This is a genomic window from Brevibacillus sp. HB2.2, assembly GCF_013284275.1.
Taxonomy (GTDB): domain Bacteria; phylum Bacillota; class Bacilli; order Brevibacillales; family Brevibacillaceae; genus Brevibacillus; species Brevibacillus brevis_D.
The window spans coordinates 57,293-105,789 of sequence record NZ_JABSUV010000025.1 but is presented as its reverse complement, the minus strand read 5'-3'; the positions used below and the strand labels follow the sequence as shown (position 1 = coordinate 105,789).

Genomic DNA, 48,497 nt, shown 5'->3' with positions numbered 1-48,497 from the left:
TTGCGGAAGCGCCTGCCTTCCCTCAGTTTTCTTTTTCAAGTTCATGTATCAACACTTGAATTTTATCCGGCACGATCTTTAATTCGTTTGTTGTTAACTCTGTTGTCTGTACAATGAATTCTTTTTCATATCTTTCGACATAGCTGGCCATGTATTTAGTACAATGAATGGCATTTCATACACATCCTTGATTATTTGATAAAAAGGAGCAACATACTTAAATATATCCGAACGAATGTTTTTATAAGCTTGAACCACCCCCTTAAATCAGAAGATTACACTATCTTTTGTAAGTGAACTCGTCCAAAGCCGTTTAATTGGCTTCTTACATCCAACCAGATTAAGTATGGGTCTGGCGATCACCTCATCAAGCAAAAAAAGAGCAACCCTTATCAAACGAAAAATCGCATGATAGAGTGCTCCTCTGAATGTTTAGTTTCGTTATTTTATACTGCAACCATGTATTGATACTCCCCGATTTTTTAGGTTTTTTCACAATGATTTATTATTTCGCCAAGAGTAATATACCCACTAAACCTGAATACATTTAGAATTGTGTTCCGGCACAATCAAAAAACTTTTGTTCTGAGGGAGAATGAGGAATGGGTAAATTTCGTGTTACATTTAAAAGCATAGTCGTTCACAGATCTGATGATGGAGCATTTGACAGTACGTTAGAAACAAAATGGAATTTTATCATTAATGGATCCATCTTTTCCTGGACAAAAAATCTAAAAGCACAAAATACACCGTACGCCATTGATATCAGTCATGATCTTGATGTTCCTGATAACTCAATCATTCATATCGAGGTTTATGGAAACGAAATTGATACGGTTAGTGATGACGAATTACCTGGTTTTATTCATACATGGAACATAGATAACAAATGGGGCTTAGGATTTCATCCTGTGAAAGAGTCCAACGACGATATAGCTTACACACTCAATTATGAGATTTCCCAAATATAGGAGATTACCAACTCCTATTCATTTTTGCCCCCACGTTCTCAAACTGGCGTGGGGTTATCTCTGTCGATACGCCTCTCTCACACGCTCAATCTGGGCAAGGTGAACGCGCACATGCTGGATGCGATATTCCAGCAATTCTTTGAAAGTGAACCGCGCTCCATCGGGATACACCCCTACTCGCTCGCTCTGTTGTATTGTCAGATTGGTCAAAATTGGCAGCATACTGTTGCGTAGCAATTGGAAGAGCAGCAGATGCTGTTCGAGATCCAACTGATCATACCCCACTCCATTCACCCATGAGTCTTGGTCAAACGAATAGAGATTCGCCTCTTCCTCCGCCAGGACTTTTCTCATCCGGTGCGTCGACAAAATCTCGGAATCTGTTACATGAATAAGTATCTGGTGGATGCTCCATTTGTCCGGTGCAGGCTTGAAACGAAGCTCCTCTTCCGTCAACCCCTCGATGGCTTCCCGCAGCATTTTGTATCCACGACTGTACTCTTCCAACCATGTTTCCATTTAGTGCCTCCTTCATTTAAAGCCTTTTTCCATATTTTACATCATCTCTCCATTGAATAAATACGCTCTCGAAAGCAACGGTTCATAATACCTAATTCAAGTTAAGCCTACTCGTCCTTGCAAATTGAGCAATTCTTCCTTTAAATATTGCAAAAACAATTTTTTAGTCGAAGATATATTTTCTATGCTGCTTTTTTGTAACAAGCCAATAGGAATATACGGATCTGACATTTCGACCTGTATGGTGACCACATCAGACGATAGTGGTAAGGAATTCGGGACTACTCCGACAGACGGGATTTCTTGTACAAATGATGGTATTGAAGAAATTTGACTGACTGAATAATAAAATGGCTTAGCAGAATAGCGGGAAAATTCTTTTTCCAAACGCATATGGTACAAGCAGTTTTTTCCCCCGACGATCAACGGGTACTCATACAGTTCTTCCAGTGAGAGAGAGGGTTTCAAGGCAAAGACATGATCTTTAGACACGATAAAGGAAATCTTTTCGTTGTATAGAGGCTCCAGGTGTAAGGAAGGTAGATTGTACGGTTCTCCACAAACGGCGAAGTCAAGTGAGTTATCAAGTAATGCCTGAGAGAGTGTGTCCGTATTTCCAACGACAAAATTACAGGTAATATTTGGTCTACATTCACGGAATTTGTGAAGGACTATCGGCAGCACAGTTGCTGTCAAGGTTTCGATTACTCCGATATTCAGTATCCCAATCTCTTCTTTTTGCAAAGATTTGGCTTGCTCCAATACATAATTCCAATGATGAATCAGTTTATCAACTTCCTCAGCAAATATTTTTCCTGATGCCGTTAACTCTGCATCCCAGCCTCTTTTAAAAAGTTTGATGCCAAATTCCTTCTCCAGTCTCTGCACTTGATTGGTGACGGTAGACTGCGCGTAATTCAACTTTGCGGCTGCCTTAGTGAACGTGCCCTCTTGAATGATGGTACGAAATGTGGTTAGTTCTTTCAAATCCATGCCATCAACTCCATCTAAAAAAATGAAAAATATTATGATTTAATTCAATTATACAGATGAAGATGGAAGGCGTAAAATCGAGTTATGAAAATGAAAGGGGTCATACAAGATGCCATTCGTACGAGTGGGTTACCTAGAAAATCAATATACGGAGAAGGATTTGCCCATTATAAGTCAATGTATCATGAGCGCCTTGCGAGATCATTTCAGTGTTCCAGAAAATGATTTTTTCCAAGTCTTTCACGCCCATGGACAGAGCGAATTTTATTACAGTCCTGATTACTTGAATATTGCTAGAACAGACCGGTTGCTTTATATCCAAATAACATGTGGATCAGGAAGGAGCAGAGATCAAAAAAGAGCGTTTTATAAAAATTTATCCGTGCTCTTGTCCATTCAGTGCAACATCCAAGAAGAAGATGTATTTGTTGTTCTGCTTGAAACGGAAGTGGAGGATTGGACGTTTGGAAACGGAATTGCCCAAATGATTTGATATGCGGCTTTGTGTGGGTAAAAAAGAGAAAGTAGGAATGACGATGAGACATAAACGGATTACATCGACTGCTCGAGAAACCATTGGAGATATTGCTCCAGCCTTTGTCGGTTATACGGAAGAAATTCTGTTCGGTGATGTATGGGGAAGAGAAGAACTGTCGCTCCGGGAGCGGAGTCTCATTACGGTATCCGCTTTAATAGCTAGCGAGCATACAAGTCAACTCCCTTATCATCTCAACCTTGCCAAGGAAAATGGTCTTACTGAAGGAGAACTGATAGAAGTGATGACACATCTTGCTTTTTATGTAGGATGGCCACGTGCTGGATCGGCAATTCTTCTTGCCAAAGAGGTTTTTCATAAAAACGAAAATTGACGATCAAAAACATAACGGGAAACTGACCACCATGTTAGAGCGCTACATCGGCAGTGTTAATTAATAGGTAAGATATAATAGGTGACATTTAAGAGAATCTGCATTTATCAAAGCTCGAGCCCGTTCGTATTAAGTGATTTTAGGTACTTGTTGACGAGTTTGGTCAACAATCCGTCAACAACTGGTCAACATTTTCTCTATGCTCCGGCATTTATATGTCGGGGCTTTTAACATTGGCAAGAAATCATCTAATTTTACATTTGGATCAATCTTGCGCAAAGCTCTTATTATCCCGTTTGCCATCTTAAGTTAGGGGAATATTCATCACTGGACGTAGCTCTTGTAGCTGTGTCCTTGTTTATTCCAGCCTCTTTGCAAAGCCACTGCTGAGTCACCCCATGTTGATCTATCCACTTAAATCAGGTTGCCGCAGTAGCTGCCTTAAGTCAAACAAATTCTTTGATTAAAAAGAACAAAAGCAACTTTATAAAAAATGGTAAAAAAGTATCAATTAACCAAAAATGGTTGCCACTTCAATTGATACTGGTTCATACTGGGATTACGAACTTTTCTGGTGGGGACACCGCTTCTATCTGTCTCATGAGTTATGTCAAGACATTCGCTCTGAAGCAATGGAATCGGCGGAGGTGGCACCATAACAGCGGGGATACTTGTAGGTTTAGGGGTCCTAGCTGGATAGCTTCGATTATAGTTAGTACTGGTGTACTGAGTCTTTACGTCGTCACCAAGATTGACAGAGGTAATGGGGTTTACATTGATGCCTTCAGTAGCCCTACATTAGGGCTCCCTAAAGTTTACTCAGCATCATAATACTTTTCAGATGGGTAGAACACTTTCGTTCTACCCCTTCATATATAGGAAGGGGGTGACGGTACTTGATAGCAACCCGCTACATCATTCATAACGTATTTGGCTTTTTTGCCATCTTGCTACTCTCTCATTTAGCACTCTCCCCCTTTCTTGGAGCGATCCTCGTGAGCATTATTTGGATAGTCTCTGCAGCTTTTTTCACAATGGACTATAAAGAAACTAAACAGATCAAAGGAATAGTTCTTACCGCATTAACACTTTACGTCATTATGGATCTGTTGGTTCTTATAACGCTTCTGGAAAATTGAAGTCCATGAAAAAGAATCCCTCCCCGGATTATGGTCAAGACCCCAATATGTAGACATTGAGAAAAGTCCCGGCCTTAAGATGGATAGCTGACGCCTGAATTCTACGGGCGTCAGCTTTTTTAATTTTCTTTGCGGCCGATTATCGTTGTAAAATTGGATATACTCTCAATTCGTCTTTGTGCTTCATCCACGACGTTCGACTTCTTTTACCATCCAATGCTAACCCTTAATTTCTTCCTCTACCTTTCCCTTCTGTACAACTTCAAGAGCCGGCTCGAGATTGATAAAGGCGGTGTCATACTTGAGTTATCAACATTTAATTTATCGTGATGATCAGAGTCCATTCATCCCATATTATTTTCTTTGCCTTTTGTCGAAGATCACATTTCACAATTTCTCTTCTATAGAGAAACGAAGAAAGAACTTGGCCGATAGGGTCAAAGAGAGTCGATAAATTCACTTTAGACAAGAACGATAGTCCTGTACTTAATACATAAGTGGAGCTAGTGAGGTGAAAGTATCCTTTTGCTTGCAAGCTGAAACATGAATTAACAACTTGAGCATTTTGTATCCCAAACCGTCAGAGCCATCTGTCCGACAGGCTGTTTGTAATGTTAGAATGCTACGGCGTTTCCTGATCCGGTGCAATGTTCTGGCAAGTTCACCCTGACTAATGCTTCCACGAATGGTGGCGGTACCGAGTTTCCATAACGAGCAACTTGTGCAGTCTTCTTGTATTCCTTTCCATCAGCGTCCTTGTCGATAACTTCTGGGAACCCTTGAGCAGCGAACAATTGGTCTATCCAATGTCTGCCCTCTTACTTCTTGGCTTGCAGTCTCGCTATGATACTGAGCAAGGAATGCAGCCACTTAACTTAAATTTCGTCAACAATCTTTCAACAACTTGTCAAATGAAAATCAAGACAAAAAAGAAAAACCCCTGATTTCTCAAGGGTTTTAATGTCGTTCATATGGTGGAGCATAGTGGGATCGAACCGCTGACCTCTACATCGGCAGAGTAGCGCTCTCCATACTGTTTGGTTTCACTGCCTAAGAACCTGAATCCTCAGTATTCTAGACTGCAGTGTATCCTCCATCTACCATCAAACTGGTGCCTGTAATGAAAGAAGCATCTTTGCTGGCTAAGGACAGGACGGCTCTCTCTACCTCTTCTGGTTTGCCCAATCTGCCAACGGGTGCTTTGCCAACGAAGCTGTGGACAAAGCCGCAGTTGACGATCGCACCTCCGTCACTTTGATTCAGCATTTGCTTGACAGCATGTTTATTGCAAAGAAAAACACCCGTTACATTAACATCAATCGTGCGTTTCCATACTTCAAAGTCAAGCTGATCAGTGGAACCATCGCTTTTTGGTGACATCCATTTGAATAAAATGCGTGTCCAAGCCTCTTTGATTAAACTCTTTAGAGATAGTCTGGAATGCTTCAGACAAATCTGCTAGGACCACTTTCGCACCTTCTTCAGCGAATAATCTGACCGTTGTTGCCCCAATGCCACTGGCCCCACCAGTGACGATAACGGCCTTTTGCTCAAACCATATACGAATAGATCTCCTTAGCAGCCGGCGAAATTTAGCCGGATCGGAAGCACTACCCTCATCCGATAGCAAATCACCAGCCAACCTTTCAAAATGTTATTACCCGCTAGATCAGCACGTTTGATTACCGCTATAGAGACCCAATTTATCCTGGTAATATTGATAAATGAGACTTTTGATATATCCAGCTACACTTGCAATCGTATCAATTCGGGTCGCAGAAAACCCATGCTCAGCAAACAATTCTTCCGCGGCGATAAGGATCATTTCCTTAGTTCTGGCAGCGTCATACGTCTTTTTCTTTCTTTCTTTCTGCCATGTTGAACCTCGTTCATTAAAATATAACTAACTGGTTAGATTTATAAAAGGGGTTGGAATTTTCTAATCGGAGCGAATGGTCCAGTTTTCAACCAGTGAGATGCCACAAAGGCTCACTGGTTCTTTCTTCAATTGCTGAAGTTCCGGAATTGCGTAGGTGTCATGCCTACCGTTTTGACAAACGTCCTTTGAAATTGGCTGACGCTTGAAAAACCGAGGCTGAAGCTAATCTTCGTCACCGAATGGATCGATCTTTTCAGAAGCCTTTTAGCCTCCTCCATTCGTAGCAGGAGTACGTACTGATATGGTGTGACACCCATCATCGCTTTAAAGGACCGTATAAAATGATATCGGCTTTGCAGGGCCATGAAAGCAAGCGTATCAACCCGGATATCATTCCGATAGTTATCATGAATATATTCCAGAACCTTTCCCAATTGCGGATCGGAATAGTGCGCGGGTATCCTCACGGTGGGATTGGGATCGTTTTTGTGGTTGCCAGCTAAATCGCCGAGTAAGTAAAAAAGCACCTGCGACTCCAATTCTTCCTGTGCAAGCCGATCTGCTGTGTCGCAAGAGAGAAGCGCGTTCGTCCAATTGCGGAACTTCTCTCGCATAAATTTGGGGTCGAATTTCTGCAGCACCGCAAATTCAAATTCTTCTTGTCCGGTTAGCTCCTTCAAGCTGTTATGGTTGACTTTAAAAATGAGTACGCCCGACTGCGACCCGATCTCGAAAAAATGCTGCTCCTTTGGATGCTGCACTAGTCCGCCACCGTCCACTAGCCTGTAATGGCGATTTACTAGCGTGAACTGGCAATGACCAAATATCGGAATGGTAATTTGGAGCTCGTTCTCGTGAATATGCGGATGATTGGAGAATTCCCCTTCGATCTGCCATAGTTCCAGATGCGGCGTTGAGACTTTAATAATCATATAATTCCCACCTATTTTCATTATAGCAATTATTGCACAATTTCAAAGCAATAATCACGGCGACAAGCTCTTCAGCCCATCGTTAAGATAGGAAAAAAAGAAAGAGGTGAAATGAATGTCTCAACCTGCGACAGTTGGAACGGCCAGACAAACCGCCAACTTCATGCTACTGGGAGTCAGCATGGCACATTTGCTTAATGACGCAATGCAGAATATTGTGCCTGCCGCATTTCCTATTTTTCAAAAATCGATGCAGCTTAGCTTTACCCAAATTGGGTGGGTCGCGTTTACTCTTAACCTGACGGCATCGGTACTTCAGCCACTGATCGGCTCTTATACAGACCGCAAACCAATGCCGGCATTGCTGCCCTTGGGCATGGTCTTCACGTTGCTTGGCATGATTGGTCTTGCTTTCTCGTCTGGTTTATGGATGCTGATTGTTTCCGCTGCATTCATAGGCGTCGGCTCTTCTGTGCTTCACCCGGAATCATCCCGCGTGGCACACCTTGCCGCAGGCAACAGCAAAGGACTCGCGCAATCGATCTTTCAGGTTGGCGGTAACACCGGACAAGCTCTTGCCCCGCTAATGGCGGCATATATCATTTCGCCGCAGGGACAGCTGGGGTTTCTGTGGTTTACGTTGCTGGCCCTCATTGGCATCGTGGTTCAGCGGTATGTAAGCAGATGGTACACCGGCCAAATCCATTTACAGAACAGGCCGGAGAGGCGCTCCTCTGGGGAAAGTGATTTTACGAGACCCAAGGTTTTCGTATTTTTCGTTCTGGGTACGTTGATCATGTTGCTGTTTTCCAAGTTCGTTTATCTTGCGGGCATGACAGGGTTCTATTCGTTTTATTACATGGAACGTTATCAGCTGCCGATGGAAAGCGCCCAGATGTCCTTGTTCGCCCTGCAATTTTCGGGAATGTTGGGTACTTTGCTCGGAGGCCCGCTCGCAGATCGTTTCGGTCGAAAAAAGATCATCTGGTTTTCGATTCTCGGAACGGCACCGTTTTCTTTGTGGCTGCCTTACGCTGGTCCGGTCGCTTCTGTTTTTCTGTGCCTGGCGATTGGAGCCATTCTTATGTCGGGTTTTTCCGTCATCATCGTATATGCCCAGGAAATGCTTCCAGGCAAGGTGGGGACGATCGCAGGTTTGTTTTTCGGTCTTTCGTTCGGCATGGCCGGACTTGGCTCGGTTGTGCTCGGCTGGTTGATTGACCAGACCGGGGTGGCCTTCGTCATCCAACTATGCGCGTACTTGCCGTTGATTGGCATACTCGCGTTACTCTTGCCAAAGGATTCCCGGTTGATGAGCCAGTAAGTTTTATTCAAAGTAAAAAACGGCGTCTATGCCTTTTTCGTTCTTGCTATATGATGAAGCATAGTGGGACAAGAGAACAGCCACATTTTGAGTATTTTAAACGGCAGTGTATCCCCCATCTACCAACAAACATCAAACTGAGGCCTGTAATGAAAGAAGCATCTTTGCTGGTTAAGAACAGAACGGCTTTCGCTACCTCCCACTGTTTTCTTGAGTTGCGGGTTGCAAGCCCTACCTCATCCTCTATAACTATCCATAAGCATCTCTCCATTTAGACAATATCTAGTCGTAACAAAGAAGATGCATTTAGTTAAAATACTTTCTATTTTCTTTTAGAAAAGTGAGATTAAGAAGCGATACTGTAAGAAACCCCAACAAATGTGGGGTTTCTCCTTTGTCTAAGCATTTCCGACAGGGGTGCCAGCCTGCAGTAGCATACTCGTTATTTTTCTCGGAGTTGAATCGGGCACTTCCAATTTTTTTCTGGCACGATGGAGACGGACTTGAACCAAGTTAACGGGGATGTCTCAAATCTCGCTGATCTCCACTCTCTCGGTCTTCTTTCGGCCCCGCGGTTCATTGACACAATGGTTATATGCGATCCGGTGCAACCAGTTCCGATGAGCGTGTAATTGTCTTTGACAGCGAAGTACTATTATAATTGAAAGAATTTCAGGTAAGAACGGACACAAAAACTATTTATTTTCTCAGAACATTAGGGAGAGGAGCCATACCATGCCAGATGTAACCTTTTACCGAAACGAAGCTTTGCCTTTCCTTGAAGCAAAACAATGCACGAAGAGTGATTTGACATACCAGAAGCATTTTCATGAGGAATATTCGATCGGATCGATTGATGAAGGAGAAACGAGCGCCTGGTGCGACGGAACAATGCATCAGGTTGAGGCTGGCAGAGTGATCAGTTTTCCGCCGTACATGCTGCACGCCTGTCATCCTGCGTCCGTCACAGTATGGAGATACAAGATGTTGTTCATCAAGCAGGATTGGCTGAAACAGTTGGAGCGAAGAGAACTGGAACAACTTCACATCCCGTTTTTACTAGAAGGAGATAAAAATCAATATTGCCGCCATCTGATCAACCGGGTGATGGAATCTCTCACAGTAGCAGACGAACCGCTGGTCATTGAAACCCTGGTCATTGAATTGATACATGCCCTCGTTAACTGGAATACACTCGATTCAGAGCATTCATCCCGCAACAGGCAAGAGCTAAAGTATATCGGACGAATTCGAGAGTATCTGCACGCTCACTATACTGAACGGGTCACACTTGAGGAGTTGGAGAAGGCTTTAGGGATTAGCAGATTTCATCTCATCCGACTGTTCAAGAAAGGAACACATATGCCTCCTCATGCTTACCAGAACCTGCTCCGGATCAATCATGCCAAGGTCGAGCTTGCTAAAAAACGGCCGATTGCAGATATTGCCGTGGAAACAGGCTTCTACGACCAGAGCCATTTTTCAAGGGCCTTCGCCAGGATTGTCGGTGTTCCCCCCCAGCGATATGCTTTATCGCGTTAAAAAAGAGCAATAAATTACAATACGCTCTCCCCTGTTCCCTTGTATACTCAGGTGCAATGAAGAAGGGAGAGACTACTTATGAACCATGAATTTGACTGGGAGCAAAGATTGACTGATACCCTAAAAAATGTGGCCAGACGCCAGGACATCAAGTCTTATGTAGAGCTGACACCCTGGCTGAATCGGCTGTTGCGGCGTGCGGCTGGACAGTACGTGGCAGGCGAAAACCGTCAAGACGGGCTTGCAGCTGCACGCAGGCTCGCCGACATGGGGTACAAAATATCGTTGGAATATATAGGCGAAAACACGCTGGATGTAAAGAGGTGTCAGGCAGCTGCAGAAGAGATGAAATCACTCATTTGCGAGTTGGGCGAAATCGGTGACCGTGTTTCCTTCGACCTGTCGCATATCGGCCTGTCGGTGAAGAAGGATCTTGCTTACCGTCAGTTGATGGAACTGGCCGATGAAGCAAGGACAGCTAACGTAGAACTATTTGTGAGCATGGAGGAATCCGCAAAGACGGATCTTATTCTGGACACTTATCAGAAGGCCGTTGCCCACTATCCGAATATCGGCATAACGCTGCAGGCGCATTTACACCGCACACCGATGGATTTGGCTGTATTAAGTGATTCGCCTCGCCTCATTCGGATTGTCAAAGGAGCTTACCAAGAACCAGCGACGCATGCGCTGTCCCGATCATCAGAACTGGACAAGCGTTATCTGACGCTGGTGCAAGACGCCATCCACCGAGGACATCGCGTATCAATCGCGACACATGATGAGAGTATAATCAACGAGGCAATCCACCTCGGGCTGCTCGATTCAGGGAGCGCCGAGTTCGAAATGCTTTACGGCATTCGTCCGGAGCTTAGCGAAAAGCTGCAATCTGCTGGCTATCCGGTTCGCATCTACGTAACCTATGGTCGTGAATGGTTTTTATACCTGTGCCACCGGATCGCCGAATATCCCCCGAATCTGTACCGCGCAGTTGCCGACATGGCGAGTGAGCCGATTAAGTAAAAGCCGATTGCGTGGACTTTGACAACGCCCTCAGGAAAGCACTGTGCCTGAACAACGGTCATAAATGGTTTGGAACGGATAAAAAAACAGCGAGTGCTATTTCAGCACCCGCTGTTTTTATGGAACCATCCATGACAGTAAATTGGACTGCAAATACGTGATAATACCGATTATTACAACCAAGAGTAAACTGTGTTTCACTGTAAAGCGGAATAAATCAGATTCTTTTCCGGCGAGTCCTACCGCAGCACAGGCAACGGCAATCGACTGCGGCGAAATCATTTTACCCGCTACACCACCGCTCGTATTGGCTGCAAGGGCCAAAACAGGTTCCATTCCCACTGAAGTTGCTGTGACTTTTTGCAGATTTCCAAACAGCAGGTTGGAAGAAGTATCTGAGCCAGTAATAAACACCCCTAACCAGCCAAGGAACGGAGAGAAGAACGGGAATAACATCCCCGTGCCTGCCAACGCCATCCCCAGTGTGGTACTCATTCCGGAAGCGTTTGCAACATAGGCAAAACCGACAACAGACGCAATCGTGAGCAGCGGAAATTTCAGCTCGTTCAATGTCTCGCCAAAAGTGGCAAGCCAATCTCTCCAAGAGATGCTGACGATAAATTTGGTTACGATGGCAGCAAGCAATATCGCTGTTCCGGCTGCTGCCAATACTTCCAATTTGAAGAGAGCAGCAATCGGTTTTCCATTCACATCGATAATCAGGTTATGCAGACCAGGGACCTCAGGCGTGAAGCTTAAAGCTTTGCCAATGGGATTGAGACAGTTAAATAAAAGATTAGCCCCTTCATATTTGCCGACCAGCGCTTTTTTCACAGTCGGAATCCCCCAGATAGAGATAAAGGCGGTCAATACCAGGAAGGGAGACCATGCCTTGAATATTTGTCCGGTTGTAAAGGGAGCTTTGCTGTTCTTGATCGCTTGTGAAGCGGCTGCTACTTCTGCGGTAGCTGCTTGTTCCGAGGCAAAACGGAAAATCGTTTTCGGTTTCCAAACTTTTAAGAACAAGGTTAATGCAACCAAAGAAACCAGTGCAGATAAAATGTCAGGAAGCTCCGGCCCCATAAAATTGGATGTGACGTATTGTGTCAAGGAGAAAGAAATGCCGGAAACTAGGATCGCTGGAAGCACTTCAAGAGCCTTTTTAAATCCAGACATGATCACAACCAGATAGAAGGGAACAAAAACAGATAGGATAGGCAGCTGGCGGCCGACCATTTTGGATATTTCCATGGCTGGAACGCCCGTGGGACCTTCCATGGCGATAATCGGAATTCCGATCGCGCCAAAAGCAACGGGTGCCGTATTGGCAATTAGGCAAAGACCCGCGGCATACAAAGGATGAAAACCCAAGCCTACAAGAAGCGCAGCAGAAATCGCTACAGGAGCGCCAAAACCGGCAGCCCCTTCAAGAAAGGCTCCAAAAGAAAAGGCGACAAGAAGTGCCTGCAGACGGCGGTCTTCCGTGATCGATAAGACAGAGCTGCGGATAATATCAAATTGCCCTGTCTTCACCGTGAGCTTGTACAAAAATACTGAGGAAATGATGATCCATCCGATGGGCAGAATACCATAAACGGCTCCTTGCACCGAAGACATTATCGCTATTCCCGCAGGCATGCGATACACCAATACGGCAACTAGGATCACCATCAGTAAAGTGGTCAGCCCTGCCATATAGCCTTTCATACGTTTGATCGCAAGCGCCCAGAAAAAATAAAGAATGGGAATAAGCGCAACAAGCGCAGAGATTCCGAGACTCCCCCCAACAGGAGTAAAAACTTGCGTCCATATCATGGTTTCCACCTCTTTTTTATTCTTTTAATTGAAAGCGGTTTCGGAAATGAAATTTTAAAATGGCTTGATATCCCCCTTACGAACTTATATTTACCCGACAGTCAAAATGTCACCATTTGATATGGTCATCTGATGTCTTTTATTCGACAGTTCTCATTATATGTACCCCTGTTTTTTTTGACAAGTATTTTTTGAATATTCGAAACCAGTGGTTTAAAAGTTGAATGATTTCCCTTTTCCACTCGCAACCAATGCCACAAAGAATGCAGCCTTGACAACTAACTGACAATTCAGCTAGTATGAACTCATCAGATGACCCTAAGAAAGTAACGGGTGAATGCAGAATGAAAGCGATACCACAATTCAAAGTACGTAAAACGTACGAAGAAGTATCCGACTATATCAAAGATCAAATTATGAATGGAGTTTACAAACCTGGAGATCGCCTGCCTTCTCTTCGCGAATTCAGCGAGCTTTTCGGAGTCGGTCAGTCAACCATGCGAGAGGCAGTCAGTGCACTCAAAACGATGGGTCTTGTGACCATTCGTCAGGGGGAAGGTACTTTTGTCACCCGCTTAAATCCAGATGAGGTATTGTCAGGATTTGAACCGATTCAACCTGTCACGGAACAAGACATCATGTCACTCTTGGAGGTTCGGAAGATCATTGAGACGGGAATCGTTCAACTGGCCGCCGAGAGACGTTCTAATGAAGATTTGCAACGCATCGAGGATGCATTGAAAGAAATGGAAGCCGCAGTTTCAAATGGAGATTTAGGAGAAAAGGCCGACTGGAAATTTCATTACGAAATCGCCAAAGCTTGTCATAACTCGGTTCTGGAATCGATCATGCAATCCATATCTGAGACCATGAGCAAGGCATTAAAGGCAAGCCGCGAAAAAATGTTTCAAACGAAAGGAAATCCGGAACGGCTCCTGGCTGAACACAAGGAAATTTTCAAGGCGATCGCCAACAAAAATTCAAAAAGAGCCGAAGAATCCATGCTCTACCACCTGCTTGGCGTAGAAAAAGAGATGTTTGATTAAGATCAAACATTTTCTTTTTAACCAAGTCATCAGATGACATCATGACCATACAGATTATAGATCATTATGGCTAACACATTCGAAAGGGAGCTGAATGAATGAAAGTATCAATGTTTATTACTTGTCTATCAGATGCTTTTTATCCTAAAGTGGGCGAAGCAATGGCACGACTTCTCGCCAGATATGGCATCAAGCTGGATTTTCCCGAACTGCAAGTGTGTTGTGGCCAACCAGCTTTTAACAGTGGGTTTTGGGATACCGCTAGAGAAGGCGCAAAAACAATTATTCATGCATTCGCAGACAGCGATTTTGTGGTTGCTCCATCCGGTTCGTGTATCGGGATGATTCATCACCACTACCCTACTCTATTTAAAGAAGATCCGAAATATCTGGCAATGGCCCATGATCTCATTGGTAAAAGCTATGAGTTCTCGCAGTTTCTCGTTCATGTGCTCGGGGTGACGGATATCGGTGCCCTCTTCCCCCACCGCGTCACCTATCATCCCTCCTGCCACGGCAGCCGTTTACTTGGCGTCAAAGACGAGCCTCACATTCTGCTCTCCCAGGTAAAAGGCTTGGAGTTCGTGCCCCTTCCTTTTGCGGAAGATTGCTGCGGATTCGGAGGAACTTTTGCCATAAAGGTCTCCGACGTCTCCGGTGCGATGGTTACGGAAAAAGCAGAACATGTGCTGGAAACCAAAGCAGAAGTCCTGGTGGGCCTTGATATGGGCTGTCTAACAAATATCTCCGGACGTTTACACCATGCTGGACATCCGATTCGCGTAATGCATCTGGCAGAGCTATTGTATGAAGGGGTGAAAGAGAGGGTATGAACGCAAAAACATCCTCAACCGCAACTTTAAATGAACGCGCACTAACTGCACTAAACGATAATTTTTTACGAAATGCCGTAAAATTCACAACAGAAAGACTAAGAACAAACAAAGTTACAGCAACTGACGAGTTGGGTAACTGGGAAGAATGGCGTGAACAAGGACGGCAGATTCGCCTGCATACAATTGCACACTTAGACTACTACCTGTCGCTGTTCGTAAATAATGTGCGAGCGTTAGGTGGGCATGTACATTTCGCCTCTGATGCCAAAGAAGCTATAGAAATCACAATGAATATCGTGAAAGAAAAACATACTCGATCCGTTGTCAAATCAAAATCGATGCTTTCTGAAGAAGTGCATATTAATCAAGTGTTTGAACAACATGGAATCGAAGTGGTGGAAACGGACTTAGGAGAATATATTATTCAACTCGCTGGTGAGACTCCCTCCCATATAATCATTCCCGCCATTCACAAAAACAAAGAGCAAGTAGCAGAGCTATTTTCAAACGTGGCTGGAAAGCGCTTACCAGCAGATACTGCTGTTCTGGCAGGCTTTGCCCGATCCAAGCTGCGGGAGAAATTCCTTGAGGCCGAGATTGGGATGACTGGATGCAACTTTGCTATCGCGGAAACAGGGTCCATTGCATTGTTTTCCAATGAAGGAAATGCCCGCATGGTAAGCACGGTTCCTAAAACACAGATCACCTTCATGGGCATGGAAAGAATCATTCCCTCTTTGGAAGATCTTGAAGTAATGGCTACCTTGCTGCCGCGTGCCGCTACAGGGCAAAAGCTGACGGTATACATGTCGTTGATAAATGGGCCTCGCCGCTCAGATGACTCCGACGGACCAGAGGAGTTACACGTAGTAATTATTGACAACGGCCGTTCTAAGCAGCTGGGAGATCCCGAATTTCAGGAGGTTTTAAACTGCATCCGCTGCGGAGCATGTCTAAATGCTTGCCCTGTCTATCGACATGTAGGCGGACATGCGTATGGTTGGGTGTACAGTGGTCCGATTGGCGCCGTACTGACTCCTCTCCTGCATGAAGACAAGGAATTGGCGAATGCATCCAGCCTATGTGGGGCCTGCTATGAAGCCTGTCCCGTCAAAATACCGCTGCATGATATGCTCGTCTATCAGCGTAGACGAAATGTGGAAGAAGCTTTGACAAAGAAAGCGGAACAACTGGGAATGAAAGCCTTTACATTTATTTCTTCCAACCACAGGCTGTTCCATCGAATTCTGCGAATCAGCCAACTGGGACAAAAGCCTTTTGTCAAAGGTGGAGTGATCACAGCCAAAATCGGACCTTTAAAGGGTTGGAATACCTATCGTTACGCACCAAAACTTGCCCAACACTCCTTCCGAGATACGTGGAAAGCGCTTGATACTGAACTTCAGTTTGAATTGCAAGAAATGGGTCCGGAAATGAAAGATCGTCTAGCCGACATCCTGAAAAAACGGGGGGACACACATGAGTCACAATGAAAAAGAAGCACAATTCTTCAACACGATCGCAAATCGGTTAGGCAGAAGCCGGATGACCACTCCTCCCCCACAACCCGTTCGCGGTGTTCCGGACTTTTGGAAAATGTACCATCTCAGCTCTGATGAAAGAATAGACCTATTTATTAAAAATTGGGAGATGCTTGGCGGTGTCGCTAAACGCTTTTCTTCTCCAGAAGCGCTTTGCTCATATATCGCTGAAGTAGTCCAAACCTTTGAAGCAAAACGAATCATTCACGAAGACCACGCCCTTTTTCAAAGCATGCACCAGGACGGCTCATTTAATGGTGTAGAGATGACGATATGGCGGAAACAGGAAGAATCTGATTTGCTGAGTAAAGCGGCGCATGCTGATATTGGGATTTCGATTGCAGATTTTGCTATTGCCCATACTGGTACAATCGTAATGACTTCTTCAGCGTCAAAAGGCCGCTCTCTCAGCCTACTGCCCACCATTTTTATGGCTGTCATTCGAACTGAAAATATCAAAACACGTATGGGTGAAGCTCTACAGGAAATCAACAAATGGAATAACGTCAAAATGCCTGCGGGCGTTCACTTTATTTCCGGTCCCAGCCGTTCAGCTGATATTGAGAACGACTTAACCATTGGCGTTCACGGTCCAGGAATTGTTCACGCACTTATCCTTGAAGAAGAGACCAAAGCATAAATGGAATCACAGACAAATGCCCGATGGAAGGGTGCTACCGGATCGAATGTTCAGTAAAGCAGTGGTAAGTCTAGGACTTTATTTTCTCGTCCAAGACTACCACTGTTTTGATTTTACTGTTCAGTCTACATCCTTCTGCCCTAATATCCTTTCATGCCTCGATTGTTTGTAGAAGATGTTTAAAGTGTTTGACCATTATCGATTGTAAAAACTTGGCCTGTAACAGATTCTTGAGTCAGTTGAAAAAGAATAGCCTCTGCAATATCATTAGGTGTTGAAATTCTCTTAAGTGGTAAATTGCCTGTAAGTTTATACATCTTTTCTTCATGACCAGACCACCACCTTGTATCAACTGCACCAGGAGATATACAATTCACTCTGATATAAGGTGCTAATGCGATAGCTAGCGACCTTGTCATAGTGTGGATTGCTGATTTTGTTGCTGCATATGGGATAGATGAGCCTATTCCAGTCGTTCCTGCAACGCTTCCTATATTAAAAATTACACCCGATTGTTGCTTTTTCATATAAGGAACAACAGCTTTTATGCAATGAAACATCCCTTTTACATTTACATTGAGAAGGGAATCCCACACTTCATCTGTTACGGCGACTAAGTCATCCATAGCTATTTGAGCCGTAATACTCGCATTGTTTACTAAACCATCGACCTTCCCAAATGTTGAAACAGCTTGGGATACCATATTGATCACTTCGTTTTCTATCGCTACATTCGCTCTATAAGCAAATGCTGCTCCCCCTTTCTGTGTAATTTCATTGACGACTTCGGCAGCTTCTTTTCCCGATCGGCTATAATTAATAACAACTTTTGCACCAGCAGCAGCTATTTTCAAAGCGGTTGCTCTACCAATACCAGTACCACCGCCGGTTATAATAACTACTTTATCTTTTAATTCCACTCTAAATCCTCCTTACTTTGTTTCATTTATATGTTCTATTATGCTTTTATTAATATGAGGAGTATAATTCTGAATAATGAAGAAGGTATCATTTTAAATGATACCAATGAGAGGAATGTTATTCTTGGAAAGTCATGATTTGTGGATTTTTAAACATGTTGCAGAACTGCAATCAGTATCTAGAGCCGCAGAAAAATTGGGCTATGTACAACCTAATGTCAGTCAGCGAATTAAGAGCTTAGAAGATGAACTAGGTGCTAGATTATTTGTGCGTAATAATAGAGGAGTAACATTGACCGAGGAAGGAAAAGTTTTATTAGATTATACAAATCAAATTATAAAATTAATGGATGAAGCCAAGTCATTAATTAACCCCCAAAAATGGAGGGAACCTTTAACAATTGGTGCATCCCAAACGATTTCTGCAGTTAGAATTCCTCAGCTATTTTCTTCTTTTTTAAGGGAACATAAAAATATCGATGTAAAAGTAAAAACACATGATAAGAAAAAGTTACAGGAAATGCTTTCCTATGGAGAACTTGATGGTATTTTTATAAATGATGCAAATAATTACCCACAGTTCGAAACCGTTTATAGTTATTTTGAGAAACTCGTACTCGTTTTACCTCAACATAGTCATTTTGAAAAGAAGCATGAACAAACGTTAATTGTTAATAGTGATCCAAATTGCATATATAGAAACAAAACATTAGAATTTTCCAAGGAGAATAACTTTTATGATCCGACTATCATGGAGTTTGATTCACTTGAATCTATTCTGCAAGCAGTTCAAGATGGGCTTGGTATCAGTATAATACCGGCAGACGTTGCAAAAAATCGAACAGAAGTACAATTAATTCGATATAAAGAACTGTCTGAAACAATCAAGATTGATTTTCTAATCAAACATAGAAAACAGCAACCACAAGGTCTAAAAAAATTTATTCAGTTTTTAAAGAGAAAATAATTATGGTAATAGTCTATTGCATCTAATTTCCGTAACATCTTGGTGCTGATTGATCCCAAGGAGCTGCAACATATACCTCTAGTATTAATCTCCCTCTCCCTTCGTGAAGCGTCTGTTTTTCATTCCACACACTCCTTTTCAAAAATTACACAACAGGTTTTCTTTCCGGTATACCGACTATCTAAATTTTGGAGAGGTGAACCCCTCTTTTTCCTCTATAAGCCCTTGACCTTCACATTAGCGTGAACGTTTAGACTACATTCAGAAAGGGATCTCATTCACTCAAGGAGGAACAAAATGAACAACTATACAGGGAAAAAAGCTGTCATAACTGGCGGTACACATGGTATGGGCTTGGCTGTGGCAAAAGCATTGCTTGCAGGCGGGGCCGAAGTCATTGTCTCAGGCCGCAATCCGAAAAATGCCGAGGAAGCAAAACGTGAGCTGGGAGAACGGGCACATGTTGTGGTGTCTGATGTCTCGAGTATGAAGGATGTGCAAGCATTCGGAGAGTATGTTGAAAAGCATTTTGGCAAGATCGATTTTCTCCATGTAAATGCAGGTACTTCCATTCTGGAACCATTTATGGAAGTCACTGAAGAGACCTATGATCGGATTTTTGAGGTAAATACGAAAGGGGCATTTTTCACCGTTCAGCGCTTGGCGCCACTTATTCATGAAGGCGGTTCGATCGTATTTACATCTTCCGTAGCAGATGAAGGCGGCTACCCCGGCATGAGCGTATATAGTGCGTCCAAAGCGGCATTGCGTTCCTTGGCCTCCGGTTTTGCGGTGGAGTTGCTAGACAAGGGCATTCGCGTCAATGTCGTGAGTCCAGGTTTCATTGATACACCTTCCATGGGAGTTGCCGGTTTCACAGAGGCAGAACGCGTTACCTTCCAGGAGCTTGGCGACAAGGTTACACCCATGAAACGTCATGGTTCATCAGAAGAAGTGGCAAGAGCGGTGCTTTTCCTCGCTTTTGACGCTACCTTTACGACTGGTGCTAGGCTAACTGTGGATGGTGGCATCGGGCAAAACTTGCATTCCTTGTAAAAAGACGGCCCCGGAGCAGCTGATCGCTTCGGGGCCGTGACTATGAACTAATTCGTAACCTTTTTTCCACGTGTAATGGATATTTGCCTCTCCAACGTTTTTTTCCACTCTTGGAGTGCCTCAATCTGTTCGTTCACTTTGCTGAGCTTTTGTTCATAAATCGCCAGCATTTCCTCGCAATATTCGTAATCGTCGGGAGATGCCACTTCCCCTCGGAACACCATTCTGATTTCATCTGCTGTTAAGCCCAGCTTCAAGTACAGTTGAATCATCTTGACACGGTTGACTGCCGATTCATTGAAATAACGGTAATCATTTTCCAGTCGTTCTGCCTGTAGCAAGCCTTTTTCTTCATAATGGCGGATTGACCGGGTACTGACATTGGTTAATTGTGATAATTCGCTTATTTTCACGCAGCAAAGATCCTCCTCGTATGAGATTGCTATCCCAATTATATGCCAGAATGGCAGAGTATCCATATCGTTTTTGATTACGAATCGATATATGTATTTTCGTTGATTTTAGACCTGCTTTTGACGAAAAGCATCGCTTGCCTAAACAAAATGAGACTACCAGTCAGCAAGTATAACGCTACTGGAAGTCTCATCTGCCCTTTTTCTATGTTTTTTTCCTACAGCTATGCTACCATTTTTTCTTAGGTGGACATATCGGTTTGCAAGGTGGCGGAAATGTCGGTTTTGGAGGATGTGTCGGTGGTGGTGGTGTTGGAATAGGAACTTGTTGATCCTGCAAAACTTTTATACCAAGACGCAGTACGATTTTTTCACGGACGGTCGAGAATGTTTTGGTTGTGTCTTTGCACCGCTTATTTTCCAAACCGATGTCTAATTCGGTGAATTCCGTGAATACCAGCTCACAATATGGTCTCTCGTTGTAAACTTTTCGGTTGCCGAACAAACCTACGTTAATCTTTGCCGCATGCCCTGATTTATTCAAATATTCTCCGTGTGACTCGAAATCTGGTGCCAGTTGCAAAGTCGGTCCTGTAGCCGGAAAGGTCAGATCCGTACAGAAATCGAATGGTATCAGAGCCGTTGTATGTCGGACATCACCGCACACTGCAGTTCCTGTTACTTGGTCGACTGTGGTGTACTCGATATTTTTGCGAATAAAACCACTGACGAACAACTTTGCAGACAACGGGTTAAATGTAGGAACCAGCTCACATTGCTCCAAAATGACACTCTTCAATACCCGAATGATCTCAAGTGCAGGCCTCTCCAAATGGACATTAGCCTCCACACATACGACAACAGCCGTTTCTGCCAACGTTACGGGTACTTTAATCGTTTTAGGAAAAATGGTTTCGGTTGAAGCCATTCCGAACACACGGGCATTATCCACCGTGCAGCTATTTTGCGTAACTTCAGTTTGGCCACATTTACAGCCATCGCCATGTATACCCATTTTTACTCACTCCTTTATCACCAACTTACTCTCTTTATATTATATGGACTAGATTCTAGATGGATTTGGCTGATGCCAAGCGTTATCTGCCCTTTTTTCTAGAAAAGACTGTTTACCTTTTTCGCTATGTATGGAGGCGGAACGGGAACCAGCTGCTTCCGATACCACCATACACGACCGCTAATGGTTGCCAAGCCGCTGAACTCCTTCCATTCTGATTGCGGATGGGTTAGCGGATCTGCCACAACTGTGATTTGCCATTCTCCCGTCTCTACCCATCTATTCGTCGGACAAGCTGGTGCTGTGAGTACATGTGCGCTTGTTCCTACATTTGCTTGCGGTAAGGATGGTCGTAATACTGTCGAGTTAAATGGAAGGCGAATCGTTTCATGCTCTAATTTTTCCGAATGAACAGTGACCCCCAAACCTTTGATTTCCAACTCACCTGACAGCCAGACAATCTTTTTGCTATCATCGTGGCGAACGTGCTGGACATCAATCTTACTTTGGCATTCCACCTCTTTCCACTCAAGCTTCCAGGGAACGCGGAAGGAATGGGTCCACTCTACGTCCCAAATTTCTTCTAGGAAAGCAACCTGCATGAACGATTGACCCGTACGTTCCACGTAGACTACTTTTGCTTGAATCAGTTCTTGTTGAGCCTTGTTGTTTTCTTGCGGAGGATCCTTGGCCTCCATAGGGGTGGTGGTAACGGGATGCGGGGAGACTTGTTCGGTAGCTGTTTGATTGACCGGAGGTGGAGGCGCATGCTTTCGTTTGCGCTTAGGTTTTTTGGAGCGAAACACTTTCTGCTTATCTATGGCACCTTCCAGAGGCCGCATCTGTTCCTTCGGTGCGACAAAGAGGAGCGGAAGTGATGCTCTCGACTTTTTCAAGGAGCCTCGATGGTTAAGAATCGGCCTTCTACTCTTAGGATTTTTCTTGTTGATCGGCATGTCCTCACTCCTTTCCCTCAAAATACCCCTCCCTTTATCCATACGTGATCGCCCGTCTGGTTGTATAGACACTTGCCCTTTCGGTAAACAATTCGTCATCGACCTTCACCAATGCCTCTGTCAGTACAACTTATGTAAGCAAAAGAAAAATCCCTCACAAGGAGGGATTACAGGCGAAACATTTGCTGTTCCGCGTATTGTACCAAACGCTTCGTCATCTCTCCGCCGACAGAGCCATTTTGGCGTGCCGACGTATCTGCGCCCAACTCAACCCCAAATTCAGCAGCGATCTCGTACTTTAATTGGTCTAATGCTGCACGAGCTTGTCCATTCACCAAGGGATTCGAACGTGCCATGCTGTTCACCTCTGGTTGTGATTATTTTCGTGAATGGTAGTATGTGCAGATTATGGAAGTGTATTCAAACATGCTCCGACTGTAGTCTTTGTTCTTTGGTAACGACACCACTCACCACGTAAACTGGCGCGTCTTCCTCCGAATACACTTTTCTCGCCATGTCCGTTTGCTCCCATTTTTCTAAAAACGTTGCTGCCTCATCCATGGTGATCCTGGCATTATAAGCCAACTCGTAAACAGCTAAAGTACCGCCTTTCTTTGTAGCTACTTGCAGTGCGATTCGCTCGATTCTCTCTAGCTCCCGTTCTTTTGAGAAGGCAAAATAACCGTAGACTCCTCCTATAATGGTACAAGCGAGAATGAAGATAAGGCTGTTCCAATGTACAAGGGCATAGCCGCCTACATAGCTGAAGACAAATGCTAAACAGCTAAACAGCAGAAATTTCGTCCTTTTATCGATCCATGCAGGGATCGGTTCATACTCTTCGTCATAATCGTACACTTTCGACTCATCCGTATAATTCGGAAAGAGATAGAGGATTCCACCATCTTCTTGATACGTAATCGAGCAGTAGTTTCTTTTGTGCCATCTATCGATCATGGGTTCGATCGATTGATAGCTTTCCTCTGTATAATAAGGAATTTCTTTCTGATTAAGGTCCCCTTCATTATCCATGACATACGCCAAAACATTGTGTTCCGAATGTCGTTGATCCTCTTTTCGATGGGAGGATAATAGGTAACGTCCGATTAAAACAAGAAAGATAAGTGCAGTAATTGTAGCATAGAGATACTCACTCAGGTTTTGTAAGATCTGTTCTTCGGAGATCATAACCAATGTGCCGATAACGGTAAGGGATACACCACCAACAATTCTTTTTTTACGTTTACGCTGCGTTCGTTCCAGCTCTTGTGTTTCATCATCGTCGTGATCTTCATCATCATCATCATAATTGTCATCATCGTCATCGTAGTCATAATCGTCGTCATCGTCATAATCATTTTGCGTTTCCTCATCATCAGCCTTCTTGTTGTCATTACTTTCATAAGGCATTTGTCTGTATACGTAATCATCCAACTGATAGACCGCCATCTTGCCAGGTAAGGAGGACGTCCTCAGAATCTTTAGTCGTTCCATCTCTTTTAGAATTTGCTCACACTGCGATAGCGGCAACTGCGATTCCAGGGCAAACGATGCAATAGAGACGACTCCATGATTTCGATTGGCGACTTTCATGGCAACAGCTTGCTGTGTTCGTTGCATTTGCTTTTTTGACAGCCTTTTTCCTTCCATGTAAAACAGCGCGTAACCAATGGAAATGAGACACATCAAGATTGCTAAGAAGATTGCGTTATCTAAGATTTGATAGATAACCCCAGCGACAAAATAACCAGCAAACAAAGCAAGCATGAGAAGAAAGAAAATAATTTGAGTAAGAAACACCAAGAGATCTGAAAATTTTTTCATTCGCCGCTCATACCTCACCTTCACTAAAGCCCTCGAAATAATAGAGAATGTCACCCTTTTCGGTTACACTTAGGTCAGCGAAACCGTCTTTTTGAAGCTTACTTAAAATATTCTGGGCTTTTTCTATCGTAAGAGTAGATTGGGACGCGATATCCGCAGCTGTCACATAGCCCTGCTGATCACGCGCAAGGGAAAGGATAAGCAGGATATTATCGGACTCAAGGCTTTCATGAAACTTGAGTTTCTTGAGCCATTTTGATTTTGCCCTTTTGTATTTGATTTCAAGAGGAAGTCCAAGGATGAAACCAAGTGCCATGGCATATACCACATAATGTAAGGCTGTCATTTCATATGGAATGTACGTTTTATATCTGTCCCCATAAGTGGAGAGCAGAAAAGTTTCCACATAAGGTTGTAGGATCGGCAGCAGCCAGAGAGATAACAACCAAATGCAAATTATCATCCCAAAAACAATCATGAAATCCCTTCTTTTCACTCTATTTTTCAGAAATATCATCCGACTAAATTTTACCTGAATAAATAAAAAAAGACACTACAAATTACTAGTGTCTAGAGAACCATTTTCCCATGTTTCTCGAACCCAATCCTGGAAGGGAGATTCTTAACATCCTCACTATGATAAGCATGGATAATATCCGGTACATACGCTTCCGTCAATCGTATACCTTCAAGAATTATTTCCTTTTCTTCCTCTGACACGCTAAAAAACGGATCACAGCAATTTTTACAAGCCATCACCCACCGCTCCTCCAGCTTTTGCAGGCGATTCATATCCCATTGCACATCTTGCTCACATGTTGGACAGGCCATGATTTGCAATGTCTTTCCCCCTGTTCCCTTAGCTTACTTTTCTTGTATTTTACTAAAATGGACAAAAAAAGGCACTAACCTCGTGTTAGTGCCTTCTCATGTGATCCTTGTGATGGGGAGGTTCCTAAGGTGACGAGAATCCCCCCATATATGTAAAGCTTATCTCCCGAACCTGCACCTGTTGTCTGCCAACCGGACTTTCCAGCACAACAGAATCGTGTGGAGCCGCTAGCAGCAGTTGCCTGCCTATGGGCGATAAGAATGAAATTCTGTTGTTATCCGGGTCAATGTCTGTGGGATACACCACAGTAAATGACTCCTCAAATTGATCTTCTTCAAATAGCACTTTAACGCTGCTGCCTAATAATGTAATTGCTTTAAGCGATTGAAAGAGTGCACTGTCTTCTTTAGCCAAAAGGCTTTCAAGTGTTTGCTTGTAACGATCGACAATCTCGTCGATGGCTTGCTTTTCTTTCCCATAATTGCGTACATATTGATCATAAAAGAGTGAATACTGCTCGTCAAAAAAGACTAGCTGGTTGATTAGATGATTTCTGGTGCCATTCAAAATACTAGGGTTCATAGTAGATTTCACCCCCCAGTTGCTTTTCATAAACATGTTTGATGAACGTAATGTTCTTCATCAGATAAACCCTCCTTAAAAAAATAGCCCCCGAAGGGACTCTCATCATTGTATCAATAATTACAAAATGATTCCATCTACTGTTTAGAAATGCTTTACAAAGGAAGATCAAAAAAGGAAAGAGTCGGCACGATTTATGTACAGACTCTAAATGTTCCCGCTACTTTTTCAAATCGATCGCTTTTTCCTTTACCAGAGCTGCTACCATTTGCTGTTGTGCTCCTTCTTCCACTTCTTTAAACGTTACTTTATAGCAGATATCTCCTTTTAACCAAAAATAAGTGTGGTTGTACTTATCCGTTGGGCTACTCAGTGTATCATCGATTTTATACGGCACTGTGCGGAATACTTCTTGGCCACCGATGTTCAAAGAGGTGACTGGAACTTCAAATTTTTCCCCGTCTATTCTCTCAAAAGGGATCTTTTTTGTTTTTCTCATGTTTTCCACAATGGATTTGTCCTTGATTTGGGCAAACAACACAATCGTTTTTGGTTTTTCAGGATTTTCAAACGTGAGATGGATGGTGCGCTTTTGTTTATCCTCTTCGTTTTCAGGATAACTAAAATTGAGCTTCTTGTTCACATATGCATCTGTTGCCTTGTATCCTCCAGGGAGCTCCAACGGAAAGGCTGGTGCAAAGCCGATTATTCCTGAGAAGTACTCCACATCCTCTAAATCAAGGATGTTGTAATTCAATAAGTCGTAATTGACGTACCTTTTTCTCAGGTCTTCATTTGGAGCTTGAAACGATTCAATGACTTTTATGATCTCCTCATTTTCTAAGAGGTCATATCCTTCGATAGAGTAATAGAGACCTTCATCCTTCCAGAAATAAAGAGAGTCTTGATCAACCGAACCATCATCAAAAGGTGTCTTTCTTTTGATAACTTTTACGGTTTTTCCATTCGCAGATAGGTCTTCTTCTGCTGAGAGTGTGGAGAGGATGCTACCGTCTTCCGATTTCACGTGTAAAGAATTCTCGGTCCTTTCGATTGTGCTCGTTACTATTTTGAAACTAGTATCGGGACCTTTGAAATAATGGAACACGCCGTTATTCGAAGGTTCAGATTCCTCATAGTGATAGATAAGGCTGTTTTGATAGGTAAATTCTGGTGGCAAATAAGACGGAACTTTGAAAGGAAAACCACTAAGTTTTTCAGCTTTTTCCAGCCGATTCGTCTCCGTGACGGGTGTTTCCTCAAACAAGGGGCGCAATTTTTCATCCTGTTTTACAGGCATCCGAAGTGTTGACGGCTCTGCTGCGTTTGTAAGTGTGACTGCACTAATAACAAGCCCGCATGCAATGGCTACAGCTGATAACCTTGCGGAGCCTTTTTTGAACGTGGAAATCATTTGAATTCTCCTTTTCATTTGATTGATATGGTGAGAATGGTGAAAATAGAGCGGATACGACATGGGTCTTTTCTCTGAGATCTGTCTCGCAAATGAAAGGAGTGTCATGCCATAGGGAATCGCTTCTTTTTCCCCCAGAATCTCCAAAACATATTCATCACAGGCAAGTTCCATTTCAGCCTTCATTTTTCGAATCCATAGCCAGACAAGCGGATTCATCCAATGGATGGCGAGTGCCAGGGAGCCGAGGAAGCTCCACAGCAAATCTTTGCGCTTGTGATGAGCGAGCTCATGTGCAAAGACGTGATACAGCTCGGCATCTGACAACGATTGGTATACATCCCTCGGACAATAAACCCATGGTGATAAGATCCCCGAGATTAGCGGCCCTTTTGCCAGTGTTCCTGTGTATACGGGCATTGGCCTTTTCACACCGAACTTCTCTCTGCACGCATTCATGATGGTCGTTACTCTTTCATCTGTCACCCGCATCAAAAAGCGTTCTTTGGTGTGCATGTTATACAGGTAAATGAATAGTCTTGCTAGCAAAATGACTACGCCGATAAGCCAGGCAACAGCCATGATTTGGATGTAAGCTGGATGTGAGGATCTTTCAGTTATCCCCGCATCCTTGACAACTTCGGTTTGTATTGGGGTATTCTCATTGTGTTCTGATTCATGTGAGAGATCTGAGATGACGGCAGGCGATTGTGTGTTTGTCTGTAGTAGTGGTTCTGCGGAGAAAGAAAGCGGCTGTTCGACGGACATGCTCGTACTCGCCCAGGATATCCAAGTGAAGAGGCTAAATGAACTCTCTGGTAGCACGGGAATCATTAGCCGGGCTAAAACGATGAACCATAACAAATGGTGCATACGCCAGCTGATCGCTTTGTGAACCCCTTTTTTCATGGCTACCAACAAAATAGCTACTAGGCTTGCTCCCAACGAGGTGTAGCACATCCACAAAAAAACATTCCCAAGAATATCCATTTATTGGTCCCTCATCACTGCTTTTTCTTTTGTTTTTCCGTCAATATTTTTTGCAGCTTATCGATTTCTTCGTTGGATAGCTGCACATCTTCGAGAAAATTGGTCATCATCGTGCCTACTGCCCCGTTAAATACTCGTTTCAAAAAGGATTCGCTTTCCGCCCGTTTGCATTCATCTTCCTGAACGAGTGGGAAATATCGGTAGCTGCGGCCCGATTTTTCATAGCTGATTGCCTTCTTTTTAAGCAGCCTGTTCAAAAACGTGCGTACCGTTTGCTCCGTCCATTCGATATCGGCTGGTAAACGCTCAATGATTTGTTCCGCTGTCGCGGGATGATCTCGCCAGATCACCTTCATGATTTCCCACTCGGCCTCCGATATTTTCGGAATGTTGTTCATCCATACATCACCTCTTAGATTTACAAATGTAAATTCAGCTTCTATGAAAATATTACAATTGTAAATACAAACTGTCAACCATCTTTTTCCACAACTTCTAAAAACGGAAAAATGAAAAGCACAGTAGAAAAAGAATATTCCCACTGTGCCGTTACTTTTCTTCTTTTATTGTCTGACCCTATCTGGGTGAAGCTCACCTTTTCCGTATGGATTATCGCCAATCAATACGATCTTATCAGCTTCAGTGACCAGCACATGATAATGCGAGCCTGGTCCTTCGATCGCATAGCCGTACGAAGAAGAAATCAGTCTAACGGGAGCCGCTACTTTTTGTTTTTGAAGCGGTTCCCATTCGTGTTCGAAGATTTGCCCATCCTTCGTAATCCGCAAACGTCCGCTCATCATCGCAATGCCTTCTTCCGTTTTGGGTTCCAGCTTCACTTTGATAGCTCCAGCGTCCTTTCCTTCACTCTCAGGGTAAACCTGAATTTCCTGAGCCTTGCCTGCATCATTGATTGCCCAAACGGATGCGGTATCCTTTGTATAACGGACAAAATATTCAGGCGCAAGCTCACGAATTCCTTCCAAACCAGCTATTGTTGCAAATGAAGTGAACGGTTCATTATTCTTCCGTTCTGCGTACAATACCTGACCATTTTTCGTCACAGCAAAAAACGTATAAAGATTGGCATAAAGCTTGGTCACATCCGCAGCCATTTTTGAATCTATTTGGAGGGTTTCCACTTTTTGTGGGCGCAGGTTCGTGATGACATATACCCCTCCGCGTTCGGCAGAATCAAAGCTGAATTCCACAGTCAGGAATTTATCATCCTCCGTACGCAACAAGAGATGCTCCTCCCCACCAACAAAATCCTTAATGCGAGAAGGCAACGCCAATGTTTGACAGCTGCTAAATTCACTGGTCCACAACTGGATTTGTCCGTTCTCATTCAAGGTAACCGGAGAATCCAGGATGCTATCCATTGTTTTTACTTTCGTAGGTCCTTTTACTTCATATGGCACTCGCTCCGCGCCAAAACCCCATACAGAACCATCCTTCCGAACGAAGTACGGTCGATCCAGCTCAGTTACTACCTGTTTTACATCACGTAATTCGCCCAATTCCGTCCAAGTGTCAAAGGTAACAGGGATTCGCCCCAACTGTCCTGTCATATTGCTGCCAAATGAATACACGTTTCCTTTTTTATCGAGAGCAATCACATGGTCGGTGCCCGCTTTTACGTCCGTAATATCAGAAAGACCCGTTATTTTAACTGGCTCCTCGAGCTCATTTTCCAGATTCGCACCGAGCATTCCTAGTGTATTATGTCCCCAGCCCCAAACAGTTCCGTCCACTTTTACGATTAGGTACATTCCTTCTCCGCCAACTGCCATACGCATGGCACCATCTGCATGAGCAGCACGCACTACTTTTTCATTTTCTTTTGTATTGTAGCTGTACACCTCGCCCTTATCTGTTTGGATCAGGGCGCGATCCGTGTAATCGACGGCTACCTGTTTGACTTTCCCTGGGATATCCATTACCTGTAGATTTTCAGTGTTCAGCTCTCCGGATTTGCCATCGAGATAAAGAAGCTTCCCTTCATCATCTACTAGAAACAAGGAAAAGGCAGAGCTATACATGTCACGGATATTCGAGAGCTTCGTCACCTTTTCCGCTGCTTTCGCTCCTTTTTCCCATTTCAGTACAGTACCGTCTTCTTTCAGTAAAAAAAGTACGCCTTCATGAAGATCGAGCTGCTGAATGTTCTTGATTTTATCCAAACCGGCCAGTTTTTCTGGTGCTTTCTTCTCATCAATCTGCCATACTTCACCAGCGCTCGTTAGGACATAATCCGTCATGACTTGCTTGGCATCCTTGATCCCGGCTAGCTTGTGCGGTTCATACTTCTTGTCAGATTGAAAGCCCCACTTCCACACTTGCCCATCCTCGGTGAAGGCGTAAGAAATGCCTGGCCTCCACCCATAGCCTGCTTCATCAAAAATGACGCCTGTTGCAATGGCAGTAATCCCTTCCAGTACCGGCTTATTCTCCAAAGGTTTCCAAGACTTCATCGTTGTATTCGATAGATCTGCTTTTGCATCATCTTGACTGCAAGCCTGAAGCTTCACCTCGGTATTGCCCGTCGTGCTAACCGTTGCTTCAACCTTTTGGGAAGCTGCCTTCGCAGGGGATGCAGCAACAACGCCCCCTGTCGTCAATAGGGACAGTACCGCGGTATAGCTCAACACTGCTACCCATTTCTCTCTTTGTACCATCATGAGTCTCCTCGCCATCGTCAAATGTAAACAAATGTAAGACGCTGGAAACTCGAATTGCGTTACTGTTATTTAGCGTCCTTTGATGCAAAGTGGCTTCGTGATCCCTACTTCTGTAGCAATTGCAACCGGATACAAAAAAAGAGCTCTACCATAGATTCGGCAAAGCTCCGCTGTTCATTCAGTCTTGTTTTTCACTCGGGTCATCAGTAAGGCTTGGACGGGCGAGACTTCTGTTCAGCTTCCTTGACAGCCGCTCCAGGATTCGTCGCTCCCATCGGTCCGCCCATTTCTTTGTGATTTCCGCCATTGCCCTGTGCAACTCCAGCTTTCAAACGTTGACCGTACTCTTCGTTACATTGGGAGAAGTAACCAAGCATTTTCTCTTGAATGCGAGGGTCACAGGAGAGGAGTGCATCCGTCAGATTGGCAATGAGGTCTTCTCTTTCCCAGTCTTCCAAGAGGCGGTATCGTTCTCCCGCCTGTTTGAAATCGTTGGTGCGATCAATTTTTTGACGAACGACCTTCCCTTCCACTTCTGGCTGATGATCAGGAGCTGCTTGCTTGGCTTCCTGCAATCCGCCAATCGTTGATGGCTCATAGTTAATATGCCGCTGCGTCCGATCGACTCGATACAGCATTTGACCGCCTTCCTGATTGGTAGCGACATGCTTTTTGGGAGCGTTGACCGGAAGCTGCAAATAGTTGGCGCCAACCCGATACCGTTGCGTATCGGAGTAAGAAAAGGTCCTTCCTTGCAGTAGCTTGTCATCAGAGAAATCAAGTCCATCCACTAAAACACCTGTCCCAAATGCTACTTGCTCGACTTCAGCAAAATAGTTATCCGGGTTTTTGTTCAATACCATTTTGCCCACCGGAAGAAACGGAAACTGATCTTCAGGCCATATTTTCGTTGGATCGAGCGGATCAAAATCGAGTTCTGGATGATCGTCATCACTCATGATCTGGACGCACATTTCCCACTCCGGATATTCTCCTCGCTCAATCGCTTCATACAAGTCCTGCGTGGCATGATTGAAGTTTTTCCCTTGGATCTCTTCCGCCTGTTTTTGTGTCAAATTCTTAATTCCTTGCGCTAACGGCTGCCAATGGTATTTGACCAGGACCGCTTTTCCTTCATGGTTTACCCACTTGTACGTGTTTACGCCAGAGCCTTGCATTTGTCGATAGTTCGCTGGTATTCCCCACGGGGAGAACAAAAACGTAATCATATGCATGGCCTCAGGCGTGTTCGAGATGAAGTCAAAGATCCGTTCCACGTCTTGAATGTTTGTGACAGGATCAGGCTTGAACGCATGGACAAGATCAGGAAACTTCATGGCATCCCGAATGAAAAAAACTTTGAGGTTATTGCCTACCAGATCCCAGTTCCCGTCCTCCGTATAAAACTTCACCGCGAACCCACGTGGATCTCGCAATGTTTCGGGCGAATGTGTCCCATGATTAACCGTAGAAAACCGCACAAACACAGGCGTTTTTTTCCCACGCTCCGAAAACAGCTTTGCTCTCGTGTACGTAGAAATCGACTCACCACCTACGGTTCCATACGCTTCGAAATAGCCATGTGCTCCTGCGCCTCGACTATGCACGACACGCTCAGGTGTTTTCTCCCGATCAAAATGTGTGATTTTTTCAAGAAAATCGTAATTCTCCAGAACGGTTGGCCCGCGATTTCCAACTGTCCGCAAGTTCTGGTTGTCTGTGATCGGATGGCCTTGACGATTCGTCAGGATATTATCTTCTGCCTGGTTGATGGACTTGCTCTTTTCATCCATATGAATCCTCCCTGTCCAGTTTTTCTCATGTGTGGTTCATAACCATGGTTACCGAATGAGGGATTCTTTATGCGAAAAGACTAAATCGCTTCGTACGCAAAATCATCGTTAAGTACTGGAACTGCGCCACTCTGATTCCACTGCGCTGCAAGTTCGACATCTTCCGGGTACCCCATGCTGATCAGTTCTTGGCCAGAAGCACATTTCTGCAAGTAAGCAGGAAGATGATCTTGAGCCGATCGAAAGGCTGCCACTGCTATTTCGGCCTCTGGTGACAATCGATGCCCCTCCAATTCATGAAGCAGCGCACCTGCCGCAATCATATCTTCAATAGCAGGACGCAATGCTCCATTTCCCCACCGTTCACCGCAAGCAATGACGGTTACGGTTCCATTCTGCTGCTGTATGTATCTGGCCACAGATGGCGCGTTTCGCAAGCACGCAGCGATTACCTTCGCACCTGTTTTCTTCGCCAACACGGTACAGGTCGATCCGTTTGGCGAGGGTAATACGATTTTACTTCCCATTGGAACCGCTTTCAAACAGGCAGGTGAAAGGGAGATTGGTTCTCCGCGTTTTCCAGCGAGCAACGCTGCTTTTTGTTTGGCGAATGCTACGGTTGACTCATCCTTTACCTGATAAGGATAGACGATACCTCTTCGTCCCGTTACGATATCGACACACGTGCTGAAGGAGAGCACATCGATAATGACGATCATATCCGATGCTGCCCCGACCTGTTCTACCCCTTCGTATCCCCAATCAAATCGAGCTGTATAGTCAAGTTGTTTGCATACAGTTCTATCTCCCAAACCCTCCACCATCCTCTATCAAAAATAGGTACTCGTCCCCTTACGTTCGCCGTTACGAATTAAGACAAGAAGCAATATCGTATTATTGTCCCACTAGATTACACAAGAATGGAGTGAACATGGATGTCTGAAATCGAATACGACGACGATCAAGGTAATTCGGAAAAAAGAAATCACAAACGCCCAAGAAGAAATACTGTGAGAACGACCGGTATTTTGCAAAACAACCTCGCCCGTGCTCTCACCGCTCACCTCGACCTGGTAAATCTGAACACAGAACCGGTTGAAGTACGTGTGCAAGTATTAAACTGGGGTAACGCAGTTACGCAAACGAATCCAGTTAGCACCTTGCTTGACATCACGCAATTTATCCCTGCGAATACTCGAACTGCTTTCAATGCGCTGATCCCCGCTTCTTTCCACTATGAAGTCCGCCTTACCGTAGCAGAAAACAACAGAAATGTCCTTCTCACCACTTATGGCCGTACTACTATCGGCGGCGGTCAAGTTGTTGGTCTTACCGTTCTTGACAGTCAATTCCAAACTGTCGAAATCGAAACTTGTATTTAACTATCTTGCAGGAAGAAAATGAGGAATTATGGTGGGACGCCATAGTTCCTTTTTTTATCCATTCGCATGCAGGAAAAGGCGCTTGGGACGATCACAACGCCTTTTTGCTTCTACGACCACGACAAAAAAAGAAACTGCCCTCGAAAGGACAGTTTCTTTGAAAAGGAGACTTACAGTTTTACTACGTTCTCAGCTTGTGGGCCACGGTTGCCTTGAACGATGTTGAATTGAACTTTTTGACCTTCGTCCAAAGTTTTGAAACCGTCACCTTGGATTGCGCTGAAGTGTACGAATACATCGTCTCCGCCTTCTACTTGAATGAAACCGAAACCTTTTTCTGCGTTAAACCATTTTACTGTTCCGTTCGTTTGCATCTAAAAAACCTCCAAAAATTCAATTTGAATATGCTAGTCATATTTACCGAAGCAAATAAAGCTCACATATCATGAAGAAATACCAGATCATGTGCGATGATACGCCTTCATGATATGTGAATTTTACTTATTCAGCAAATATGCGAATGTCATAGGACGGAACTGCAAAATAAAAAACTAAACCTTTTGAAAACCTAAAACAATGAAAGCCCTTCCTCTCTTCCATCCTTGCGGCTCCGATGACCGCGCCAGTGTGAATCGGGGATTCAAAAATGTTATCCATCAGCATACAAACACCTCGATGAATGATTAGGTATCAATTTTTCAAGTAGCAACCTCATTCTACCATGGTTGTCCAAAAAAAGCAACCGTTCACCCTTATTCTGGACGAAGCGGGACTCTGATACAATAGGATTGGGAGGGATTACATTGCAAAATCATATTTTGACAACCATTCAATTATCCGAAATGCTTGAAAAGAAAGTGCCCGTACTTTTATTGGACGTACGCGACGCCGAGAAATTTGTTTCCGGCAGCCTCGTTCACGAAAACGCATCGACGCAAAACGTCCCCTATCTTCTTATGAAAGAACAGGACAAGCCGCTTGATGAAGAAACCGAAAAACTCGCGCAAAATGTGCAAATCGTTACCTTATGTACAACAGGTAACAAAGCTCAAAAAGCTGCGGCTCTCCTTCGTGAGCATGGTTTCCATGCAAATGCATTGGAAGGCGGCTTAACTGCCTGGAAGGAACAATTAAACGAAACGAAATGAGCCTAATTTATCAACGATTCAAGCTATTTGCCATATATTACTCCTTTATTTCGATTGGGATTGTCTGATATCGTTGTTCATGCCAAACGAAATAAGCCGAGACTTCCTCTTTGAAAAGGAAGTGCGGGGGACTTTTTTGTGGATGAGCTATTCCACATTGGGGTGAATCGCCGAACTGGCGTAGGGTTGTTTCCTCAATCCGAATCCGACAACTAACCTCGTAGGCAAAAAAAAGGAGAGATTTGTTTTATGAAACGTTTTGGTTCTGTTACAATCGCGATGACTCTTGGTCTGGGCTTGGCTTTGACAGGGTTTGCTTCTTCTGCTTCCGCAGCATCTAACTGCCCATTGAAGAACGGACAATTCCAATTCAATGTGGGTCAAAATATGGGACAATTCCAAAAAGCACCAAATGCTCAACAGTTCTTTAACTTTTTCCAAAAGCAAGGCTTTGTTCCTGGCCAGCCACAAGCAGTACAGCTGATGCAACCTGTTAAGCAAGGACAAGCTACACCTGTACAACAACCATGCCCGTATCAACCAGGATCTTTCCAACAAGCACCCGTACAACAAGCGCCAGTACAACAAACACCAGCACAACCAGTACAAACAGCACCAGCACAACCTACCAATAATGTCACTGAGCCTGCCGCTCCAGTAAATCAAGCGGATCAAGCTAAGACGGGGGATTTTGCGAAACAAGTCGCGGATTTGGTAAACCAAGAACGTGCAAAAGCAGGTCTCAAGCCTGTTCAAATGGATGCAACACTGTCCAAAGTAGCTTTGGCTAAAGCACAAGATATGTCTGCTAACAACTATTTTGACCACAACAGCCCAACGTACGGTTCCCCATTTGACATGATGAAGCAGTATGGCATTCAATACTCGACTGCAGGTGAGAATATCGCCATGGGTCAACAGAGTCCGCAAGAAGTCATGCAACAATGGATGAACAGTGAAGGCCACCGCCAAAACATTATGAACCCTGACTTCACAAAAATTGGTGTAGGCTTCACAAATGGCTACTGGGTACAAGAATTTATCGGGTAACACGCTTTGCACGAAACGAAAAGCCGGTGTCTCTTAATCGAGACCCGGCTTTTTCGTGTAGACATTAATCCGGCTGTGTTTCAGAAGCCTGTTTTTTGGGGGTACAGCAGCTTTCCTGCTCATCTAGCAAAGCAACGTCCTTTTGATTCATTTCTTGCTTGGTTGGGTAAGCAGATACTTGCTGCAGCTCGGCATTGACATCAGACGATTGTTTCATCCGTATGGCCCCCTCGCCGTTTTTGGTGGTACATCCCTAGTATGCACGCGGCTCTAAACGACTCATTCCTAAGGAACACTGGAAGCACATGCAAATGAACCTATCTGCTAATAATATGTTCAAGGTCTTTTAAAGCAGCCGCTGCTGCCGCAACAGGATCTGATTTTCCTCCAACGACCAATAAATCCCCCATGACATCTGTTTCTACCCGGATGGCTTTTGTCGTACCTGATACGGATGCAAACGGATGGGTAATATCCACCGCACACAGCTCAACTGCTACAGAAACCGTACCATTCGCTTCCTTTTGAATCGTTCCGATCAGCTTGGGAATCTTCGTATGCTTTTTCCACGTCTCGATTTGTAACGAGGTTATTTCGCGAATACTTGCGCGTTCGATATCGGTTAGATTTACTTGCCCGCCAAAAGCAGCGTTTGCCAGGATCGTGAGCTTCGAAGCTGTATCCCAACCATCGATATCGTAGGAGGGATCCGGTTCGGCAATCCCCATCTTCTGAGCGAGCTCGACTGCTGCTGTACAGGTGAGCCCCTCTTCCATCATTTTTGTGAGCACGAAGTTCGTCGTTCCCGTAAAAATACCTTCGACTCGTTTTACTTCACAGCCTGCCAAGTTATACTGCAAAAGATCGATCGTCGGCAGAGCTGCTGCTGTTGCCCCACTAATTTTCAACGCGGTACCATGTTTTTTGGCAAGAGCGGCCAAACCAGCATAATCAACAACAAGCGCACCTTTTGAAATCGCGATCGCATGCATGGCATTCTCCAATGCATACCGAATATAAGTCAGACCAGGTCCCCCCTCTTTTTCAGATGGACCTGCCTCGATGAGTACGTCTGCTTGAACTGATTTGATAAATTCCAACGCGTTCCAAGATGCGTTCCCTGCTTGTTTTGTATGAGCATAGTCTGCCCATTTCCCTGAATCGATTCCGTTCTCATCATAGAGGCCGGAAGTTGAACGAACGATTCCCACGAGTCTGACATCCGCTTCATATAGCTCGCGGTACCGCTCCCGTCGCTGTTCCACCAGTCTGGCTACCTGCTGTCCTACTGTTCCGAAGCCTGTCACCATAATATTCCAACGTTTCATGAGTCAATCTCCTTGCTATTTATGCTCCGTTTATTTCCACCATTTTTTTCTATTTTTATCTTGTATCCGGTGTAAATCCTTGCGATTCAATTTCTTTCCTGTTTTTGCCGAGTAGAGCTCTTCCGTATGATCAATAAACAATATTCCTTCCAAATGGTCCATCTCGTGCTGAATACACCGAGCAAGGAAATCTTCGGCTTCGATTGTCTTTGTTTCTCCTTGGCGGTTCAGCGTCTGGACTTTGACATAATTCGCCCGACGAACGATTCCGAAAACACCTGGTATCGAAAGACAAGCTTCTTGCCCTACCTGCTCACCTGATTTTTCCATCAACACCGGATTGATTAGTTCAATCAAGCCGCTGCCGCAATCCATGACAACCAAACGCTTCGGGATACCAATCTGGATCGCAGACAAGCCTGCTCGACCTTTCGCAGCGTAAATGGTTTGGGCCATATCATCCAATATCTTTTCAACCTGCGGAGTAATGGATTGTACTCTTTTTGACGTTTCACGCAAGATAGGGTCCCCCAGGCGAACGATCATGCGTTCAGCCATTTCATTCTCCCTCCCGCATTACTCTGTTTTCGATTTCAAGGTAGCAAATCAGGTCCTCGCTGTCAAAAAGAACCTCGCAAAATCTGAAATATCCCTTTAGGCAAGGGTGACAAATGCATGTAGATACGCTATCTTTATTGGTAAAGATAGATGTTTGTATATGAAAAGGGAGGCTACCATGCATTCATTGGCATCAACGCTGAACGAAACCATCCAACGAGAAAACCCGCACGTGTATGAAATGCTGTCCGATATCGCCAAGCTGATCTATTTCCCAAAAGAGGGGATTCTCAGCCAATCGGCAGAAGCGAAAGCAAAAGCGAAAAAGTACAACGCAACCATCGGGATTGCACTGGAAAACGGTCAACCGATGCACCTTAAGGTCATCCAAGATAACCTGTCAGCTTACCAGCCAAAAGACATTTACGAGTATGCGCCCCCAGCTGGAAAGCCTGAGCTGCGTGCAGCATGGCGTAAAAAAATGATCGAGGAACAGCCTTCACTGGCTAATCATACGTTCAGTAATCCTATCGTTACAAACGCTTTGACGCATGGCCTGAGCATCGTGTCGGACCTGTTCGCTGACAGCGGCGACAGTGTCATCATCCCGGACAAAAACTGGGAAAACTACGAGCTTACTTTTTCGATCCGCCGTGGTGCGGAAATGGTCTATTACCCATTATATAACGACGAGATGAAATTTAATGCTGCTGCTTTGCGCGATGCCATTCTCGCACAAAAAGACAAAGGCAAAGCCATCGTCGTACTCAACTTCCCGAATAACCCAACAGGCTATACACCAGGCCCAGAGGAAGGAAAACAAATCATCGCTGCGCTCAAAGAAGGCGCAGAGGCTGGAATCAACATTGTTGCGGTCACAGATGACGCGTACTTCGGCTTGTTCTTCGAAGATTCGATGCACGAATCTCTCTTCGCTGGCCTGTGCGATGTTCACCCTCGCATTCTGCCTGTAAAAGTAGATGGAGCTACCAAAGAGGATTACGTATGGGGCTTCCGCGTTGGCTTCATTACGTATGCATCCCCGTCCAGCGACTTGCTCAGCGCTTTGGAGCAGAAGACAATGGGAATCATCCGCGCGACTCTTTCCAGCGGATCACATCCTTCCCAAACGTTTGTCCTGCAAGCAATCACCGCACCGGAGTACAAAGCACAGAAGCAGGAGAAATTTGATATCATGAAAGGCCGCGCCAACCGCACCAAGGAAGTGCTCGACAGCGGTAAATACGATGATGTGTGGACCTACTATCCATTCAACTCTGGCTACTTCATGTGCCTCAAGCTAAAGACTGTCGAAGCAGAAACATTACGCCAGCACTTGCTGGAACAGTATGGCGTGGGTACGATCGCTCTCGGTCAAACCGATTTGCGCATTGCCTTCTCTTGCATTGAAGAAGAAAACATTGCGGACTTGTTCGAATTAGTCTACAGCGGTGTGAAAGATTTGGAAAATGCATTGACCAAATAACAAGCTCTCTTGCAAAAGCGTCTTGACCTCGTGTCAGGGCGCTTTCGTTTTCCTTTATAAAAAAGACCCGGATACCCACGAAATAAAAATGCGAGGGTTTCCGAGACCTTATCATCAAGCTATTTCCATTCGCTTTCCATCGACGAACGTATACGACGAGGCTGCTGTGTACCGATAAAAATGGAGGCAAGCACTAGGATCATCCCCACCCCATGCAACCAAGTAAATGCTTCATTCAAGAAAAAGACAGCCACGAGAGCAGCACTTATCGGCATCATTCCGGTGAACAAGCCCGCTTTGGATGCCTCCACCTTCTCCACCCCTTTGTACCAGAGAAAGAAGGATAAGACACTGGCCGTAAACGCATAGTACACAAGAAGCCACCAGACATTTGCAGGTACGGCACTCCAATCAAACCGCAAGCTTTCCCAGATCGCAAACGGAAGAAACAAGACAAAGCTGATGACATTAATCGCAGCCGTCATTTGAAAAGGCGTTATTTTCCCAGACAGTCTTTTGGCGAAAATCGTGAAAAGCGCTTCGCTGACGACTGCAAAAAATACGAACAAATTGCCAAGCATGCTTACCCAGTTTTGCTCCACTCCGCTTCCTGTGAACGTAATGAAGCCGATGCCGCCTACGGAAAGACTGATCGCCACTAAGCTATTGGCGTGTAATTTTTCTTTGAGAATCCAGAACGAAAACAAAGCGATGCAGGCAGGTACTGTACTCGTAATGATACCCGCGGCAGTAGCAGTCGTCCACTGAACGCCGTACAGCATGCAAATACTAAACAGAAACACGCCGAAAAACGACTGCCAGAATAGCACCTTACCTTCCTCACGGCTCCAAGACGTTTTCCATTCTCCACGCATAGCGAGCAACGGCAATAGGATGACGATCGCTAGCAAAAAGCGCAGCTCCGAAAACAAAAACACGGGAACATGGGAAACAATTTCTTTCCCGATGGAGATGTTGCTTCCAACCAAGGCCATAGCCATGGCTAACTGTATGTAAGCGAACAGCATGACGACCCGCTTCCCCCTTCAACCTCCTACCATTCTCTGCATCTGGCCAAACTGCCTGCGATTATCCTGCGTTTTGCCATTCTTTTTGAGAGGACGGAACCTTTTTTGTCTTTTTCTCGGTTGCTCCCACTAGCCAGGAACCAAACGGCAGTTTTCCCAGCCCATATGATAGGGCAAAAGAAAGAATAGAGCACAAGACGAATGCGACCACACTCCCCCACACGCCCGTGTGAAAAAGCTGGAGCTCGCGCAAAAGCTTCATCAAGTACGTTAAGATCAGCGCATGAATCAAATAAGCTCCATACGAATATTTCCCAACGAGTCCTAGCCAATGTGTCCATTTGGACTGCTTTTTGCTCATCCATAGGCAGAGCGCGTACACAGCCAGTAAGCAAGCCATCGTATAGAGGAACATGGACGGCTTCAAGGATGTCGCTACGTTTAAATTGATCTTGCCTTGCCCTGAATCGCGGAAAAGCTCATAGCCAATGACTGCGTACAGGACACCAACCGAAATGATGATCCATTGCCAGTATCTTTTCAGCATGGCACGAAATGCAGGCAACGTGAAGGCGACCAAGCCACCGAACAAAAAGTAATAGAAATAATAGAACGCATTTCGATCGCGGTATTTGATGAAATACGTATCAAGCCAATTCATATCGAATCGGAAGCCGTGCGCCGGGATGTACCGTGCTGAAAACCACATGAGGCCCCCATAGATCAATCCGGTGACACCAAGAGCGAGAACAAGACGGAAGCGGCTTGTCACGAATCTGCGGAAAAGTTCAAATACTCTTTGCCAAAATGGATACAAAAGATAGAACTGAAAAATCATCACGACGAACCACAGATGATACGAGGATGTCCCTGTCAGGAAGTTTTTGCTTACATTCCAAATGAACGCTGCTCCCTCACCCAGGGGCTTCTCCATCAAGTAAAGATAAACCGCCGACCATATTCCATACGGAACCAAAATCTCGGATATCCGTTTACGTGTGAAGGAAATATAGTTCACTTTTTCGGAGTAGTTGTAAAACAATACAAGACCCGTGATGAAAATAAATGCTGGAACCGCGAATTTTAGCAAATGAAACAACATTCCGTAGATGATCGACACCTGCTCTGTCAATCCCGACTCACGGATGTATACACCAATGACATGCTGATAAACCACAGCCAAGAATGCAAAGGCCCGGATCAGATCCAACTCACCAATTCGTTCTTTTCGAGCCATAACCAAATACCAGATCCTTCCTCTTTTACGAAAAAAAGTACTCTTCCCATCTTACCGACCAAAAGTCAGTCTGACAAGTCTCAAATCGAATAAGACTGATACCGTTAGGAGCAGTATCAGTCACCACTATCCACCTTGATCTGAAGATAAATCCGCTAGGCTGCGAATCGGCCAAATCAGGCTTTGTACCCCGCGTGAATACAATGCTAGATGCGGAGTATCCGTGAGTGAGATCGACAGATTTTCGGTCATCGCGTTTTCACGAATATGAAAGGCTGTCTCCTGTAGCTGCCACGGCTCGTGTACTACATCCGCAAACATCAGTTGCTTCGTTCTGTTACACCTGCAAAAGAGCGTGTATCGCTCTGTGAGCCAATGCACCAGCGTTCCCTCTTTGGCGAAAAATTTGTCACTGAGAGGCTGGTAGCTGCCTTTGAACGAAGGAGACTGAGATAGACCAGATAAGCGTCGGGAGGTGAAATCAATCCGATCCGCTTGGCGATGAAAAGCCATTTGGGCCCGATAATACGGCAGTCGGTACCAAAATTTCGCAATCTTAATCACGAGGGGATTCGACGTATCCAGCGAAAGAAAATACACGCCCGTCTTCCCTTTCGCCTTCACATACGTCCGCACATTAATTTCAGGGAAAGTCGTCGTGAATGGTACAGAGGGCATTCGCCGCAGACGCACGCCGCTCAGCAAAAACGGGATAATACTAATCCATGCCTTGCCCTCGTAAGTATCGAGCTCAAGCCCTGCTGGAATCAGCGTTTTGATAGACGCCGGGGAAATTGCCCAATGTAAAAAAAGAAGATGTTCCCACGTCTGCGTCATGGTCCATCCATTATACTGGGCAGGTGACTTGATTTGGATGATCCTCTGTTCGATACGAATCCCTCCCATTCGTACGTCGATCAAGTGATTTTAACTGGAAGAGGATGAATGATAGGCAAGGGGTACTTTCGTCACTTTGCTCGTCATCTCATCGAGTGAGACGAGATCCGCAGCGGTCACTTCACAAAGTGACGTTTTCCCCAGCGCGAGAATGGCAATTTCCATCTCATCCACAAACGAAAGAAAAAAGTTCGTCAAGTATTTCGCGGCTGAATCGGGGTCGAATTTGTTTTTCAAGCTCCCTGGATAGGTGATCAGCTCTGTCGGTGGTTCCCATGGTATTGCTTTTGTCACCTGATCATGAGTCATCGCCCACAAAAGAGCCGTCCCCATAAAGATGCCGTCTGCTCCCAAAGCAATCGCTTTCAAACACTCCCCCGGGGTATTATATCCGCCCCCAGACAATAAGGTAATTCGTTCTTTCACACCTTTTTTCTCTAAATAGCGCACGGCGCGGGTCAGCGCATAAATCGTTGGCAAACCGAAATCATCCTCCAGAATTGGAGGTCCTCCTTTTGTCCCCGCTTGTCCGCCATCAATACTGATAAAATCTACACCGGCTTGGATGACAATCTCCAGGTCTTTTTCAAGAATGGCACTGGCGCAGATTTTGACGCCAATCGGGACGCCGTCTGTTATGGTGCGCAGCTTGTCTACGAGCTGCTTGAGATCTTCCGGCTTCTGTACTTCCGGATGCCGCGAAGGAATGACGATCATTTCTTCGTCCTGAACCCCCATGATTTTAGCAGCTCTTCCCTGAATATATTCAGCGGGGATAAAGCTCGCGGAAGCTGCAGTCGCCCCCTGTCCAAAATGGATTTCGATGGCGTCCGCCTGTCGCAAAATCTCCGGTTCCTTTGCCCACTTTCCCGAGTTGTATTGGAGAATCAGATGTTTGGCGAATTTCCTTTCTTCCGGCAGTAACGGACCTTCCCCCGTATTCGTCAAACTCCCCACGGCGGCCGTTCCTTTTGCAATCGCGATTTTCACATCCTCACTTACACCGATACCGTAACCCATCGCCCCTGCCATGATCGGAATGTCCAAGGTTAACGGCTTTTTTGCCATGGGTCCAATCGTGATTTGCATATCCACTTCTATATCCTCACTCGCAGGCATCATAGCCAGCTGGGCAGGAGAAAATATCAAGCTATCGAAGTTCAAGAACTTGCGTGGACTTCCGAAAGGACGTTCGATGGCTTGTCCAGTAGCTGCTCGCAAGCTGTTCTCCAGAACATAGCGAGGACTGACTTTAGTCATTGCAGAGACCATCTCGAAAATATTTTCCGGATAGCGGTCTGACATAAGGCGCTTCATGAACTTGGCGAGTAACCACTGTGTAAGAGGACGAAAAAGACAGATCAAAAGCAGTCCCACCACGATGAGAGCTACCATCGATCCTACAAAGGAGCCGATCAAAAACGGAATCCAGTTGCCAGCCATCCTCTTTCTCCTTCCTACTTTTCAGAGCGCTGCTGCTTGTTACCCGGTTTGTGAGATAGGAAAATTTTGCCCCAACTCTTCCACTTTTATCCGATGCTCTACCCTCACGCTGAAGGAACAAAAAAACGTCCCCCTTAACTGGACGTTTTCGAGAGAAGCCCTCCTTTTCGTTTCATTGGCACAAATTTGCCGTATGTCAAACAACGCCAAAGCCATTCTGCCGGACCAAACTGATAATTGGCGAGCCACCAGCGACTAGCCAAGATTTGCGCAGAGAAGATCACCAAGCTCAACACCAATCCGAGAGCCAACCCAGACGTTCCATACAAATGTCCAACACGTACAACCAATATGACGATGATGGTTTGGCTCAAATAGTTGCTTAATGCCATTCTGCCAACCGGTTCCAAATGTTTCAGTATGCGCTGTCCGCTCTCTTTCCGATAAAGAAGCAGCAGTGACGTGATGTAAAAAGCGCACAGACTAAGACCGCTCCAGGTGACAAAAGTCTGAACGGCGACGGAGATCGAAGCAGGAAATTTTACGATGCCAAATTGAACAAGCGGAATCATCGGTACAAGCACAACACTCAAGCTCAGCGCCAGCCACCATACGCGGCGAATGGCTGGAATAAATTCGTCCGTCCTCGTAAATACTCCCCGCTTGGCTGCCAAGAATCCGAATAAAAAGAGAGGAAATACCGATAGGATGACAAAAAACTCAAAGGGAAGAACTACCGGAATTTCGTAACCAAGCCGGAATTGCAACCTCTCGATAATCGACCCAGTCGTATACGTATTGATTGCCTTTTGAATGTGGGATGACTGATCAGGCATAGAACCCAAGTCCTCGGGAACAGCCAGAATCAGAGCAGACAGGGTCTGCATACCAATCAAGAGCGTCCACGCCCATCTTTTGATTGTCTTTTCTTGCCTGTGGTAAAACAGCAACAGGAGAAAACCAGCTAGGGCATACGTATGAAGAATGTCTCCATACCAAAGGAAAACGAGATGGGCCATACCGAGAATCAGCAGAACGGCTAATCTGCGAGTAAATAGACTCCGATAAGGCAACTGCTTGCTCTCGGCACGGTGCATAAACAGAAAAAAGCCTACCCCAAACAAAAACGAAAAGATGGTGTAAAACTTCGCTTGTACAAACATATTAAACAAAAGCCGTATCCAACCATCTATTTCCGAATGCGTATTGACCATCCCTGCATCTGGTAAGAACATGATGGGAAACAAAAATGACGGCATATTCACTAGCAAGATCCCCAAGAGGGCAAAGCCTCGAATCCCATCTAGCTGCCGGATTCGCTCACCTTCCTCAACAGGTGCTACTTTCACGTCAATGAACCTCCTTAAAAACTCCTAATATTTAACACTTTTAATACGAATGAATCTTGAAAAAAGTAACAAAATGCTTCTTACACAACAAAAGAGCTTCGCAAAAACGAAGCCCTCTCTTTCGTGCTGCCTTATTTGGATGGGGAGGTTGTTGTTCCTGTTCCTGTGCGGTCTGTCCTTTTCCGAAAGTCGAGCAAAACTCCGACAAAGCCTGCAAATATTGCTGGCATGATCCAACCGGCGCCTTCCTTATAGAACGGGAGGACACCCAAGATAACGTTCCAGCTCTGATGAAAAAACGTAAGATTCATCAAATCCACGACACCAAAAACCGTCACAACGGCGACAGTCGTCATATACACAGACGAATGCGCAGGTATCCACCGCTCAAGCAACGCCAACAAAATGAGTACGATAGCAATCGGGTAAATGGCCCCCAAGATCGGGACAGATACACTTAAAATCTCCGATAGACCCAAGTTTGCGACACCCATGCTCAGAACACAGAGAATAATCGCCCATGCTCTGTAGGATAAGCCTTTGAATCGTCCATGAAAGTATTGACTGCAAGAAGTTACGAGTCCAATGGATACACAAAGACAGGCAACAGTAAAAATGACACCAAGAATCAGCGTACCGCTTGTCCCAAATAGCTGCCTCATGATTGCTGTCAGGAGCAGTCCGCCATTCTCCGGCCGTCCTAAAGACGCACCGGATGAACCAAGCAATCCCAAAATGACATAGATGAATGTCAGCAACATACCTGCTCCAATGCCTGCCTTGATCATATTCGCAGACAGTTGCTTTTTGTCCTCAATTCCCTTGCTACGCAGTGTATTGGCGATCACGATCCCAAATACGAGTGCAGCCAAAGCATCCATCGTTAAATACCCGTCCAGAAAACCTTGCACAACGGGATTGGTGGCATATTTTCCTGCTGGTACCCCCGTTGGACCAAGTGGTGTGAATAAGCTCTTAACGTAGATCAACGCAATCATAGTCAACAGTGTAGGCGTCAGTATTTTCCCAAAGCGATCAATCAATTTGGAAGGAGTCAGACTGAACCAAAAGACAATGCCAAAAAATACGAGCGTATAGAGGAAAAGACTCCAGGGGGAATCCACGGCTTGCGCCGGCAAAAATGGCGCCATTCCCATCTCGTACGCGAGACTACCTGCACGCGGGATAGCAAGTGCGGGTCCAATCGATACATAAATCAAAATAGGAAAAATAAGAGCAAAGCTTGGATGAACACGACTTGTCAATTGGTAAAAGCTCCCTGCTTTTGCGATGGCAATCACACCAAGAATGGGAAGACCAACAGCAGATAATACAAAGCCTGCAATCGACAGCCAAACAAGGGAACCAGCTTCTTGACCCAGATAGGGTGGAAAAATAAGGTTTCCTGCACCAAAAAACATCGAAAACAGCATAAAACTGACCAGCAGCATTTCTTTCTTAGACAAAGTTATCATCGATGTGTATATTACCTCCCATCTTATTGAGAGGCATTCTATCAATTTTTGCGCTCCTTCGCTAGTAGTAACACCATAGTTGTAATTGAAAGATTTTTCTCACTACCATTCGTTGAAAAAAACAGAGAAAACCACCTGTCCATCTCTTACCGTTTGAACCACATCGACAAGTGGTTTTCCTCTTATCGTTTTCGCATGGAAACAATTCGTTTGTAAAAGGTCTTATCCTCCAGCTTTTGAAAGAGAGCAAGTGAAGGTCGGAAGTTGGCCTCAATAATCCACGGTTTGCCATCCACATCAATCCCTAAGTCCAAGCCGATTTCCCGGAGTGTCGGATAGACCCTTCCCAATCGATTAGCTACTGCCGATGCTATCATGCGGATATCACGCAAGAGATGCGGGTCCGCTTTTATATTCGACAGCTTGATTGCCGTCTGGATGGGCAAAACTTTTCCACGGCTGCGAGCCACATTTGTCACGACAAAGCCCGGACCTGCAAGCTTTGCACACCACCCGGTTATGATCCAAGGCTCCTTATTGCTCCTGCGCTGGATCATGACACGCACATCAAAAGGCTTGCCCTTGATTTTCCCGAGTGGGATACGCGGCTGGAGCAGGTATGTTTTAGGTCGAAACAACGATTCCACGTATCGGATCGTCGCCTCCTTCCCCTCCACGAGACGCTGACGACTCCCACTATGGACCAAATACTTCTCTCCTCCTCGTGCCGTTACTTGAATAATCCCTGCCCCACCGCCGCCTCCCGAAGGCTTCAGCATCACGTGTGTAAACGCTTCTGCATACTCCCACAGCTCTTCAGGAGTGTATACGCGGGTTTTGGGCAAATACTCCAGCAAAAGTTCGTCTTTGACCATGTGTTTATGCTTGCCCCATTTTCCTACGTTTGGCGGTTTTATGGCAGTGTCTCTCCATTCTTTATCAGATGATGCTCCTCTATTTTCGTGATACGATTCTGTCCATCCACAAACACGACCTTGGGAACGAGCTGTTCCATCTCGGATTCATCGTACATGCCCATACTCAAAATGATGACGAGATCTCCCGGCGAGAATAAGTGGGCAGGTGGACCGTTCAGACAGATGACTCCGCTTCCCGATGCTCCGGGTAACGCGTATGTTTTCCAGCGCGTGGCATTACGCAAACTGGTTACTTGCACGATTTCATAAGGCTTGATATCTGCCGCATCCATGAGAGCAACGTCAATTGTGATACTCCCCACGTAATCCAGTTCGGCCTGCGTAACTGTCGCCCTGTGAATTTTGCCTTTGCACATGTGTCGTTGCATAGACGGTTCACTCCTTTCCAAACCGATGACATTAGTCTATGTGGGATGGATTGTCCATGAAACCACCTGCGAAAGGAAATCTGGTTAGGGCATATAACACGCTGCCTGCAAATCAACTCCATAGGTTCGGCATAATTGGCTCAGTTCTTTTGTCAGATTTAGATCGAAAGGAATACCGTTTTCCATGCGTTCTTGCTTTTTTCGGCTCTCGATCTCCCCAGGAATGAAAATTTCCGAGACACCTTCTTTCCTAGGTACACTTTTCACCTCACGAATGTAGGCATCCATCATGGCGCAA

Annotated in this window: 49 protein-coding genes, 4 pseudogenes and 1 riboswitch (1 of these 54 cut by a window edge); of the genes and pseudogenes, 17 read left to right on the top strand and 36 right to left on the bottom strand. The window is 45.0% G+C overall.

Features of this window, described 5'->3' with window-relative positions; genetic code table 11:
* Window positions 1–25 precede the first annotated feature (25 nt).
* A pseudogene (locus HP401_RS35625) lies at window positions 26–174 on the bottom strand (tautomerase family protein); the annotation flags it as partial.
* 428 nt (window positions 175–602) lie between these two features.
* Between HP401_RS35625 and HP401_RS30735 the strand changes: the two are divergent.
* Window positions 603–971 (top strand): hypothetical protein, encoded by a 369-nt coding sequence (locus HP401_RS30735; protein WP_173606096.1) that lies wholly within the window; start codon window positions 603–605, stop codon window positions 969–971.
* Window positions 972–1,025: 54 nt separating this feature from the next.
* Here the strand turns inward: HP401_RS30735 and HP401_RS30730 are convergent, their stop codons facing one another.
* Both HP401_RS30730 and HP401_RS30725 read right to left on the bottom strand, forming a co-directional pair.
* Complete coding sequence (locus HP401_RS30730; RefSeq protein ID WP_173606095.1) at window positions 1,026–1,490, bottom strand: DinB family protein; 465 nt, start codon at window positions 1,488–1,490, stop codon at window positions 1,026–1,028.
* A gap of 96 nt (window positions 1,491–1,586) precedes the next feature.
* Window positions 1,587–2,483 (bottom strand): LysR family transcriptional regulator, encoded by an 897-nt coding sequence (locus HP401_RS30725; protein WP_173606094.1) that lies wholly within the window; start codon window positions 2,481–2,483, stop codon window positions 1,587–1,589.
* A gap of 109 nt (window positions 2,484–2,592) precedes the next feature.
* Here HP401_RS30725 and HP401_RS30720 point away from each other — a divergent pair, with 109 nt between their 5' ends.
* From HP401_RS30720 to HP401_RS30710, 3 genes are all read left to right on the top strand, one after another.
* The gene (locus HP401_RS30720; RefSeq protein ID WP_173606093.1) at window positions 2,593–2,976 is read left to right on the top strand and encodes a tautomerase family protein; all 384 of its coding nucleotides are present in this window, start codon (window positions 2,593–2,595) and stop codon (window positions 2,974–2,976) included.
* Between the two features lie 43 nt (window positions 2,977–3,019).
* Window positions 3,020–3,352, top strand: coding sequence for a carboxymuconolactone decarboxylase family protein (locus tag HP401_RS30715; protein WP_173606100.1), 333 nt, complete (start codon window positions 3,020–3,022; stop codon window positions 3,350–3,352).
* Between the two features lie 896 nt (window positions 3,353–4,248).
* Entirely contained in the window at window positions 4,249–4,491 is a 243-nt protein-coding gene (locus tag HP401_RS30710; protein WP_173606092.1) for a hypothetical protein, read from the top strand.
* Here HP401_RS30710 and HP401_RS30705 read toward each other — a convergent pair.
* The 5 genes and pseudogenes from HP401_RS30705 to HP401_RS30690 form a co-directional block, all read right to left on the bottom strand.
* The gene (locus HP401_RS30705) at window positions 4,435–4,650 is read right to left on the bottom strand and encodes an IS3 family transposase (RefSeq protein WP_309145142.1); all 216 of its coding nucleotides are present in this window, start codon (window positions 4,648–4,650) and stop codon (window positions 4,435–4,437) included. The genes HP401_RS30710 and HP401_RS30705 overlap by 57 nt on opposite strands.
* A 455-nt stretch (window positions 4,651–5,105) precedes the next feature.
* Window positions 5,106–5,288 (bottom strand): annotated as a pseudogene (locus tag HP401_RS30700) (DNA cytosine methyltransferase); the annotation flags it as partial.
* A gap of 277 nt (window positions 5,289–5,565) precedes the next feature.
* Window positions 5,566–6,052: pseudogene (locus HP401_RS30695) on the bottom strand (SDR family NAD(P)-dependent oxidoreductase).
* Window positions 6,053–6,160: 108 nt separating this feature from the next.
* A complete protein-coding gene (locus HP401_RS35735) occupies window positions 6,161–6,316 on the bottom strand; it encodes a TetR/AcrR family transcriptional regulator (RefSeq protein WP_173606091.1) in 156 nt (51 codons plus the stop codon).
* A 179-nt stretch (window positions 6,317–6,495) separates the two neighbouring features.
* Entirely contained in the window at window positions 6,496–7,302 is an 807-nt protein-coding gene (locus HP401_RS30690) for a helix-turn-helix domain-containing protein (RefSeq protein ID WP_173606090.1), read from the bottom strand.
* Window positions 7,303–7,417: 115 nt separating this feature from the next.
* On the opposite strand from HP401_RS30690, the gene HP401_RS30685 reads away from it, so the two are divergent.
* The 3 genes from HP401_RS30685 (at window position 7,418) to HP401_RS30670 (ending at window position 11,191) form a co-directional block, all read left to right on the top strand.
* Window positions 7,418–8,626, top strand: coding sequence for an MFS transporter (locus HP401_RS30685; protein WP_173606089.1), 1,209 nt, complete (start codon window positions 7,418–7,420; stop codon window positions 8,624–8,626).
* Between the two features lie 735 nt (window positions 8,627–9,361).
* A complete protein-coding gene (locus HP401_RS30675; RefSeq protein ID WP_173606088.1) occupies window positions 9,362–10,168 on the top strand; it encodes an AraC family transcriptional regulator in 807 nt (268 codons plus the stop codon).
* Between the two features lie 78 nt (window positions 10,169–10,246).
* Entirely contained in the window at window positions 10,247–11,191 is a 945-nt protein-coding gene (locus tag HP401_RS30670) for a proline dehydrogenase family protein (RefSeq protein ID WP_173606087.1), read from the top strand.
* A gap of 117 nt (window positions 11,192–11,308) precedes the next feature.
* Here HP401_RS30670 and HP401_RS30665 read toward each other — a convergent pair whose 3' ends face one another.
* Window positions 11,309–13,006 (bottom strand): L-lactate permease, encoded by a 1,698-nt coding sequence (locus tag HP401_RS30665; RefSeq protein ID WP_173606086.1) that lies wholly within the window; start codon window positions 13,004–13,006, stop codon window positions 11,309–11,311.
* Between the two features lie 344 nt (window positions 13,007–13,350).
* Between HP401_RS30665 and HP401_RS30660 the strand changes: the two genes are divergently transcribed.
* The 4 genes from HP401_RS30660 (at window position 13,351) to HP401_RS30645 (ending at window position 17,069) form a co-directional block, all read left to right on the top strand.
* On the top strand, window positions 13,351–14,052 hold the full coding sequence (locus HP401_RS30660; RefSeq protein ID WP_173606085.1) for a FadR/GntR family transcriptional regulator: 702 nt from the start codon (window positions 13,351–13,353) through the stop codon (window positions 14,050–14,052).
* Window positions 14,053–14,150: 98 nt separating this feature from the next.
* Window positions 14,151–14,885, top strand: a complete 735-nt coding sequence (locus tag HP401_RS30655) for a (Fe-S)-binding protein (protein ID WP_173606084.1) — start codon at window positions 14,151–14,153, stop codon at window positions 14,883–14,885.
* Window positions 14,882–16,381 carry a LutB/LldF family L-lactate oxidation iron-sulfur protein gene (locus HP401_RS30650; protein WP_173606083.1) on the top strand — a complete coding sequence of 500 codons (1,500 nt, stop codon included), beginning with the start codon at window positions 14,882–14,884 and terminating at the stop codon, window positions 16,379–16,381. Before HP401_RS30655 ends, HP401_RS30650 begins: the two co-directional genes overlap by 4 nt.
* Window positions 16,368–17,069 (top strand): LutC/YkgG family protein, encoded by a 702-nt coding sequence (locus HP401_RS30645; protein ID WP_173606082.1) that lies wholly within the window; start codon window positions 16,368–16,370, stop codon window positions 17,067–17,069. The genes HP401_RS30650 and HP401_RS30645 overlap by 14 nt, the downstream gene beginning before the upstream one ends.
* Window positions 17,070–17,248: 179 nt before the next feature.
* Here HP401_RS30645 and HP401_RS30640 read toward each other — a convergent pair whose 3' ends face one another.
* Window positions 17,249–17,989, bottom strand: coding sequence for an SDR family NAD(P)-dependent oxidoreductase (locus HP401_RS30640; RefSeq protein WP_173606081.1), 741 nt, complete (start codon window positions 17,987–17,989; stop codon window positions 17,249–17,251).
* Between the two features lie 124 nt (window positions 17,990–18,113).
* On the opposite strand from HP401_RS30640, the gene HP401_RS30635 reads away from it, so the two are divergent.
* On the top strand, window positions 18,114–18,956 hold the full coding sequence (locus HP401_RS30635) for a LysR family transcriptional regulator (protein ID WP_173606080.1): 843 nt from the start codon (window positions 18,114–18,116) through the stop codon (window positions 18,954–18,956).
* 297 nt (window positions 18,957–19,253) lie between these two features.
* Entirely contained in the window at window positions 19,254–20,012 is a 759-nt protein-coding gene (locus HP401_RS30630; protein WP_173606079.1) for an SDR family oxidoreductase, read from the top strand.
* Between the two features lie 47 nt (window positions 20,013–20,059).
* On the opposite strand, the gene HP401_RS30625 is transcribed toward HP401_RS30630, so the two are convergent.
* From HP401_RS30625 to HP401_RS30565, 13 genes and pseudogenes are all read right to left on the bottom strand, one after another.
* A complete protein-coding gene (locus HP401_RS30625; protein ID WP_172138714.1) occupies window positions 20,060–20,425 on the bottom strand; it encodes a MerR family transcriptional regulator in 366 nt (121 codons plus the stop codon).
* Between the two features lie 229 nt (window positions 20,426–20,654).
* Window positions 20,655–21,440: a CsxC family protein gene (locus HP401_RS30620; RefSeq protein ID WP_173606078.1), complete on the bottom strand. Its 786-nt coding sequence runs from the start codon at window positions 21,438–21,440 to the stop codon at window positions 20,655–20,657.
* Between the two features lie 98 nt (window positions 21,441–21,538).
* Window positions 21,539–22,396: a hypothetical protein gene (locus tag HP401_RS30615; RefSeq protein ID WP_173606077.1), complete on the bottom strand. Its 858-nt coding sequence runs from the start codon at window positions 22,394–22,396 to the stop codon at window positions 21,539–21,541.
* A 167-nt stretch (window positions 22,397–22,563) separates the two neighbouring features.
* On the bottom strand, window positions 22,564–22,752 hold the full coding sequence (locus HP401_RS30610) for an alpha/beta-type small acid-soluble spore protein (protein ID WP_173606076.1): 189 nt from the start codon (window positions 22,750–22,752) through the stop codon (window positions 22,564–22,566).
* Between the two features lie 64 nt (window positions 22,753–22,816).
* Window positions 22,817–24,220, bottom strand: a complete 1,404-nt coding sequence (locus HP401_RS30605; protein ID WP_173606075.1) for a DNA primase — start codon at window positions 24,218–24,220, stop codon at window positions 22,817–22,819.
* Between the two features lie 7 nt (window positions 24,221–24,227).
* The gene (locus tag HP401_RS30600; protein WP_173606074.1) at window positions 24,228–24,698 is read right to left on the bottom strand and encodes a MarR family transcriptional regulator; all 471 of its coding nucleotides are present in this window, start codon (window positions 24,696–24,698) and stop codon (window positions 24,228–24,230) included.
* Window positions 24,699–24,790: 92 nt separating this feature from the next.
* Entirely contained in the window at window positions 24,791–25,051 is a 261-nt protein-coding gene (locus HP401_RS30595) for a hypothetical protein (protein WP_254457116.1), read from the bottom strand.
* Between the two features lie 124 nt (window positions 25,052–25,175).
* Entirely contained in the window at window positions 25,176–25,634 is a 459-nt protein-coding gene (locus tag HP401_RS30590; RefSeq protein WP_035985656.1) for a GreA/GreB family elongation factor, read from the bottom strand.
* Window positions 25,635–25,854: 220 nt separating this feature from the next.
* Entirely contained in the window at window positions 25,855–28,038 is a 2,184-nt protein-coding gene (locus tag HP401_RS30585; RefSeq protein ID WP_173606072.1) for a M56 family metallopeptidase, read from the bottom strand.
* 14 nt (window positions 28,039–28,052) lie between these two features.
* Window positions 28,053–28,436, bottom strand: a complete 384-nt coding sequence (locus HP401_RS30580) for a BlaI/MecI/CopY family transcriptional regulator (protein ID WP_015891363.1) — start codon at window positions 28,434–28,436, stop codon at window positions 28,053–28,055.
* A gap of 1,185 nt (window positions 28,437–29,621) precedes the next feature.
* Window positions 29,622–29,810 (bottom strand): annotated as a pseudogene (locus tag HP401_RS35730) (RCC1 domain-containing protein); the annotation flags it as partial.
* Window positions 29,811–30,922: 1,112 nt separating this feature from the next.
* Window positions 30,923–32,512, bottom strand: coding sequence for a catalase (locus tag HP401_RS30570; protein WP_173606071.1), 1,590 nt, complete (start codon window positions 32,510–32,512; stop codon window positions 30,923–30,925).
* An 80-nt stretch (window positions 32,513–32,592) separates the two neighbouring features.
* On the bottom strand, window positions 32,593–33,333 hold the full coding sequence (locus tag HP401_RS30565) for a 2-phosphosulfolactate phosphatase (protein WP_309145141.1): 741 nt from the start codon (window positions 33,331–33,333) through the stop codon (window positions 32,593–32,595).
* Between the two features lie 114 nt (window positions 33,334–33,447).
* Between HP401_RS30565 and HP401_RS30560 the strand changes: the two genes are divergently transcribed.
* Window positions 33,448–33,894 (top strand): hypothetical protein, encoded by a 447-nt coding sequence (locus HP401_RS30560; protein ID WP_142496847.1) that lies wholly within the window; start codon window positions 33,448–33,450, stop codon window positions 33,892–33,894.
* A gap of 170 nt (window positions 33,895–34,064) precedes the next feature.
* Here HP401_RS30560 and HP401_RS30555 read toward each other — a convergent pair whose 3' ends face one another.
* Window positions 34,065–34,268 carry a cold-shock protein gene (locus HP401_RS30555; RefSeq protein WP_007729289.1) on the bottom strand — a complete coding sequence of 68 codons (204 nt, stop codon included), beginning with the start codon at window positions 34,266–34,268 and terminating at the stop codon, window positions 34,065–34,067.
* A 429-nt stretch (window positions 34,269–34,697) separates the two neighbouring features.
* Between HP401_RS30555 and HP401_RS30550 the strand changes: the two genes are divergently transcribed.
* Both HP401_RS30550 and HP401_RS30545 read left to right on the top strand, forming a co-directional pair.
* Window positions 34,698–35,042 carry a rhodanese-like domain-containing protein gene (locus tag HP401_RS30550; protein ID WP_254457111.1) on the top strand — a complete coding sequence of 115 codons (345 nt, stop codon included), beginning with the start codon at window positions 34,698–34,700 and terminating at the stop codon, window positions 35,040–35,042.
* Window positions 35,043–35,126: 84 nt separating this feature from the next.
* A riboswitch (cyclic di-AMP (ydaO/yuaA leader) is annotated at window positions 35,127–35,284 on the top strand.
* Window positions 35,285–35,291: 7 nt separating this feature from the next.
* Window positions 35,292–36,092: a CAP domain-containing protein gene (locus HP401_RS30545; RefSeq protein WP_173606068.1), complete on the top strand. Its 801-nt coding sequence runs from the start codon at window positions 35,292–35,294 to the stop codon at window positions 36,090–36,092.
* Window positions 36,093–36,156: 64 nt separating this feature from the next.
* On the opposite strand, the gene HP401_RS30540 is transcribed toward HP401_RS30545, so the two are convergent.
* The 3 genes from HP401_RS30540 to def all read right to left on the bottom strand — a co-directional run bounded on the left by HP401_RS30540 (window position 36,157) and on the right by def (window position 37,978).
* Window positions 36,157–36,309 (bottom strand): hypothetical protein, encoded by a 153-nt coding sequence (locus HP401_RS30540; RefSeq protein WP_015891371.1) that lies wholly within the window; start codon window positions 36,307–36,309, stop codon window positions 36,157–36,159.
* Window positions 36,310–36,409: 100 nt separating this feature from the next.
* Window positions 36,410–37,420 (bottom strand): homoserine dehydrogenase, encoded by a 1,011-nt coding sequence (locus tag HP401_RS30535; RefSeq protein WP_173606067.1) that lies wholly within the window; start codon window positions 37,418–37,420, stop codon window positions 36,410–36,412.
* A 30-nt stretch (window positions 37,421–37,450) separates the two neighbouring features.
* Window positions 37,451–37,978 (bottom strand): peptide deformylase, encoded by a 528-nt coding sequence (gene def, locus HP401_RS30530; RefSeq protein WP_173606066.1) that lies wholly within the window; start codon window positions 37,976–37,978, stop codon window positions 37,451–37,453.
* Between the two features lie 178 nt (window positions 37,979–38,156).
* On the opposite strand from def, the gene HP401_RS30525 reads away from it, so the two are divergent.
* Window positions 38,157–39,464 (top strand): aminotransferase class I/II-fold pyridoxal phosphate-dependent enzyme, encoded by a 1,308-nt coding sequence (locus HP401_RS30525; RefSeq protein ID WP_142496843.1) that lies wholly within the window; start codon window positions 38,157–38,159, stop codon window positions 39,462–39,464.
* Window positions 39,465–39,583: 119 nt separating this feature from the next.
* Here the strand turns inward: HP401_RS30525 and HP401_RS30520 are convergent, their stop codons facing one another.
* The 9 genes from HP401_RS30520 to HP401_RS30480 form a co-directional block, all read right to left on the bottom strand.
* Window positions 39,584–40,492 carry a DMT family transporter gene (locus HP401_RS30520; protein WP_173606065.1) on the bottom strand — a complete coding sequence of 303 codons (909 nt, stop codon included), beginning with the start codon at window positions 40,490–40,492 and terminating at the stop codon, window positions 39,584–39,586.
* Between the two features lie 61 nt (window positions 40,493–40,553).
* A complete protein-coding gene (locus tag HP401_RS30515; RefSeq protein WP_173606064.1) occupies window positions 40,554–41,729 on the bottom strand; it encodes an acyltransferase in 1,176 nt (391 codons plus the stop codon).
* A 126-nt stretch (window positions 41,730–41,855) separates the two neighbouring features.
* Window positions 41,856–42,566 (bottom strand): YqjF family protein, encoded by a 711-nt coding sequence (locus HP401_RS30510; protein ID WP_238351974.1) that lies wholly within the window; start codon window positions 42,564–42,566, stop codon window positions 41,856–41,858.
* A 90-nt stretch (window positions 42,567–42,656) separates the two neighbouring features.
* Window positions 42,657–44,069: an FMN-binding glutamate synthase family protein gene (locus tag HP401_RS30505; protein WP_173606062.1), complete on the bottom strand. Its 1,413-nt coding sequence runs from the start codon at window positions 44,067–44,069 to the stop codon at window positions 42,657–42,659.
* Window positions 44,070–44,203: 134 nt separating this feature from the next.
* A complete protein-coding gene (locus HP401_RS35620; protein ID WP_173606061.1) occupies window positions 44,204–45,418 on the bottom strand; it encodes a DUF418 domain-containing protein in 1,215 nt (404 codons plus the stop codon).
* Between the two features lie 131 nt (window positions 45,419–45,549).
* Window positions 45,550–46,893, bottom strand: a complete 1,344-nt coding sequence (gene brnQ, locus HP401_RS30495; protein ID WP_173606060.1) for a branched-chain amino acid transport system II carrier protein — start codon at window positions 46,891–46,893, stop codon at window positions 45,550–45,552.
* A gap of 182 nt (window positions 46,894–47,075) precedes the next feature.
* Window positions 47,076–47,768, bottom strand: a complete 693-nt coding sequence (locus HP401_RS30490; protein WP_173606059.1) for a YheC/YheD family protein — start codon at window positions 47,766–47,768, stop codon at window positions 47,076–47,078.
* Between the two features lie 38 nt (window positions 47,769–47,806).
* Window positions 47,807–48,199, bottom strand: coding sequence for an aspartate 1-decarboxylase (gene panD / locus HP401_RS30485; protein ID WP_064199298.1), 393 nt, complete (start codon window positions 48,197–48,199; stop codon window positions 47,807–47,809).
* 84 nt (window positions 48,200–48,283) lie between these two features.
* Window positions 48,284–48,497 carry the final stretch of an Ldh family oxidoreductase gene (locus HP401_RS30480; protein ID WP_173606058.1) on the bottom strand. It continues 851 nt past the right edge of the window, so the window shows 214 of its 1,065 coding nt (coding positions 852–1,065); the start codon falls outside the window, past its right edge — the gene reads right to left on this strand; its stop codon occupies window positions 48,284–48,286.

Coding starts and splice junctions, on each gene's coding strand:
- HP401_RS30675 (WP_173606088.1), top strand. CDS start 9,362: ATGCCAGATGTAACCTTTTACCGAAACGAAGCTTTGCCTTTCCTTGAA.
- HP401_RS30720 (WP_173606093.1), top strand. CDS start 2,593: ATGCCATTCGTACGAGTGGGTTACCTAGAAAATCAATATACGGAGAAG.
- HP401_RS30670 (WP_173606087.1), top strand. CDS start 10,247: ATGAACCATGAATTTGACTGGGAGCAAAGATTGACTGATACCCTAAAA.
- HP401_RS30585 (WP_173606072.1), bottom strand. CDS start 28,038: ATGGATATTCTTGGGAATGTTTTTTTGTGGATGTGCTACACCTCGTTG.
- HP401_RS30660 (WP_173606085.1), top strand. CDS start 13,351: ATGAAAGCGATACCACAATTCAAAGTACGTAAAACGTACGAAGAAGTA.
- HP401_RS30520 (WP_173606065.1), bottom strand. CDS start 40,492: ATGCTGTTCGCTTACATACAGTTAGCCATGGCTATGGCCTTGGTTGGA.
- HP401_RS30690 (WP_173606090.1), bottom strand. CDS start 7,302: ATGATTATTAAAGTCTCAACGCCGCATCTGGAACTATGGCAGATCGAA.
- HP401_RS30685 (WP_173606089.1), top strand. CDS start 7,418: ATGTCTCAACCTGCGACAGTTGGAACGGCCAGACAAACCGCCAACTTC.
- HP401_RS30505 (WP_173606062.1), bottom strand. CDS start 44,069: ATGGCTGGCAACTGGATTCCGTTTTTGATCGGCTCCTTTGTAGGATCG.
- HP401_RS30725 (WP_173606094.1), bottom strand. CDS start 2,483: ATGGATTTGAAAGAACTAACCACATTTCGTACCATCATTCAAGAGGGC.
- HP401_RS30610 (WP_173606076.1), bottom strand. CDS start 22,752: ATGGCACGTTCGAATCCCTTGGTGAATGGACAAGCTCGTGCAGCATTA.
- HP401_RS30620 (WP_173606078.1), bottom strand. CDS start 21,440: ATGGGTATACATGGCGATGGCTGTAAATGTGGCCAAACTGAAGTTACG.
- HP401_RS30545 (WP_173606068.1), top strand. CDS start 35,292: ATGAAACGTTTTGGTTCTGTTACAATCGCGATGACTCTTGGTCTGGGC.
- HP401_RS30525 (WP_142496843.1), top strand. CDS start 38,157: ATGCATTCATTGGCATCAACGCTGAACGAAACCATCCAACGAGAAAAC.
- HP401_RS30510 (WP_238351974.1), bottom strand. CDS start 42,566: ATGACGCAGACGTGGGAACATCTTCTTTTTTTACATTGGGCAATTTCC.
- HP401_RS30490 (WP_173606059.1), bottom strand. CDS start 47,768: ATGGTCAAAGACGAACTTTTGCTGGAGTATTTGCCCAAAACCCGCGTA.
- HP401_RS30590 (WP_035985656.1), bottom strand. CDS start 25,634: ATGAACCCTAGTATTTTGAATGGCACCAGAAATCATCTAATCAACCAG.
- HP401_RS30555 (WP_007729289.1), bottom strand. CDS start 34,268: ATGCAAACGAACGGAACAGTAAAATGGTTTAACGCAGAAAAAGGTTTC.
- HP401_RS30540 (WP_015891371.1), bottom strand. CDS start 36,309: ATGAAACAATCGTCTGATGTCAATGCCGAGCTGCAGCAAGTATCTGCT.
- brnQ (WP_173606060.1), bottom strand. CDS start 46,893: ATGATAACTTTGTCTAAGAAAGAAATGCTGCTGGTCAGTTTTATGCTG.
- HP401_RS30715 (WP_173606100.1), top strand. CDS start 3,020: ATGAGACATAAACGGATTACATCGACTGCTCGAGAAACCATTGGAGAT.
- HP401_RS30535 (WP_173606067.1), bottom strand. CDS start 37,420: ATGAAACGTTGGAATATTATGGTGACAGGCTTCGGAACAGTAGGACAG.
- HP401_RS30655 (WP_173606084.1), top strand. CDS start 14,151: ATGAAAGTATCAATGTTTATTACTTGTCTATCAGATGCTTTTTATCCT.
- HP401_RS30615 (WP_173606077.1), bottom strand. CDS start 22,396: ATGCCGATCAACAAGAAAAATCCTAAGAGTAGAAGGCCGATTCTTAAC.
- HP401_RS30570 (WP_173606071.1), bottom strand. CDS start 32,512: ATGGATGAAAAGAGCAAGTCCATCAACCAGGCAGAAGATAATATCCTG.
- HP401_RS30580 (WP_015891363.1), bottom strand. CDS start 28,436: ATGAACAACATTCCGAAAATATCGGAGGCCGAGTGGGAAATCATGAAG.
- HP401_RS30605 (WP_173606075.1), bottom strand. CDS start 24,220: ATGAAAAAATTTTCAGATCTCTTGGTGTTTCTTACTCAAATTATTTTC.
- HP401_RS30595 (WP_254457116.1), bottom strand. CDS start 25,051: ATGGCCTGTCCAACATGTGAGCAAGATGTGCAATGGGATATGAATCGC.
- HP401_RS30735 (WP_173606096.1), top strand. CDS start 603: ATGGGTAAATTTCGTGTTACATTTAAAAGCATAGTCGTTCACAGATCT.
- HP401_RS30665 (WP_173606086.1), bottom strand. CDS start 13,006: ATGATATGGACGCAAGTTTTTACTCCTGTTGGGGGGAGTCTCGGAATC.
- HP401_RS30645 (WP_173606082.1), top strand. CDS start 16,368: ATGAGTCACAATGAAAAAGAAGCACAATTCTTCAACACGATCGCAAAT.
- HP401_RS30515 (WP_173606064.1), bottom strand. CDS start 41,729: ATGGCTCGAAAAGAACGAATTGGTGAGTTGGATCTGATCCGGGCCTTT.
- HP401_RS30560 (WP_142496847.1), top strand. CDS start 33,448: ATGTCTGAAATCGAATACGACGACGATCAAGGTAATTCGGAAAAAAGA.
- HP401_RS30630 (WP_173606079.1), top strand. CDS start 19,254: ATGAACAACTATACAGGGAAAAAAGCTGTCATAACTGGCGGTACACAT.
- HP401_RS30730 (WP_173606095.1), bottom strand. CDS start 1,490: ATGGAAACATGGTTGGAAGAGTACAGTCGTGGATACAAAATGCTGCGG.
- HP401_RS30600 (WP_173606074.1), bottom strand. CDS start 24,698: ATGATTGTTTTTGGGATGATAATTTGCATTTGGTTGTTATCTCTCTGG.
- HP401_RS30650 (WP_173606083.1), top strand. CDS start 14,882: ATGAACGCAAAAACATCCTCAACCGCAACTTTAAATGAACGCGCACTA.
- def (WP_173606066.1), bottom strand. CDS start 37,978: ATGGCTGAACGCATGATCGTTCGCCTGGGGGACCCTATCTTGCGTGAA.
- HP401_RS35735 (WP_173606091.1), bottom strand. CDS start 6,316: ATGATCCTTATCGCCGCGGAAGAATTGTTTGCTGAGCATGGGTTTTCT.
- panD (WP_064199298.1), bottom strand. CDS start 48,199: ATGCAACGACACATGTGCAAAGGCAAAATTCACAGGGCGACAGTTACG.